General features: G+C 55.6%; 57 protein-coding genes and 1 riboswitch (1 of these 58 running past the window's edge). Of the genes, 7 read left to right on the forward strand and 50 right to left on the reverse strand.

Annotation, left to right across the window (positions count from 1 at the left end; all coding sequences use genetic code 11):
- From tnpA to MOMUL_RS13155, 11 genes are all read right to left on the reverse strand, one after another.
- On the reverse strand, positions 1 to 125 hold a 125-nt coding region (gene tnpA / locus MOMUL_RS17925; protein ID WP_407937695.1), incomplete at its 3' end, for an IS66 family insertion sequence element accessory protein TnpA.
- A gap of 262 nt (positions 126 to 387) precedes the next feature.
- Positions 388 to 3,060, reverse strand: coding sequence for a pyruvate, phosphate dikinase (ppdK, locus tag MOMUL_RS13115; RefSeq protein WP_062285510.1), 2,673 nt, complete (start codon positions 3,058 to 3,060; stop codon positions 388 to 390).
- On the reverse strand, positions 3,050 to 3,862 hold the full coding sequence (locus tag MOMUL_RS13120; RefSeq protein ID WP_062285512.1) for a pyruvate, water dikinase regulatory protein: 813 nt from the start codon (positions 3,860 to 3,862) through the stop codon (positions 3,050 to 3,052). Before MOMUL_RS13120 ends, ppdK begins: the two co-directional genes overlap by 11 nt.
- 15 nt (positions 3,863 to 3,877) lie before the next feature.
- Positions 3,878 to 4,513: a transcriptional regulator CcpN gene (gene ccpN, locus MOMUL_RS13125; protein ID WP_062285514.1), complete on the reverse strand. Its 636-nt coding sequence runs from the start codon at positions 4,511 to 4,513 to the stop codon at positions 3,878 to 3,880.
- A 93-nt stretch (positions 4,514 to 4,606) separates the two neighbouring features.
- Complete coding sequence (gene glyS, locus MOMUL_RS13130) at positions 4,607 to 6,691, reverse strand: glycine--tRNA ligase subunit beta (RefSeq protein WP_062285515.1); 2,085 nt, start codon at positions 6,689 to 6,691, stop codon at positions 4,607 to 4,609.
- A 3-nt stretch (positions 6,692 to 6,694) separates the two neighbouring features.
- A complete protein-coding gene (gene glyQ, locus MOMUL_RS13135) occupies positions 6,695 to 7,624 on the reverse strand; it encodes a glycine--tRNA ligase subunit alpha (protein ID WP_062285519.1) in 930 nt (309 codons plus the stop codon).
- Positions 7,625 to 7,754: 130 nt separating this feature from the next.
- Positions 7,755 to 8,189 carry a DUF4342 domain-containing protein gene (locus tag MOMUL_RS13140; RefSeq protein ID WP_054937278.1) on the reverse strand — a complete coding sequence of 145 codons (435 nt, stop codon included), beginning with the start codon at positions 8,187 to 8,189 and terminating at the stop codon, positions 7,755 to 7,757.
- Positions 8,125 to 8,943, reverse strand: coding sequence for a DNA repair protein RecO (recO, locus tag MOMUL_RS13145; RefSeq protein WP_062285521.1), 819 nt, complete (start codon positions 8,941 to 8,943; stop codon positions 8,125 to 8,127). Before recO ends, MOMUL_RS13140 begins: the two co-directional genes overlap by 65 nt.
- 84 nt (positions 8,944 to 9,027) lie before the next feature.
- A complete protein-coding gene (locus tag MOMUL_RS16320) occupies positions 9,028 to 9,174 on the reverse strand; it encodes a YqzL family protein (protein WP_153018408.1) in 147 nt (48 codons plus the stop codon).
- 70 nt (positions 9,175 to 9,244) lie between these two features.
- Positions 9,245 to 10,150 (reverse strand): GTPase Era, encoded by a 906-nt coding sequence (gene era, locus MOMUL_RS13150; RefSeq protein WP_062285523.1) that lies wholly within the window; start codon positions 10,148 to 10,150, stop codon positions 9,245 to 9,247.
- Positions 10,151 to 10,162: 12 nt separating this feature from the next.
- Positions 10,163 to 10,552, reverse strand: coding sequence for a cytidine deaminase (locus MOMUL_RS13155; protein ID WP_153018409.1), 390 nt, complete (start codon positions 10,550 to 10,552; stop codon positions 10,163 to 10,165).
- A gap of 155 nt (positions 10,553 to 10,707) precedes the next feature.
- On the opposite strand from MOMUL_RS13155, the gene MOMUL_RS13160 reads away from it, so the two are divergent.
- Positions 10,708 to 11,214, forward strand: a complete 507-nt coding sequence (locus MOMUL_RS13160; RefSeq protein ID WP_062285528.1) for an NUDIX hydrolase — start codon at positions 10,708 to 10,710, stop codon at positions 11,212 to 11,214.
- Here MOMUL_RS13160 and MOMUL_RS13165 read toward each other — a convergent pair.
- The 19 genes from MOMUL_RS13165 to larB form a co-directional block, all read right to left on the reverse strand.
- Positions 11,116 to 11,838, reverse strand: a complete 723-nt coding sequence (locus tag MOMUL_RS13165; RefSeq protein ID WP_062285530.1) for a DUF502 domain-containing protein — start codon at positions 11,836 to 11,838, stop codon at positions 11,116 to 11,118. The two genes, MOMUL_RS13160 and MOMUL_RS13165, sit on opposite strands and share 99 nt — an antisense overlap.
- 13 nt (positions 11,839 to 11,851) lie before the next feature.
- Positions 11,852 to 12,193 carry a diacylglycerol kinase family protein gene (locus tag MOMUL_RS13170; protein WP_062285532.1) on the reverse strand — a complete coding sequence of 114 codons (342 nt, stop codon included), beginning with the start codon at positions 12,191 to 12,193 and terminating at the stop codon, positions 11,852 to 11,854.
- Positions 12,193 to 12,663: an rRNA maturation RNase YbeY gene (ybeY, locus tag MOMUL_RS13175; protein ID WP_062285534.1), complete on the reverse strand. Its 471-nt coding sequence runs from the start codon at positions 12,661 to 12,663 to the stop codon at positions 12,193 to 12,195. Before ybeY ends, MOMUL_RS13170 begins: the two co-directional genes overlap by 1 nt.
- On the reverse strand, positions 12,632 to 14,797 hold the full coding sequence (locus tag MOMUL_RS13180; protein WP_062285536.1) for an HD family phosphohydrolase: 2,166 nt from the start codon (positions 14,795 to 14,797) through the stop codon (positions 12,632 to 12,634). Before MOMUL_RS13180 ends, ybeY begins: the two co-directional genes overlap by 32 nt.
- On the reverse strand, positions 14,779 to 15,801 hold the full coding sequence (locus MOMUL_RS13185) for a PhoH family protein (RefSeq protein ID WP_330219214.1): 1,023 nt from the start codon (positions 15,799 to 15,801) through the stop codon (positions 14,779 to 14,781). Before MOMUL_RS13185 ends, MOMUL_RS13180 begins: the two co-directional genes overlap by 19 nt.
- A gap of 40 nt (positions 15,802 to 15,841) precedes the next feature.
- Positions 15,842 to 17,098, reverse strand: coding sequence for a sporulation protein YqfD (yqfD, locus tag MOMUL_RS13190; protein ID WP_062285538.1), 1,257 nt, complete (start codon positions 17,096 to 17,098; stop codon positions 15,842 to 15,844).
- 15 nt (positions 17,099 to 17,113) lie between these two features.
- The gene (yqfC, locus tag MOMUL_RS13195; protein ID WP_062285540.1) at positions 17,114 to 17,416 is read right to left on the reverse strand and encodes a sporulation protein YqfC; all 303 of its coding nucleotides are present in this window, start codon (positions 17,414 to 17,416) and stop codon (positions 17,114 to 17,116) included.
- Positions 17,417 to 17,567: 151 nt separating this feature from the next.
- Positions 17,568 to 17,744, reverse strand: a complete 177-nt coding sequence (rpsU, locus tag MOMUL_RS13200) for a 30S ribosomal protein S21 (RefSeq protein ID WP_054937290.1) — start codon at positions 17,742 to 17,744, stop codon at positions 17,568 to 17,570.
- Between the two features lie 88 nt (positions 17,745 to 17,832).
- A complete protein-coding gene (locus MOMUL_RS13205) occupies positions 17,833 to 18,177 on the reverse strand; it encodes a histidine triad nucleotide-binding protein (RefSeq protein WP_054937325.1) in 345 nt (114 codons plus the stop codon).
- Between the two features lie 32 nt (positions 18,178 to 18,209).
- The gene (gene mtaB, locus MOMUL_RS13210; RefSeq protein ID WP_062285615.1) at positions 18,210 to 19,562 is read right to left on the reverse strand and encodes a tRNA (N(6)-L-threonylcarbamoyladenosine(37)-C(2))-methylthiotransferase MtaB; all 1,353 of its coding nucleotides are present in this window, start codon (positions 19,560 to 19,562) and stop codon (positions 18,210 to 18,212) included.
- A 125-nt stretch (positions 19,563 to 19,687) separates the two neighbouring features.
- On the reverse strand, positions 19,688 to 20,431 hold the full coding sequence (locus tag MOMUL_RS13215; protein WP_062285542.1) for a 16S rRNA (uracil(1498)-N(3))-methyltransferase: 744 nt from the start codon (positions 20,429 to 20,431) through the stop codon (positions 19,688 to 19,690).
- Between the two features lie 86 nt (positions 20,432 to 20,517).
- Positions 20,518 to 21,666, reverse strand: coding sequence for a molecular chaperone DnaJ (dnaJ, locus tag MOMUL_RS13220; RefSeq protein ID WP_062285543.1), 1,149 nt, complete (start codon positions 21,664 to 21,666; stop codon positions 20,518 to 20,520).
- A 16-nt stretch (positions 21,667 to 21,682) separates the two neighbouring features.
- Positions 21,683 to 23,527: a molecular chaperone DnaK gene (gene dnaK / locus MOMUL_RS13225; RefSeq protein WP_062285546.1), complete on the reverse strand. Its 1,845-nt coding sequence runs from the start codon at positions 23,525 to 23,527 to the stop codon at positions 21,683 to 21,685.
- Positions 23,528 to 23,796: 269 nt separating this feature from the next.
- Positions 23,797 to 24,510, reverse strand: coding sequence for a nucleotide exchange factor GrpE (grpE, locus tag MOMUL_RS13230; RefSeq protein ID WP_062285548.1), 714 nt, complete (start codon positions 24,508 to 24,510; stop codon positions 23,797 to 23,799).
- 76 nt (positions 24,511 to 24,586) lie between these two features.
- Positions 24,587 to 25,621: a heat-inducible transcriptional repressor HrcA gene (gene hrcA, locus MOMUL_RS13235; RefSeq protein ID WP_054937296.1), complete on the reverse strand. Its 1,035-nt coding sequence runs from the start codon at positions 25,619 to 25,621 to the stop codon at positions 24,587 to 24,589.
- A 96-nt stretch (positions 25,622 to 25,717) separates the two neighbouring features.
- Entirely contained in the window at positions 25,718 to 26,833 is a 1,116-nt protein-coding gene (hemW, locus tag MOMUL_RS13240) for a radical SAM family heme chaperone HemW (RefSeq protein WP_062285616.1), read from the reverse strand.
- A gap of 231 nt (positions 26,834 to 27,064) precedes the next feature.
- Positions 27,065 to 28,870, reverse strand: a complete 1,806-nt coding sequence (gene lepA, locus MOMUL_RS13245) for a translation elongation factor 4 (RefSeq protein ID WP_062285550.1) — start codon at positions 28,868 to 28,870, stop codon at positions 27,065 to 27,067.
- Positions 28,871 to 28,980: 110 nt separating this feature from the next.
- A complete protein-coding gene (locus MOMUL_RS13250; RefSeq protein ID WP_054937298.1) occupies positions 28,981 to 29,319 on the reverse strand; it encodes a phage holin family protein in 339 nt (112 codons plus the stop codon).
- Positions 29,320 to 29,371: 52 nt separating this feature from the next.
- The gene (gene larB, locus MOMUL_RS13255; RefSeq protein WP_062285552.1) at positions 29,372 to 30,127 is read right to left on the reverse strand and encodes a nickel pincer cofactor biosynthesis protein LarB; all 756 of its coding nucleotides are present in this window, start codon (positions 30,125 to 30,127) and stop codon (positions 29,372 to 29,374) included.
- Positions 30,128 to 30,195: 68 nt separating this feature from the next.
- Here larB and spoIIP point away from each other — a divergent pair, with 68 nt between their 5' ends.
- The 3 genes from spoIIP (at position 30,196) to MOMUL_RS13270 (ending at position 31,927) form a co-directional block, all read left to right on the forward strand.
- Positions 30,196 to 31,275, forward strand: a complete 1,080-nt coding sequence (gene spoIIP / locus MOMUL_RS13260; RefSeq protein ID WP_062285555.1) for a stage II sporulation protein P — start codon at positions 30,196 to 30,198, stop codon at positions 31,273 to 31,275.
- 52 nt (positions 31,276 to 31,327) lie between these two features.
- Entirely contained in the window at positions 31,328 to 31,591 is a 264-nt protein-coding gene (gene rpsT / locus MOMUL_RS13265) for a 30S ribosomal protein S20 (RefSeq protein WP_054937301.1), read from the forward strand.
- A gap of 126 nt (positions 31,592 to 31,717) precedes the next feature.
- Positions 31,718 to 31,927 (forward strand): hypothetical protein, encoded by a 210-nt coding sequence (locus tag MOMUL_RS13270; protein WP_054937302.1) that lies wholly within the window; start codon positions 31,718 to 31,720, stop codon positions 31,925 to 31,927.
- A gap of 13 nt (positions 31,928 to 31,940) precedes the next feature.
- Here MOMUL_RS13270 and holA read toward each other — a convergent pair whose 3' ends face one another.
- The 13 genes from holA to MOMUL_RS13335 all read right to left on the reverse strand — a co-directional run bounded on the left by holA (position 31,941) and on the right by MOMUL_RS13335 (position 47,545).
- Entirely contained in the window at positions 31,941 to 32,936 is a 996-nt protein-coding gene (gene holA, locus MOMUL_RS13275) for a DNA polymerase III subunit delta (protein WP_062285556.1), read from the reverse strand.
- A gap of 82 nt (positions 32,937 to 33,018) precedes the next feature.
- Positions 33,019 to 34,317, reverse strand: coding sequence for a phosphomethylpyrimidine synthase ThiC (thiC, locus tag MOMUL_RS13280; RefSeq protein WP_062285559.1), 1,299 nt, complete (start codon positions 34,315 to 34,317; stop codon positions 33,019 to 33,021).
- 56 nt (positions 34,318 to 34,373) lie between these two features.
- Positions 34,374 to 34,479: riboswitch (TPP riboswitch) on the reverse strand.
- Positions 34,480 to 34,602: 123 nt separating this feature from the next.
- The gene (locus MOMUL_RS13285; RefSeq protein WP_062285561.1) at positions 34,603 to 36,999 is read right to left on the reverse strand and encodes a DNA internalization-related competence protein ComEC/Rec2; all 2,397 of its coding nucleotides are present in this window, start codon (positions 36,997 to 36,999) and stop codon (positions 34,603 to 34,605) included.
- A gap of 66 nt (positions 37,000 to 37,065) precedes the next feature.
- Positions 37,066 to 38,121, reverse strand: coding sequence for an Ldh family oxidoreductase (locus tag MOMUL_RS13290; RefSeq protein ID WP_062285563.1), 1,056 nt, complete (start codon positions 38,119 to 38,121; stop codon positions 37,066 to 37,068).
- Positions 38,122 to 38,293: 172 nt separating this feature from the next.
- Positions 38,294 to 39,802, reverse strand: coding sequence for a tripartite tricarboxylate transporter permease (locus tag MOMUL_RS13295; protein ID WP_062285565.1), 1,509 nt, complete (start codon positions 39,800 to 39,802; stop codon positions 38,294 to 38,296).
- Positions 39,803 to 39,817: 15 nt separating this feature from the next.
- Positions 39,818 to 40,276 (reverse strand): tripartite tricarboxylate transporter TctB family protein, encoded by a 459-nt coding sequence (locus MOMUL_RS13300; protein WP_062285567.1) that lies wholly within the window; start codon positions 40,274 to 40,276, stop codon positions 39,818 to 39,820.
- Positions 40,277 to 40,384: 108 nt separating this feature from the next.
- Complete coding sequence (locus MOMUL_RS13305) at positions 40,385 to 41,311, reverse strand: hydroxyacid dehydrogenase (protein ID WP_062285569.1); 927 nt, start codon at positions 41,309 to 41,311, stop codon at positions 40,385 to 40,387.
- A gap of 137 nt (positions 41,312 to 41,448) precedes the next feature.
- Complete coding sequence (locus MOMUL_RS13310; RefSeq protein WP_062285571.1) at positions 41,449 to 42,471, reverse strand: zinc-dependent alcohol dehydrogenase; 1,023 nt, start codon at positions 42,469 to 42,471, stop codon at positions 41,449 to 41,451.
- Positions 42,472 to 42,818: 347 nt separating this feature from the next.
- Entirely contained in the window at positions 42,819 to 43,829 is a 1,011-nt protein-coding gene (locus MOMUL_RS13315) for a tripartite tricarboxylate transporter substrate binding protein (RefSeq protein ID WP_062285573.1), read from the reverse strand.
- Between the two features lie 183 nt (positions 43,830 to 44,012).
- Positions 44,013 to 44,840: an SDR family oxidoreductase gene (locus MOMUL_RS13320; RefSeq protein ID WP_153018411.1), complete on the reverse strand. Its 828-nt coding sequence runs from the start codon at positions 44,838 to 44,840 to the stop codon at positions 44,013 to 44,015.
- A 57-nt stretch (positions 44,841 to 44,897) separates the two neighbouring features.
- The gene (locus MOMUL_RS13325) at positions 44,898 to 45,791 is read right to left on the reverse strand and encodes a dihydrodipicolinate synthase family protein (protein WP_062285578.1); all 894 of its coding nucleotides are present in this window, start codon (positions 45,789 to 45,791) and stop codon (positions 44,898 to 44,900) included.
- Positions 45,792 to 45,819: 28 nt separating this feature from the next.
- Positions 45,820 to 46,773 carry a sugar kinase gene (locus tag MOMUL_RS13330; protein ID WP_084785661.1) on the reverse strand — a complete coding sequence of 318 codons (954 nt, stop codon included), beginning with the start codon at positions 46,771 to 46,773 and terminating at the stop codon, positions 45,820 to 45,822.
- Positions 46,774 to 46,786: 13 nt separating this feature from the next.
- Positions 46,787 to 47,545 carry a GntR family transcriptional regulator gene (locus tag MOMUL_RS13335; protein WP_062285582.1) on the reverse strand — a complete coding sequence of 253 codons (759 nt, stop codon included), beginning with the start codon at positions 47,543 to 47,545 and terminating at the stop codon, positions 46,787 to 46,789.
- A 247-nt stretch (positions 47,546 to 47,792) separates the two neighbouring features.
- Between MOMUL_RS13335 and thiM the strand changes: the two genes are divergently transcribed.
- The gene (gene thiM, locus MOMUL_RS13340; RefSeq protein WP_062285584.1) at positions 47,793 to 48,596 is read left to right on the forward strand and encodes a hydroxyethylthiazole kinase; all 804 of its coding nucleotides are present in this window, start codon (positions 47,793 to 47,795) and stop codon (positions 48,594 to 48,596) included.
- Positions 48,597 to 48,610: 14 nt separating this feature from the next.
- Here the strand turns inward: thiM and splB are convergent, their stop codons facing one another.
- Positions 48,611 to 49,642 (reverse strand): spore photoproduct lyase, encoded by a 1,032-nt coding sequence (gene splB, locus MOMUL_RS13345; protein ID WP_062285586.1) that lies wholly within the window; start codon positions 49,640 to 49,642, stop codon positions 48,611 to 48,613.
- Between the two features lie 139 nt (positions 49,643 to 49,781).
- Here splB and MOMUL_RS13350 point away from each other — a divergent pair, with 139 nt between their 5' ends.
- Entirely contained in the window at positions 49,782 to 51,200 is a 1,419-nt protein-coding gene (locus tag MOMUL_RS13350) for an FMN-binding glutamate synthase family protein (protein WP_062285588.1), read from the forward strand.
- A 61-nt stretch (positions 51,201 to 51,261) separates the two neighbouring features.
- Here the strand turns inward: MOMUL_RS13350 and MOMUL_RS13355 are convergent, their stop codons facing one another.
- The gene (locus MOMUL_RS13355; RefSeq protein WP_062285590.1) at positions 51,262 to 52,476 is read right to left on the reverse strand and encodes a D-alanyl-D-alanine carboxypeptidase family protein; all 1,215 of its coding nucleotides are present in this window, start codon (positions 52,474 to 52,476) and stop codon (positions 51,262 to 51,264) included.
- 117 nt (positions 52,477 to 52,593) lie between these two features.
- On the opposite strand from MOMUL_RS13355, the gene MOMUL_RS13360 reads away from it, so the two are divergent.
- The gene (locus MOMUL_RS13360) at positions 52,594 to 53,241 is read left to right on the forward strand and encodes an HD domain-containing protein (protein ID WP_062285591.1); all 648 of its coding nucleotides are present in this window, start codon (positions 52,594 to 52,596) and stop codon (positions 53,239 to 53,241) included.
- A 43-nt stretch (positions 53,242 to 53,284) separates the two neighbouring features.
- Here the strand turns inward: MOMUL_RS13360 and MOMUL_RS13365 are convergent, their stop codons facing one another.
- The 5 genes from MOMUL_RS13365 to MOMUL_RS13385 all read right to left on the reverse strand — a co-directional run.
- A complete protein-coding gene (locus MOMUL_RS13365) occupies positions 53,285 to 54,031 on the reverse strand; it encodes an ABC transporter permease (RefSeq protein ID WP_062285593.1) in 747 nt (248 codons plus the stop codon).
- Positions 54,032 to 54,158: 127 nt separating this feature from the next.
- Positions 54,159 to 54,899: an ABC transporter ATP-binding protein gene (locus MOMUL_RS13370; RefSeq protein ID WP_062285595.1), complete on the reverse strand. Its 741-nt coding sequence runs from the start codon at positions 54,897 to 54,899 to the stop codon at positions 54,159 to 54,161.
- Positions 54,896 to 55,852 carry an ABC transporter substrate-binding protein gene (locus MOMUL_RS13375; protein ID WP_236713120.1) on the reverse strand — a complete coding sequence of 319 codons (957 nt, stop codon included), beginning with the start codon at positions 55,850 to 55,852 and terminating at the stop codon, positions 54,896 to 54,898. The genes MOMUL_RS13370 and MOMUL_RS13375 overlap by 4 nt, the downstream gene beginning before the upstream one ends.
- Positions 55,853 to 55,906: 54 nt before the next feature.
- On the reverse strand, positions 55,907 to 56,764 hold the full coding sequence (locus MOMUL_RS13380) for a UbiA-like polyprenyltransferase (RefSeq protein ID WP_062285599.1): 858 nt from the start codon (positions 56,762 to 56,764) through the stop codon (positions 55,907 to 55,909).
- Positions 56,751 to 57,671, reverse strand: partial view of a menaquinone biosynthesis decarboxylase gene (locus tag MOMUL_RS13385; RefSeq protein WP_062285600.1) — the 3' portion only. Its footprint extends 516 nt past the window's final position; 921 of the gene's 1,437 nt are visible here — the last part of the coding sequence; its start codon lies off the right edge, out of view; its stop codon occupies positions 56,751 to 56,753. Before MOMUL_RS13385 ends, MOMUL_RS13380 begins: the two co-directional genes overlap by 14 nt.

Consider the following 57,671-nt stretch of genomic DNA (forward strand, 5'->3'; position numbering starts at 1 on the left):
CAGTACCATAATTGCTTGGGGTTAACGTCTTCATGAGAGGTGCACCATTCTCTGACGCTTTGCCCGCTGGCCTGGTATTCGGCTATCCGGGTTTTCCATAGTGCTTGCCGTTCGGCTTTGGTCATAAAAAATCTCCCTCCGTTGGTGTTCTTGAGGGAGATTATCCTATAAATGTTGCTTTGGTGCTAGGTGGGTTGGGTTTGACGCTTACATTGATGCCAGTTAATCCGTGCTGTTTGTTCCCGGATACCCTGGCAAAAACCCCTAAGGAGCGGCTACATCGAAAACCTCGGTCCGTGGGGGCAGTATATGGTAATAAGATCAAAAAAGGCTGCCGACCGGTGTAAAGTCAGCAGCCTGTAATTTTTTCTCTATTATCCTCCCTTATTATTCTCCCTTTTGCTCCAGCTGGCCCTTTTTCTCCTTCAAAGCGGCCTGGGCGGCGGCAAGTCTGGCTACCGGCACCCGGAAGGGTGAGCAGCTGACGTAGTTGAGGCCGATCTGGTGGCAGAACTCTACCGAGCTGGGTTCGCCGCCGTGCTCGCCGCAGATGCCGACTTCCAGTTTGGGATTGGTGCTGCGGCCCAGTTCGACGGCCATTTTCATGAATTTGCCTACGCCGTCGCGGTCGAGGACGATGAAGGGGTCCTCTTTCAGGATCTTTTCATCAACATACTGGTGCAGGAATTTGCCTTCGGCGTCGTCACGGCTGAAGCCGAAGGTGGTCTGGGTCAGATCGTTGGTGCCGAAGGAGAAGAACTCGGCTTCCCTGGCGATTTCATCGGCCGTGGCGCAGGCCCGCGGCATTTCGATCATGGTGCCGACTTTGTACTCGAAGTCGACGCCCGTCTCTTTCTTAACAGCCGCGGCCACTTCATCCACCAGCTCGTGGAGGCGCTTTAACTCATTGACATGGATGACCAGGGGGATCTCCACTTCCGGCAGGACCTTGATCCCTTCTTTGACCAGCTGGGCGACGGCCTGGAAAATGGCCCGGGCCTGCATGGCGTAGATCTCCGGATAGGTAATACCTAACCGGCAGCCGCGGTGGCCCAGCATGGGGTTGAATTCGTGCCGCGCCCGCACCTCGCGCAGGAGGGCCTGCTTTTCTTCCAGCTCTTTGGGATCGCCGTTGGTCGCCTGCAGCCGGGTGACATCCACCAGCAGCTCTTCAATATTGGGCAGGAACTCATGCAGGGGCGGGTCCAGGAGGCGGATGGTCACCGGCAGGCCCTCCATGGCCTTTAAGATGCCGTAGAAGTCGCCCTGCTGCATGGGCAGGAGTTTGGCCAGGGCCGCTTCGCGTTCTTCTTTGGTCTTGGCCAGGATCATCTCCTGGACAACGGGCAAGCGGTCAACCTGCATAAACATGTGCTCCGTACGGCAGAGACCGACGCCCTCGGCGCCGAACTCCCGGGCCCTCCTGGCGTCTTCCGGCGTGTCGGCGTTGGCGCGGACTTTAAGCCGGCGGAAGGAATCGGCCCACTCCAGGATGGTTTCAAATTCACCGGTCAGCTGCGGGTCAATCAGGGGGACCTCACCCAGCATGACGTTGCCGGTGGAGCCGTCGATGGAGATGATGTCGCCTTCTTTTACCACCAGGTCGCCGATAAAGAAGCGCTTGTTTTCCACGTCAATCTTAATGGCGTCGCAGCCGGTAACGGCCGGTTTGCCCATGCCCCGGGCCACCACGGCCGCGTGGCTGGTCATGCCGCCCCGGGCCGTGAGCACGCCCTGGGCCTGGACGATGCCGTGAATATCGTCCGGGGTGGTTTCGGTACGCACCAGGATGACCTTTTGCCCGTCGAGGCCCATTTTCTCGGCTTCATCGGCGTCGAAGACCACCTGGCCGGAGGCGGCGCCGGGGGAAGCCGGCAGGCCTTTGGCTACCACCTGCAGTTTGGCTTTGGGGTCGATGCGGCGGTGCATGAGCTGGCCTAATTGTTCGGCATCAACGCGCAGGACGGCTTCTTCCTTGGTAATCAGGCCTTCGTTGACCATGTCGACGGCAATTTTAACGGCTGCGGCCGCCGTGCGTTTACCATTGCGGGTCTGGAGGATGAAGAGCTTGCCTTTCTCAATGGTAAACTCGATATCCTGCATGTCGCGGTAGTGCTTCTCCAGGAGCTGGCAGATATCTTCAAACTGGCGGTAGACTTCCGGCATTTCTTCCTTCAGGCTGCTGATGGGCTTGGGCGTACGGATGCCGGCCACTACGTCTTCACCCTGGGCGTTGATGAGGTACTCGCCGTAGACGCCCTTCTCACCGGTGGCCGGGTTGCGGGTAAAGGCCACGCCGGTACCGCTGGTGGGGCCCATGTTGCCGAAGACCATGGTCTGGATGTTGACGGCTGTACCAAGGTCATCGGGAATCTTATTAATCTTGCGGTAGACGATGGCCCGCGGGTTGTTCCAGGAGCCAAAGACGGCGCGGATGGCCATGTAAAGCTGTTCCTGGGGGTCCTGGGGGAAGTCGCGGCCGCTCTGGTTCTTGACGACATCCTTGTACTCGGCAATAACCTCTCGTAAAGCTTCCGGGGTCAACTCGTTGTCAAATTTGACACCCAGCCGTTCTTTATGTTTTTCCAGGACAGCTTCAAAATTGTTATGTTCGATTCCCAGGACGACATTGCCAAACATCTGGATGAAGCGGCGGTAGCAGTCCAGGGCAAAGCGCTCGTCGCCCGTCTGGGCGGCCAGGCCCTTAACCGACTCGTCGTTTAACCCCAGGTTCAGGATGGTGTCCATCATACCGGGCATGGATACGGGCGCCCCGGAACGGACGGAGACGAGCAGGGGATTCTGGGGGTCGCCAAGTTTTTTCCCGTTAATGGCCTCGAGATCCTTCAGGCGGGCGGCAACTTCCTCCTCCATGCCAGGCGGGAACTGCTGGCCCAGGCGGTTGTATTCATTGCAGGCCTCGCAGGTAATGGTAATCCCCTGGGGCACGGGCAGGCCGATGTTGGTCATTTCGGCGAGATTTGCGCCTTTACCCCCGAGGAGGCGCCGCATGTCGGCCCTACCCTCGCTAAATAGGTAGACATACTTTTTACTTGCCATAACCTTCCCTCCGATAATAGATTTGGAGTATTTTACCGGCCGTCTCTTCGACGGCCTTATTGGTAACATCAATCACCGGGCAGCCCAGCTGGTCCATGACTTTACTGGCATAGGCCAGTTCCTGTTCAATCCGGCTCCTGGTAGCGTAGTCGGCCTGCCCTGGCAAACCTAGGGTTTTCAATCGTTCCTGGCGAATCTGGTACAACTTCTCAGCATCAATGGTCAGCCCTATTATCTTTTCCGGTGGCAGGGAAAGCAATTCTTCGGGCAGGGGTACCTCCGGTACCAGGGCGAGATTCGCGGCCCGCAGGCGCTTGTGGGCCAGGTACATACACACCGGCGTCTTGGAAGTCCTGGAAACGCCGATTAAGACCAGGTCGGCGTGGCAGAGGCCCCGGGTATCCTTGCCGTTGTCGTATTTAACGGCAAAATCGATGGCCTCCATCTTGCGAAAATAATCTTCGTCCAGGCGGCGGATGAGGCCCGGCTCCAGCCGCGGCTGCACTCCCGTCGCCCGGGCTATGGCATCCATCAAGGGGCCTAACAGGTCTACGGCCGCCAGCCCCCGGTCTGCCGCCAGTTCCAGCAGCTGCTTTTTTAATTCCGGCAGGACCAGGGTAAAGGCAATAATGCCCTGTTCCTGGGCCGCTTCGTTGATGACCTCTTCCAGGTGCTCGGCATCGGTCACGTAGGGTACCCGGCGGATATCCAGCTCGCCGCCGTCAAACTGGCTGGCCGCCGCCCGGGCCACATATTCGGCCGTTTCCCCTAAGGAGTCGGAAATAACGTAGATAACGCCGATGGTAAACCCTCCTTCCTAGCGGCCGCCTTCTCCCAGTTCCACAAACAACCTGGTAATGGTCGTCTTGGTTAGGCGGCCTACTACCTCCAGTTTTTTACCCTGCCCATCCACCGGGCGGACCACCGGCAGGGCATCCACCTCATGTTCGATTATTTTACGGGCTGCTGTTAGGACGGATTCTTCCGGCGTGGTACAGATAATGTTGGGCATGCGCGTCATAACCACCGAGGCCGGCATCTTTTGCAGGTCACCGCCGCCAATGGCGGCTTTAAGCAAGTCTTTACGGGAAAGAACACCCTCCAGGTGGCCTTCTTCGTCGACCACCATCAGGGTACCGACGTCTTCGATAAACATGTTCACGATGGCATCATAGACCGAGGCACCGGCCCTGATGACCCGCGGCAGTCCTTTGACGTCTCCCACCTTGATTTTTTTAATCTCTTCCGCCACCAGGGCCTGGGAGGGTTTGCTGCTTAAAAAATAGCCTACCCGGGGACGGGCTTCCAGGATACCGGACATGGTGAGGACGGCCAGGTCCGGGCGCAGGGCGGCGCGGGTAAGATTTAACTCCTCGGCAATCTGCTGGCTGGTAATGGGCCCGGAACGTTTAACGATGGCCACTATCTGCTGTTGCCGCGGGGAAAGCTGCACCTTTTACCCCTCCTCCCGGCCCCCTGCCTGTATACTTTGTAATGTATACCACATACCCAGCCATTTTCCTTCTTGCTTATCAAAAAATTTCTGCTAGGGAACCAGGCGGGAAAAATCGGCTACCTGAAAAACCAGGTCCACGACCCCCTGGAGCAGGGCCAGGCGGTTGTTGCGAACTTCTTTTTCCGGCGCCATGACCAAGACGCCGTCAAAGAAGGCGTCAATGGGTTCTCGTAAAGGGGCCATGGCCTTTAAAGCTTCCAGGTAATTGCCTGCCTTAAGCTTTGGTTCCGCCTGCTGCCGTACCTGTTCCAGGGCCCGGTAAAGATCGATTTCCACTTTTTCTTTTAATGCATCCGGCTGCAGAACATACCTTTCCCCGGCCTGGCGGGCCAGGTTGAAGGCGCGGGTGAAGGCCGTCTGCAGGGCGGCAAAACCTTCCTCTTCCCGGAAGGAGCTGAGATCCCGGGCGCGGTGGTAGACGCCGGCCAGGTCGTCGCTGCCGGCGGCCAGGCAGGCCTGGATCACATCAAAACGTATGCCTTTTTCGGCCAGGATATGCTCCAGCCGCTGGCGGCAGAACCCGGCCAGCTGTTCCTGGACGGCGGTTAAATCCTGGGCCAGCCGGATGCCGCCCTCCGTATAACCTTCATAGGCGGCAGCAATGACCCCGGCCAGGGAAAATTTCAAATCGAGTTCCACGGCCATGGTTACCAAACCTGTGGCCTGGCGGCGCAGGGCGTAGGGATCCTGGGAGCCGGTTGGTATTAACCCGGCACCAAAGCAGCCCACCAGGGTGTCCAGGCGGTCGGCCAGGCCCACGACCATACCCGTCAGGGAATCGGGCAGGCGGTCGCCGGCAAAGCGCGGCCAGTAGTGCTGGCGGATACCCTGGCAGACTTCGGGGACCTCCCCGTCGTGGGCGGCGTAATAGGAGCCCATAATCCCCTGGAGCTCGGGGAATTCATAAACCATGGAGGTTACCAGGTCGGCCTTGGCCAGCTCCGCCGTGCGCTCGACAACCGGGACCAGCTCCCCCGGCAGGTCCAGGGCCTGGACCAGCATCCGGCTCAACCGCATCAACCGCCGGGTCTTGGCTAGCATGGTCCCCAGGCTTTCCTGGAAGACGATTTCCTCCAGTTTATCCACCCTGGCAGCCAGGGGTGTCTTCTGGTCTTCCCGGTAAAAGAAAGCGGCGTCGGCGAGCCTGGCTGCCAGCACCCTTTCATTGCCGCGGCTGATGGTATCCAGGTGCCCGGCCGTACCGTTATGGACGGTAATAAACAGGGGGAGGAGTTCGCCCCGGTCATCCCATACGGGGAAATAGCGCTGGTGGTCACGCATGGGGGTAATGACTACTTCCCGGGGGAGCTTTAAGTATTCCGGGTTAAAGCGGCCGGTTAGGGCCGTGGGGTATTCCAGCAGGTAATTGATCTCTTCCAGTAAACCGGTGTCTTCTTCCACCCGCCCCCCTTCCCGGGCGGCAAGTTGAGTAACCTGCTCCCAGATCAGCCGCCGGCGGCGGTGCTGGTCGGCCAGGACGTAATTCTTCTCCAGGACCTGGAGGTAGGCGGGAGCAGCCGGCACTTCATGGGGACCGGGGGCCAGGAAGCGGTGGCCGTAAGTTACGCGGCCGGAGGTGAGACCGGCCAGCTCCAGGGGGACGACCTCCTCCCCGAAGAGGGCCAGGATCCAGCGAATGGGGCGGGCGAAACGCATCTCCAGGGAGCCCCAGCGCATGGGTTTGGGGAAAGTTAAGCCGTTAACTACGGCCGCCAGCAGGTCCGGCAGGACTTCCCGGGCGGGCCGCCCGGCTTCTTTCTTGACGGCAAAGACATACTCCCCGCCGTTAATTTTACGGGTGACCAGTTCCTCTACCGGCACACCGTTGTTACGGGCAAATCCCAGGGCGGCTTTCGTGGGCTGGCCGTCGGCAGTAAAGGCCACTTTGACCGGTGGCCCCTTGATTTCCTGCACCAGTTCCTCCTGCTCTTCAGCCAGGCCGGTTATGTAAAGGGCCAGCCGGCGGGGGGTACCGTAGGTTGTTACCTGCTGGTATTTTAAGCGGTACTCCTGTAAAAGCTGCCCGGCCAGAGCCGCCATTTGCTCCAGGGCCGGAGGCATGAAGCGGGCAGGAATCTCTTCGGTACCTATTTCAAATACAAGGTCGCGGGCCACGGGCTATCCCTCCTTGACATCGTAAGCGTCCTTGCGGTCCTGGCCGGAGACGACAGCTGGCGGGGAAGGGGTTAGCAGGGGATAGCCCAGTTTTTGCCGCTGCTCTAGATAAGCGGCGGCGCACAGGCGGGCCAGATGGCGTATCCTGCCGATGTAGGCCGTCCGCTCGGTTACGCTGATGGCCCCCCGGGCATCCAGGAGGTTAAAGGTATGGGAACACTTGAGGACATAGTCGTAGGCCGGCTGGACCAGGCCCTGTTCTACTACCCGCCTGGCCTCAGCCTCGTAGGCATTGAAAAGGGCAAAAAGCATGCTGATGTCGGCAACGGTAAAGTTGTAGTGGGAATAGTCAACCTCTGCCTGGTGGTGGATGTCACCGTAGGTGATGCCGTCTACCCATTCAATGTCATAGACGCTGTTCACCTGCTGGATATACATGGCCAGCCGTTCCAGGCCGTAGGTAATCTCGGCGCTCACCGGCCGGCAGTCAAACCCGCCGCACTGCTGGAAGTAGGTGAACTGGGTGATCTCCATGCCGTCCAGCCACACTTCCCACCCCAGGCCCCAGGCCCCGAGGGTAGGAGATTCCCAGTTATCCTCGACAAAGCGGATGTCATGCTCGTGGGGGTTGATGCCGATGGCTTCCAGGCTCTTTAAGTATAAATCCTGGACATTGTCGGGGGAAGGCTTTAAGATGACCTGGTACTGGTAGTAGTGCTGGAGGCGGTTGGGGTTTTCACCGTAGCGGCCGTCGGTGGGCCGGCGGGAGGGTTCGACATAGGCTACCCGCCAGGGCTCCGGTCCCAGCACCCGTAAAAAAGTCGCCGGGTGCATGGTTCCGGCTCCTTTTTCCAGGTCGTAGGGCTGCTGGATGACGCAGCCCTGGGCCGCCCAGTACTGCTGCAGGGTCATGATGAGTTCCTGGAAATTCAAATGGAATTACTCCTTTATATATGAGAATAAAAAAGCTCCCGCCTGGCCAGGGACGGGAGCTAACTTTTCGTGGTAACATAGCGGCCGGCCCCTGCCAGCCTCACATGACAATAATTTAGCAAAACCTCCTCTACTTGTCAACCTGGTTCTCTACATCCAGGGGATGTTCTTCCACCTGGCCGTCACGCCGCTCTACTTCCAGGGTGTAGCGGTTAAAGAGGGCCGCTACCGTGCTCAAGCCTGCTAATATGGCCAGCTCGCTGCTGGCCAGGACCCCCAGGACCCCCAGGGCGCCAACGGTTGCCGGTATTTCGGCCACGGTTTTGCCGTCCTTTTTGACTTTAATCCGCGTGACATTTCCCTGGCGCAGGATGCTGCGAATGCGCTCCACCAGTTTACCGCTCCAGCTGGCCAGTTCCTTCTGGAGCCCTTCCCTGGTACTCTCTTCGTACTGGACCAGGGCCTCCAGGACATCACCCCCGGCCCGCTCCAGGGCCTCCTTAGCTTCCCGGTAACTTAATCCTAAGCGCTCGCGCAGCTGGTCGATTTTTTCCAGTTCCGTCATCATCATTGCCCCCTATTTCATTAATCAAAGCACGGGATTTGAGTTTCCTGTCTAAATAGTATTCCAAAAAGGCGGGCATAATTTCCTCCAGCTCCCGGGCGAGGTAAGGGCTAATCTGCAATCGCCGGAGATGCCGCCAGTTCATATGATTTAACTGTTGCCAGATCTTTATACTTCCCGGCATTACCTGGTACTCCGGACCCTCCCGGCCCCGGCAGTCCGGGCAAATGGTACCGCCAGCGGCCGGGGCTACGATTACCCCCCCGGCACTCCTTAAAGGTCCCCCACAGGAGGCGCAGCGGTCCAGGCGGGGCTCCAGGCCCAGGATTTTTAACGTCCGGGCTTCAAAGGCCCGGGCTACCAGTCCCGGTGGCGCCACGGCCAGCAACTCCAGCCCCTGTTTTAAAAGATTATACATGGAGGGGATCACCTGGCCGGGCATGACGACGCTGTCGGCTATCTCCACCAGGTAACAGGCATAGGCCAGGCGCCTCAGGTCCTGGCGTAAAGGGGCGAAGATAGACTGCACCTCACACTGGGTGACGGTGGCCAAGCTTTTGCCGGCGTAAAATAAAAAGCGGGACCAGCAGAGCTGCTGGGTACCGCTGCGCAGGCTGCTTTTGGGTTTACGCACCCCTTTTACGATGGCGTCCAGCTTACCATAATGGGGGGTGAGGATGGTTAATAGCTGGTCAGTTTCCCGGTAGTCCCGGGTTTTCAGGACAATGCCTTCGGTCCGGAAATAACCCGCCATTTTTATGACCTCCGGAAGAACTTTTACAACCCGGCTTTATTTTAATCGCCAGCTCCCGCGCCGGCCTCCTTGACCGGCAGAAAGCTAACTACGACCTTCCTGCGGGCTGCTGGTAGTTGAAGGAGAGGATTCAACGGGTTCCAGGATACCACGGTAAAGGAGGTAGGCCTCAATGCTGCCAGTAAGGGTAAACAATTGCCACCAGGCTTCGTTTATTGTCATGGTCGTCATCCTTTCCGGGTTTCTCCACTGCTCAGGTACTAAATAGACTGGCCTGAATGCAAAGCCTTATACCAGGTTTCTACTGGATGAGCCGGCGGTCATAACCCAGCTGCCGCAAAGCGAGTTCCTGCTGGCGCCAGTTTTTCTTTACCCGTACCCGCAGGTTTAAAAAAATTTTGCTGCCTAAAAGGGCTTCCATTTCCTGGCGGGCCTGGGTACCAATTTCTTTTAGCCGCTGCCCTCCCTGGCCAATGATAATACCCTTCTGGGAATCCCTTTCCACGTAAATCACGGCGTCGACATAGAGGTAATCATTGGGTCGTTGGGCTATTTCTTCCACTACTACGGCCACCGCATGGGGAACTTCTTCCCTGGTCACCCGGAGAACCTGTTCCCGGATGAGCTCGGCCATGACAAATTTTTCCGGCTGGTCGGTTACCATATCCGGAGGATAATACTGGGGTCCCGGCGGCAGGAAAGAACTAATTATCTCCGGCAGGGCAGCTACGTTGGTACCTGCCAGGGCCGACACCGCCTGGACGGCTTTAAAATCCAGGCGGGCCTGGAAAAATTCCTCCCGTTGGTCCAGGGTGGCAGTATCCACCAGGTCGATTTTATTGAGGATCAGGATTTTTGGGGTAGCCACCTCTTTTAATTGCGCGATAATATATTCCTCACCGGCCCCGGGTGAAACGGCAGCGTCCACCACGTAAAGGACGACATCGACTTCGGCCAGGGTGTTCCGGGCCACGGCTACCATATACTCCCCCAGCTGGTGCTGGGGTTTGTGGATGCCGGGAGTATCTAAAAAAACGATCTGGTAACTGTCTGTCGTAAGTACCCCTAAAATCTTATTGCGGGTCGTCTGGGGCTTATCGGACATGATGGCGATTTTGCGGCCCACCAGCCGGTTTAAGAGGGTGGATTTACCGGCATTGGGACGGCCGATAAGCCCGGCAAAGCCGGAAACGTATTCTTCGGCCAAGGAACAGGCACCTCATTTCAAGGTAAAGGTATCCGGTAACAGCTCCTTGAGTGAACGGCGGTGAACGGGACCACCTGGCTGGCCGGTGATAATTTCCAGCTCCGGAGCAAATTCGGCCAGTACCTGGCGGCAGGCGCCGCAGGGAAAACAGGCTGCGAGATCCCCGCCAACGACAGCCAGGGCGACAAACTCCCTTTCGCCGGCAGCCACAGCCTGAAACAGGGCCACCCGCTCGGCGCAAGTGGTCAAACTGTAGGAGGCATTTTCAATATTGCAGCCGGTATAGACCTTGCCCCCGGCCGTAAGCAGGGCCGCACCCACCTGAAAGCGGGAATAAGGCGCGTAGGCCTTCTCTTTAGCCCCGGCTGCCATGGCTATTAAATCTTCTGGATTACAGGCCACTGAGGTTTCCTCCCTATCTAATTTTACCATTCAGTTAAGTTAGAGGTCAATTTTAACGAAATACTGGCCCCGCCCTCTTACCCTGGGATATAATATTAAAGCAGGCGAGAGTTAATCCGGCGGCTACGCTCTTTAGGTTTTGATATTGGGAAAAAATGGTCGAAAAGGGTGAGGTAATGAAACGAACTTATCCTCCCCACCCTGTTGTGGGGGTAGGGGCGGTGGTCATTAAGGAAGGTCATATCTTGCTGGTGCGCCGGGGTTCACCGCCGGCGGCAGGTTTATGGAGCCTGCCCGGTGGCGGCCAGGAAACGGGGGAAACGGCCCAGGAGGCTGTGGAACGTGAAGTTTTTGAAGAGTGTGGCATCATAGTAGCTGCCGGGCCGCCCATTGCCGTCCTGGACAGCATCTATACCGATGGCAACGGCCGGATTAAATACCATTACGTCCTGATTGATTTCTGGACTGAATACCAGGGTGGGAACTTGCGCCCGGCCACCGATGCCGCAGCCGCCTGCTGGGTTCCCCTCAATGAAGTAAGTACCTATCCCCTGACCAGGGGTTTAAAGGAACTCCTGGCCGCCTGGGGTCTGCTGGACGGTAACCCGCCCGCCCCGCCGGCCAGAATCCTTTACCGTACCCTCCGCGGCCAGACCATTTAAAAGCTGGCTCCAGCCTGTCCCGCCGCCGGCAGCGGCAGTACGCCCCGCGGGCCCTACTACCCCGGCGGAGATAATCAGCTTGATCCCGTCTTCCACCGGCATATCCAGGGGGACGACATCCTCGGCAGGTACCATAAGCAGGAAACCGGAAGTGGGATTCGGGGTGGTGGGAATAAATACGTTTACCAGGTCGGCAGCAGCCCGCATGCTGGCCTCGGCCGGGGCCGGGCCGGTTAAAAAGCCTAAAGAAAAAATACCGCGGCGGGGATACTCGATCATTACCACCTTTTGAAAGGCCTTTTTGTCTTCCCGCCAGATGGCTTCTACCATCTGCTTGACGGTACGGTAAATAGAGTTGACCAGGGGGATGCGGTACATGAGTTCATCCCACAGGTTTAAGAGGAAACGCCCGATATAATTGGTGGCCAGGAAACCAGCAACTATTACCACAGTTACTGTGACCACCAGCCCCAGCCCCGGAATGCGCTGGCCCAGGAGTAAAATTACTACCTTCCCTGCCAGCTGGTCGAGGAAATTAAAGACCAGCCATAGCACGTAAATGGTTGCTACCGCGGGTAGCGTCACAATAACTCCGGTGAGAAAGAAACGGCGCAAACGACGCAAGGGCCAGATCCTCCTAAAGTCCCAGGCGCGGGCCAAAAATGAAATAAGCCACGGCTACCGCCCCCAGGGCGGTAATTAAAACGGCCCCGGCGGCGACGTCCTTGGCGATGCGCGCCAGGGGATGGTATTTACCAGTATAGAGATTTACGGTCACTTCTACCGCTGTATTGAAGGCCTCGGCAGCCAGGACGAGGGTGATGGTTATGGTCAGTGCTACCCATTCCCAGGGCTGGACCTGGAAATACCATCCGGCCCCTATGACGGCCACCATGGCTGTCAGGTGAATGACCATATTGATCTGCGTCCGCAGGCAGTAGAGGACCCCGGCCAGGGCGGCCCGGAACTTGACCAGCATTACCGCTCCAGCCCCATCCTGGCGAGTATTGCTTCCTGGCGCGCCTCCATCCTGGCGGCTTCTTCTTCTGTACCGTGGTCATAGCCAAGGAGGTGCAGGAAACCGTGGACGGTGAGAAAAGCCAGTTCCCTGGCCAGGGAATGGCCGTAGTTTTGCGCCTGGCGGGCGGCCGTGGGTACCGCAACAACGATATCTCCCAGGAGCCTGTCCACCCCCGGATCAACAAAAGCAGGTTCCCCGGGGCCTGTTTCTTCTAAAGCAAAGGAAAGGACGTCGGTAGGGGCATCAATACCCCGGTAGGTCCGGTTGAGGTCCTGGATGGCGGCGTCATCAACCAGGGTCAGGCCTACCTCGGTTCCCGGACCCACTCCCTCCATAGCGGCGGCCTCCTGGAGAACCTTCTCCAGCAAGGATATTAGCTCCTCTCCCAGGGGGTAATCATCCTGCTGATTGTTTATGGAGCACTCCATTACGGCTTTTTCTCCTTTCCATTTCCTTCAGGACCACTTCCGGGTATTCCACCCGGGTGTGGAAGATGCCGTTTAAAACGCGCATAAAGGCCTCGGCGATTACAGCCAGTTCCCGGAACGTTAAATCGCTCGCCTCCAGCTGGCCGTCATCCAGCTTTTCCCGGATAATTTTGCGCACAAAACCCTCCATGCGGCCAGGCGTGGGCTTGGGCAGGGAACGGATGCCGGCTTCGACGCTGTCGGCCAGCATGACTATGGCGGCTTCTTTGCTCTGGGGTAGCGGCCCTTCATAGCGAAAGTCGTTTTCACTGACACTGTCGCCCCGGCCGCTTTCCCGGGCCTTGTGGTAGAAATAGGTCATCAAACTGGCGCCGTGGTGCTGGGCAATAATATCCTGGATAACCCGGGGCAGGCGATGCTCCCGCGCCATTTCCAGGCCGTCTTTGACATGGCAGGAGATGATCAGGGTACTTAAACTCGGTGACAGCCGGTCATGGGGGTTTTCCGCCGTCACCTGGTTTTCAATGAAGAAGTAGGGCCGCTTTAGCTTCCCGATATCATGGTAATAGGCTCCTACCCGGGCCAGGAGGGAATCGGCCCCCACGGCATCGGCCGCCGCCTCGGCGAGGTTCCCCACCAGGATGCTGTGGTGGTAGGTGCCCGGGGCTTCCAGGAGCAGGCGCTTTAATAAAGGATGATTGGGATTGGAAAGCTCTAAGAGCTTCACCGCCGTAGTTATGCCAAAGCTGTTCTCCAGAAAGGGCAGGAAGCCGATGGTTAGGACTGTTGACAGCAGGCCATTGGCCAGGGCCAGGACCGCGCCGATGCTCAACTGGGACAGGGTGGACTTGAGCATCAGTCCCAGGGCGACAACACTTAACAGATTGACCAGCATTAAAAAGAGGCTGGAACGGGCGAGATCCGAACGCTGGCTTAAATGGGTGACACAGTAAATACCCGCCAGGCCATTGGCAACGCCCATGGCCGCAATCTGGTAATAATTGCCGCCAATTATCCCTGCCTCCAGAGCCAAGAAGATGGTAAAAATTACGGCCACCTGGGCATCCAGCAGGATGGCCACCAGCATGGAGCCGGCGGCTACCGGCATGAGATATCCCACCAGGTGGGTAAATTCTGCCCGGCTGCTCAGGCTGATGGCCGCTACGCCCCGGGAAAAAACAAGGAAAATCAGCCATAAAAGACCCAGCAACAATAACAGTTGGTTGCTGTTATAAATACCCGGTTTAAAAAAGCGTAAATACAGGAGCAACAGGGCTACCAGGAGGGCCTGGAAAAAGACCAGGCCAAAAAGCGCGCCCCAGGAAGCCCCGGAGCGCAGGAGGCCCAGTTTTTGCAGGGCTTCAATATCTTCCGCCGTTACCAGTTCGCCATCGCTGACGATCTTTTCATTCTGGCGGATGGTTACCTGGACCGGGCTCACCTCGGCGGCAGCTTTCTCCCGCTTCTGCATGGTAGCGGCGACGTCATAGATGAGATTGGGTTTTAATTCCAGCTGCTGGATAATAGCTGCAACTACAGGTTTATAGCGGGTCTCAATTCCCGCCGTCTCTACTGCAGCCAGCATCTTGTCCCGGGCGATACTCACGGCATCCTGGGGTACAGCTTCGCCCATTACCTGGTTGACAATATTCCTGGTAATGCCGGCCAGGTTATTGAGGGTAGTGGCATCGGCTGCCGCCAGGGCCTGGAGGGTGGGTGCCGTTAATTTTAACTGGCTTAACCGGGCCTTTAAACGGGCCACCCGTTCGTTGCTGTCACTCGTACTATTATTAATTTCCCTTATCGACTGGAAAATATTATCTACTTGGCCGGTCAGAGCAGCTTCCACCGAGCTGTCCACCCGGTAAACGGGAGTTACCTGCCGGGCCGCCTCTTCCCTGGCCTTTTGCGTCAAAACCTCACTTTCGTAAACAATACCCTGGGGAGCCTTGAAATCCTGGGGGCTGGGCTGCCCCACTTTTAGATCCAGCTTTTGTGGCAGGTAATCCAGGGCCGTAATGGTTACGGCAACGGCAAACAGGGCCATCCCCCAGATGACCCTGGATCTTAAAAATTTAGGACCAAGCCGGACCAGCAGCGGGTGCATTAACCGTTCTAGCCGCTGCCATGGCACATCCGGTCACTCCTCTCGTATGCTTTAATAATTTCCTGTACCAGGGGATGGCGGACGACATCGGCTTCGGTTAGATACTCAATGGCGATGCCGTCAATACCCCTTAAGATCTGCTGGGCTTCCACCAGGCCGGAGGTTGTATCCCGGGGCAGGTCTACCTGGGTAACGTCACCGGTAATGACGGCCCGGGAGCCAAAGCCAATGCGGGTCAGGAACATCTTCATCTGTTCCGACGTAGTATTCTGGGCTTCATCCAGGATAATGAAGGCGTCATCCAGGGTGCGCCCCCGCATATAGGCCAGGGGCGCTACTTCTATAATATTTTTTTCCATATACTTTTGTGCTGTTTCCATGCCTAAAATATCATAAAGGCCGTCATAAAGGGGCCGCAGATAGGGGTTAACCTTCTCCTGCAGGTCGCCGGGCAGGAAGCCCAGCTTTTCCCCAGCCTCAACTGCCGGCCGGGCGAGTATTATCCGCTCCACACTGCGGGACCGCAGGGCGTTGACGGCCATAACTACTGCTAGGTAGGTTTTCCCGGTACCGGCCGGGCCGATGCCGAAGACAATATCATAACGGCGCATGGCCTGGACATAGCGAAGCTGCCCCAGGGTTTTGGGGCGAATCTGTTTGCCCCGGGGAGTAACGTAAAGTACTTCCCCCAGGGCCTGGGCCAGGTCGGTCTTGCCCGCCATGTCATCCTGGCGCCGGACCAGGTTCCAGGTGTAGTTAATGGTTGCTGTATTAATGGTCGTGCCGGAACGGGCCAGTTTAATTAACTGCCGGAATAGTCTTTCCAGTTCTTCAACTTCCTGGCGCGTCCCGCTTAACGTCAGTTCATTCCCCCGGGCTACGATCCGGGCTGAGGTATGGCTCTCAATAAATTTCAGGTTTTCATCCTGGTGGCCAAAAAGATTGACGGCCTCGCCATTGCTACCAACAGTCAACCTGGTTTCGTAATTGGTGGTGGTCAAGGTTTTATCCATCAACTCCTTTATGATCATAATCAATCTATTTTAACATATACAGGCGCCAGCGTAAAAGCTACTGTTTGCCGCTAAGGGGAACAACCTGGCCGATATCCTCTTCCGTTTCCACCCAGGCCCGGACACGAACTATCTCATCTTCAGGTTTGGTTAAAGGAACTACCTTCTGCCCCGTAATGCTGGCTCCCGGTGGTAACTTTTCCTTGAGCTCCGCCAGGATCTGCCGGCCGGCTGTGCTGACTGCTTCTTCATAGGAAAGCTGCCGGTACCGGACCTGGACTTCATAATAGCTCGTTATGATGAGTTCGACGGGCAGGGTAAAATTCCTCCAGGATGGCAGGGCCACAACTTTATTTTCCTGGCGATAACTGGTATAGGATGGCTGTTGCGGGCCTTTCAGGATATAGCGGCGGCCGGGTGTCTGGACTATTAGCGCCGTCTGCTGCCGGCCGGTTGGCACTTCCTGGACCTGCCGGCGGTTGATCTCTTTTTCCCCTTCATACCAGACCCGGGCCCGGACAATACCCCGGGCCCGGACCAGGCGGGGTGGGGGCAGTGGCTGCTCAGGAGCGGCTGCTTCTCCCGGCTTTTTTTCCGGCCGGGGGGGTAAAATGAGGCCCGAAATCAGTATTTCTCCCTGCCGGACCGTATCGCCGGCCTTTACCCTGCCCTCGCCATTAATGACCAGGATATCTTTGATTACCCCGTCTTTGGCGGCAATGATGCTGGCCGGCCGGTCGACGGCTTCCTCCCCGGGAGGGGCTGCCTTTTCCACCACGGTGATCTCGGCCCTGGTACCATGGAAGCGGATACCTACCCAGGCCACCTGGGGCAAACGGCGCTCCATGGCGTACTCCAGGGTACGGGTATCCAGGGCGCTTTTTCTGGCACCGGGCTTTAGCCCCTCCGCGCGGGCCGCGGCCAGGACCTGGTCCGGCGTTACCCGGCGTAACGGGCCGTTTTCCGGCCTGACGTCCACCACCCAGATAAAGGTGGACAGGAGGTAGATGGCCAGCAAAAAGAAAAGGCTGCCCAGGAGCAGTACCTGCCGTCCCCGCAGGCGGCGGCTGAAAAAGGGCCAGCCCCGCTTGTCCACAATACGGACCCGGCAGCGGCTCTGCCGGGCCAGGGAGCGCAGGGCGCGGTATTCGCGGGCCGGCATTTTTGCCTGGAGGCTGCCGCTCCTGCTACGGGTGATATCCCAGAGGCTGATGCCCTGAGCCAGGGCTAGATTGAGAAAGCCTTCCGGGTCGTCGCCGCTGATGGTAAGTATCAGATAGCCCTCCAGGTAAGCCAGCCAGTTTCGCCAGGCCACCGGTCTCTTCCTCCCTTAGCAAAACGTCAGGGAATGGATGGTGCCTTCCAGGGCGATGGCGTCCGGTTTGATCTCCCGCAGGAGCATGCCTGTCCCCTTGATCTCCAGCTCGCCGGTACTGAGTTTCAGGCGTACCAGGTCCGGCTGGTACTCGCTGATGCCCCGGTGGTTTTCCACTACCAGCCGGCTATTACCTACCAGGGTCAGGCGCGGCAGGTCCAGGACGGCGTCTGCCGGTAACTCTAAATAATCGGTAATGGCTTTCTCCAGCCGCCGGGCCCTGTCCATCCAGCTGCGCCGGGAACGATTTTTCCCCATCCTGTCCCCTCCTGCCAATACTTTATGCAAAGGCAGGGCAAAAAAGACCGCAAAAAAACCCGGTCCTGCAGGACCGGGCTCTGTATGCCCATGAAAGCTGTGCCACCGGGAAAATTATCAACCAGAGGGAGGTAACATCCACTGTTCTGTTTTAGTGCCAGCGGCGTTTGCGAGCCGCTTCGGATTTTTTCTTGCGCCTGACGCTGGGTTTTTCGTAATGTTCCCGGCGCCGGGCTTCCGAAAGAATGCCTGCCTTCTGGCAAATGCGCTTGAACCGCTTTAAAGCGGCATCAATGGATTCATTTTTGCCAATTTTAACCTCGCTCAACCCTTGCTTCCCTCCCCCCGCCAGCCCGGTGGACGCTGCCTTCAACAGCTCAACATGAGTTTAATTATACTCTATCCCTTTTTTAGCGTCAACCCAGGATCCGCAGTTGCCGCCCTCCCAGAAGGTGGAAATGGAGGTGGTAAACAACCTGCCCGCCCTCTTCTTTACAATTATTTACCAGGCGGAAACCACGCTCAGCCAGGCCCAGTTCCCGGGCAATTTGCACCGCCACCAGGTGGATATGGCCGAGCAGTTCTTTATCTGCCGGCGTTATGGCCGTCAGATCAGGTATATGCTTCCTGGGGATAATTAAAATATGTACCGGGGCCACCGGCCGGATATCTTTAAAGGCTACCACCTGCTCATCCTGGTAAACCACCTCGGCCGGGAGCTGACCCCTGGCTATTCTACAAAAGATGCATTCCTCGGCCACGTGTGTTGCTCCCTTCTTTACTATGCTTAATATTAATTTCTCCCTCCAGGGCTATTTTCCTGCTCTTCCTTAACATCTTTTTCTAATTTGCCCCAGATTAAACCTCCCCGTAATTCCTGCAGCCTGACCGGGACAAGGCGTCCTGTCAAATCTAAGTCTGCCGGAAAGGCAACCGTCAGGTAATTGCCGGTATGGCCTTCGAAAACACCCGGTTGACCGGGCAGGGGCCTTTCTACCAGTACCGTGAGGGTTTCGTTTAAAAACTCCCGGGCATACTGGCGGGCCAGGCGGCGTCCCAGCTGGAGGAGGCACCGTTCCCGGTCCTTTTTTACCTCGGGGGCTACTTGATCAGGCATGGCCGCCGCCGGGGTACCCCGGCGGGGGGAATAAGGAAAAACATGGATGGCGGCCAGGGCCGCTTCCTTGACTACCGCCATGGTATTTTGAAACTGGTCTTCCGTTTCCCCGGGAAAGCCGACCATGACATCGCTGGTAAATGCCGCCCGGGGCCGTTTGGAGCGTAAGGAAGCGATTAACTCCAGGTAGTAACGGCCGGTATAACGGCGTCCCATTTTTTGCAAGATGTCATCATCGCCGCTCTGGAGGGGAATGTGGTAATGGGGGCAGATAACCTCTTCCTCCGCCAGCACGGCCTTTAATGCGGGGGTAAAATCCAGGGGATCAATGGAGCTGATGCGGAGACGTTCCAGCCCCGGTACCCGGACGAGCTTTTTCAGGAGACCGGCCAGGTCTATCCCCCCGGCAAGGTCGCGGCCATAGGCCCCGGTGTGGACGCCGGTGAGGACGATTTCCAGGTACCCGGCAGCTACCAGGCGTTGCACTTCGGCCAGGATCGCTTCTGGTGCCCGGCTGCGTAACGGCCCGCGGGCATAGGGGACGATGCAGTAAGTACAGAATTCCTCACAACCTTCCTGGATCTTGAGAAAGGCCCGGGCCCGGCTTACTTCCACCAGGGGCAGCTCTTCAAAGGCTTCCCCGGGTTCGTGGGCGCGGACGGCGTTAACAGGGGTCCCTTCCTCCCTGGCCTTTTCCACCAGTTCTACCAGCCGCCGCCGCTCCCGGGTGCCGACTACCACATCGACGCCGGGGATAGCCAGCACCTCCCCCGGGGCTACCTGGGCATAGCAGCCGGTAACGGCCACCACTGCCTCCGGGTTGGCCCGGACAGCGCGGCGGATCAGCTGCCGCGACTTGCGGTCACTGATGTGGGTGACGGTGCAGGTGTGGACGACGTAGACGTCGGCCTTTTCCGGGAAGGGCACGATCTCGTAGCCGGCTGCCAGGAAGAGGTGCTTGATGGCTTCCAGTTCGTTCTGGTTGACTTTGCAGCCCAGGCTCACCAGGGCCACCCGGGGTGAGGGCACGAGTTTCACCTCTGATCCTCCGAAAATAGGGTTCTCCGCCAGAAATGGTTCCTTCTGGTCGGGATATGTCCCTGCGCCGCTCAGGAGTTACGCAAATAAATTTTCATGTCTCGCTAAAGGGGGCGTCAGCCCCCCAGCTCCCCCAGGGCGTACATGACGGCGGCCAGGCAGACCAGTCCGGCCGTTTCTGTCCTCAAGATGCGGGGACCCAGGGTGATGGGTAAACCGCCAAATTTACGGGCCAGGTCAATTTCCGCCCGGCTCAAGCCCCCTTCGGGGCCAATAAGCAGGGCCAGTTCCTGTTCCTCCGGGACTGCAGGGAGTATTGACCTGAGGTCACGGGAGCGTTCTTCTTCCCAGGGGACCAGCAACAGGGTGCCGGGTTTAAGCCCTGCCAGGGCTGCCTCCAGCTCCAGGGGGCCGTCCACCGCCGGGATCAGGTGCCGGCGGCTCTGGCGGGCTGCTGCATGCGCCTTTTGCTGCCAGCGTTCCCGGCGCCGGGTGCAGGCCTGTGGGTCCGGCCGGGGGATGGAACGTTCCGTAACCAGGACGACAATCCGGGCTACCCCTAATTCTGTACATTTTTCAATGATAAAATCCATTTTATCCCCTTTGGGCCAGCCCTGGTAGAGGGTCACTTTTACCCGCGGCTCCGGGCTCTCCAGGGGGGCCTTGATGGCCGCGACCACCCGGTCTTTCTGGATGGCTATGATTTCCGCCAGGTACCCCCGGCCGCTGTTGTCGGCCAGGGAGATGGCCTCCCCCACCCGCAAGCGCAGGACGCGGAGGGCATGATGGGCGTTTTCTCCCTCCAGGATGGCCGGTTCGCCGGGAACGATCAGGGCAGGCAGAAAAAAATGGTGGGCCATAACGGCTCACCCCCTGCAACAGAAGTCGGATACAGGAAGTCGGAGGTCGGCTGCCTGCAGGCAGCCATGCAGGGATATTAGTAAAGTTATCCCATGAAGGCGTCCCTTACTTTTTTAAAGAAGCCTTTATCCTGCTCCCTGGCGCCTTTGGGTTCCCAGCCATACAGGCGGCCGAACTCCCGCAGCAGCTCCTTTTGTTTTTCATTAAGGTTGGTAGGTGTCTCAACATGAATCCGTACATGCTGGTCACCCCGGCCGGCGCCGTTCAAGCGGGGGATGCCTTTACCCTTCAGCCTGAAGGTGGCCCCGCTCTGGGTCCCGGCAGGGATATTGAGTTCGGCTTTACCGTCCAGGGTAGGCACCAGGATCCTGTCACCCAGGGCCGCCTGGACCATGGTTACCGGCACCTCGCAGAGGACGTCATACCCTTCCCGCCGGAAAAAGGGATGGGGCCGGACGTTAATATAGACATAGAGGTCGCCCGGCGGCCCGCCGCGGATGCCGCTCTCGCCTTCGCCGGCCATGCGCAGGCGGGCACCGGTATCCACCCCCGGGGGAATTTTGATCTTTATCTTACGGGTGCGCTGGACTACACCCCGGCCGCGGCAGGTGGGACAGGGCGTTTCAATAATGGTCCCCTGGCCGTGGCAGTGGTGACAGGTGCGTATCGTCTGGAAATGGCCCAGGGGCGTACTCTGGGAGATGCGGACCTGCCCGGTGCCGTGGCAGGTGGGGCAGGTCCTGGGCCTGGTACCGGGCGCCGCGCCGCTGCCGTCACAGGCAGGGCACTTTTCCTGGCGCGGTACGCCGATTTCCTTTTCCCCGCCAAAGGCAGCTTCTTCAAAGGAAATTTCTATATCCAGGCGCAGGTCATCGCCCCGCTGGGGACCCTGGCGCCTGGCTGTCCGGCCAAAACCGCCGCCAAAGAACATGTCAAAGATGTCGCCAAAGGTGCCGAAATCGGCACCGGCGCCGCCGAAGTCAAAGCCGCCGAAGCCGGGCCCGCCCGTCTCCATGCCGGCATGGCCGAACTGGTCATAACGGGCCCTCTTCTCCGGGTCGCTTAAGACTTCGTAGGCTTCCTGGACCTCTTTGAACTTTTCTTCGGCCTCTTTATTCCCCGGATTCATATCCGGGTGGTACTTGCGCGCCAGCTGGCGGTAAGCCTTCTTAATTTCCGCCTCGGAGGCATCCCGGGAGACCCCCAGGACCTCGTAATAATCGCGCTTTGCCATGGCTGGTCACCGGTTATTATTTCTTGTCGTCATCGACGATTTTGTAGTCGGCATCGTAGACATTGCCGTCCTGTTTCGCCACGCCGGTAGGACCGGTTCCACCCTGGGCCCCGCCGCCGGCCTGGGCACCGGCCTGCTGGTACACTTTGGTGGTCAGGGTATAGAGGGCCTGGGAAAGGGCTTCCATCTTTTCTTTGATCTTAGCGGAATTCTTGCTGTCCAGGACGTCCTGGAGTTCTTTCTTCGCCTGTTCGATGCGGTCCACGTCGGCCTTGTCGGCTTTATCTTTAAACTCCTTCAGGGTGCGGTCGGCCTGGTAGATGAGGGAGTCCGCCTGGTTCCTGGTCTCAATTTCCTCCTTGCGCTTGCGGTCGCTCTCAGCATAGGCCTCGGCATCCTTAACCATGCGCTGGATTTCTTCTTCCGTGAGGCCGCTGGATGAAGTAATAGTTATGGCCTGCTGTTTACCGGTGGCCAGGTCTTTGGCCGAGACGTGGACGATGCCGTTGGCGTCGATATCAAACTTGACTTCAATCTGGGGTACACCCCGGGGCGCCGGCGGGATACCCGTCAGCTGGAAGCGGCCCAGGGTTTTATTGTCGGCGGCCATGGCCCGCTCGCCCTGGAGGACGTGGATTTCCACCGTGGTCTGGTTGTCGGCGGCGGTGGAAAAGATCTGGCTCTTGGACGTCGGAATGGTGGTGTTGCGTTCAATTATCTTCGTGAACACGCCGCCCAGGGTTTCAATGCCGAGGGATAGCGGGGTAACATCCAGGAGCAGGACGTCCTTGACCTCGCCGGCCAGGACCCCGGCCTGAATGGCTGCCCCCAGGGCGACACACTCATCCGGGTTAATACCCTTATGGGGCTCTTTGCCCAGGATCTTGCGCACCGTCTCCTGGACCAGGGGCACCCTGGTGGAGCCGCCTACCAGTAACACCTTGTCAATATCCTTGGGCTCCAGCCCGGCGTCAGCCAGGGCCTGCCTGGTGGGACCAACGGTCTTTTCTACCAGGTCGGCTATCAGTTCTTCAAACTTGGCCCGGGTGAGATTCACATCCAGGTGGATGGGGCCGCTGGGCGTCGCCGAGATGAAGGGCAGGTTAATGTTGGTGCTGGTCATGCTGGAAAGCTCAATTTTAGCTTTTTCCGCCGCTTCCTTCAGGCGCTGCATGGCCATTTTATCCTGCCTCAGGTCTACCCCGTGCTCCCGGCGGCAGATGTCTACCAGGTAGTCCATAATCCGCTGGTCAAAGTCATCGCCGCCCAGGCGGTTATTGCCGCTGGTGGCCTTAACTTCAAAAACGCCATCCCCCAGCTCCAGGATGGAAACGTCAAAGGTACCGCCACCCAGGTCATAAACCAGGATGGTCTGGTCTTCTTCTTTATCCAGGCCGTAGGCCAGGGAGGCTGCCGTCGGCTCGTTGATAATACGCAGTACCTCCAGGCCGGCAATGCGGCCGGCGTCTTTAGTGGCCTGGCGCTGGCTGTCAGTAAAGTAGGCCGGTACCGTGATAACCGCCTGGGTCACCTTTTCCCCCAGGTAGGCTTCCGCGTCAGCCTTCAGCTTTTGCAGGATCATGGCCGATATTTCCTGGGGGGTATATTCCTTGTCATCGATTTTTACTTTATAGCTGGTGCCCATATGGCGTTTAATGGACATGACGGTCCGGTCAGGATTGGTGATGGCCTGGCGTTTGGCCACCTGGCCGACAACCCGCTCGCCGTCCTTGGTAAAGGCCACTACTGAAGGCGTGGTGCGGCCGCCTTCCGCATTGGGGATGACTACTGCTTCCCCGCCTTCCATGACGGCTACGCAGGAGTTAGTTGTACCCAGGTCGATACCGATTACTTTACCCATTGTGATCTACCTCCTGTTCTCCAGCTTCTACCCTGAAAATAACTTCGCTCCAGGCTGGCATTGTTTTTGCTCGCTCCCTGGTCCTCGCGGATCAGCCTACGGCTCAGCCTCGGGCTCGGGCGGGGTTCCCGGCCTATTCGGCATCCTTGCCTCAGAGGCCGGCCTCGGACATCCTGTCCTCGGCCCCGCCCTCGCTCCTCGGCTTCGCCAAGGCTGCTCAACCGCTCGGACCAAGTCGCTCGCTCCAAACAAATGCCAGCCACTTATCTTCATCCTTCTGATGGTGCCGCGTTAGCGGCATGAGGGTCTTGTTTGGTTTCCTGTTCTGTGGCACCGGCCGCTACCGCCACTTTGACCATGGCCGGCCGTAAAAGTTTGCCATGCAAAGTATAACCCCGGCGGAACTCTTCGACCACCAGGTTTATTTTATCCGGTTCCGGTGTTTCTTCCCGCGCTACTGCTTCGTGAACTTCAGGATCAAAGGGCTGGCCCAGGGCGGCTACGGGCATTAGCCCTTCCTGGCTTAAAATTTCTTTTAAAAGACGCAGGGTCATCTCCACGCCGGTTTCCAGGGCCTGCTTTTCCGCTCCTGCAGCTGCTGCCAGGGCCCGCTCCAGGTTATCAAGGACGGGCAAGAGGCTCTCAATGAGCCTGGCATTGGCCAGCCGGGTTAGTTCTTCCTGCTCGCGGCGGGTACGCTTGCGGTAGTTGTCAAAATCGGCCTGCAGGCGCAAATAGCGCTGCTGCAGCCCGGCTAAAGCTTCCTCTTTAGCGGCCAGCTCCGCCTGGAGGCGGGTTAATATTTCATTTTCCTCGCCCGGTTCTTCACCGGCCCCTGCCGGGCCGTCTTTGGCTTCCGGCGTTGCTGCTTCCCCTGCTTCTCCGGCAGGCGGTTCTCCCGGGCTGGTCAGCCTTTCTTCCCTTTCCCCACTTGCCGGTCCATTATTCATTTTATTATCCTTATTATCCTGTTTGGCATCCATAACTTCTTACGGTCACTCCCTTCGTAAAAAAAGCCAGCACCCAAAGGCACCGGCCTGGTCCAGGTGGCCCTGAAACTCAGCGGTAAAATTGCGTCAAGGACCGGGATAAGCTATCGGCCACACACTGGAGGACCGATATAACCCGGGAATAATGCATCCGCGTTGGTCCGAGTAAGCCCACTTTGCCCATTATTTTCCCTTCGACGGCATAGCTAATCGTTACTACACTGCATTTATCAATGCCTTCTTCTTTATTCTCCTGGCCGATCCTGATGGTCAGGCCGCTTCCCGGAGTGGCTTTAAAAATACGCCGCAGGGCCTCTTCCCGCTCGAGAAAAGCCAGGATTTCCTTGACCTTCTCTAAATTTTTAAACTCCGGCTGGCTTAAAATGTTGAGGATGCCTTCCAGGTAAACCTTCTCGCTGCCTTCCAGGGCCAGGATTTGTTGCAAAAGGTCAATCACCTGTTTGATTAAACCCCGGTGCTGGGCTACTTCCCGGTAGATATCCCTCAATACCGCCTGGCGCAGCTCTTCCAGGGCTATACCCTGCAGGCTGGCATTGAGAACACGGGAGATACGGGTAAGATCCTCCGTGGTTACATTGCCGGGAATGGTAAAGATCCGGTGCTCAACCATACCGGTGCTCGTGACTGCCACCAGCAAGGCCTTGTTGGTTGAATGGACAGGTAAAATCTGCACCTGCTCCAGGATGGCATTGTTCTGGTTTGGTCCCAGGGCAATTGCCGTATAGGCGGTCATCTCGGAAAGTAAACGGGCTGTTTCCTCCAGGACCTGCTCGATTTCCAGCATTTTTTGGTTATAGCGCTGGCGCACGTATTCTTCTTCCGCCGGGGTTAATTTTTCCGGCTCCATAAGGCAGTCAACGTAGTAACGATAACCGTAGTCCGAAGGTATACGGCCGGCCGAGGTATGGGGTTGCTCCAGTAAGCCCATTTCCTCCAGGTCGGCCATCTCATTCCGGATGGTGGCCGGACTTACCCCCAGGTTGTACCGCCGGGCAATGGTACGTGAGCCTACCGGTTCGCCGGTAAGGATATAATCCTGGACAATGGCGGCCAGGACCTGCTTTTTCCGCTCATCCATCCGCATGTTCTCACCTTCTTATTAGCACTCTTAAGGCCAGAGTGCTAAGAGCTTACTTAAAACATACCACCCGCCTTTAGTTTTGTCAAGGGAAAGTAAGGGCTAGACAAACTGCACAAAAACTTCATTGGCCAGGGGCAAACCCTTTTCGGTGAGCCTTAAATGGCCGTTTTTTTCCTCTACCAGTCCTGCCTGGTAGAGCCGGTCCAGTTCCCGGGCATAAATCTCCCGGGCGTCAACCCAGAAACGCTGCCGGAAGGCCTGCAAGTCGACGCCGGCCAGCAGGCGCAGGCCCATAAACATGGTTTCGGCCATCTGCTGGCGGGGCGTTAAGGTTTCTATTTCCGCCCGGGGCAGCCGGCCGCGGGATAAGGTGTGCCGGTACTGGTGCAGGTCGCTATAATTCTGCCAGCGCCGGCCCTGCCAGGAGGAGGCTGCGGCCGCCCCCAGGCCCAGGTAGGGCTGGTTTAACCAGTAAGTGAGGTTGTGGCGGCACTGGTACCCCGGCCGGGCGAAGTTGGATATTTCGTACTGCCGGTAACCGGCAGCCGTAAGGATAACCCGGGCTTCCTGGTACATGGCCAGTTCCAGTTCTTCCCCGGGCAAGGGTAACTCGCCGGCAGCCGCTAGCTTTCCCCAGGGTGTACCTTCCTCCACCTGGAGGCTGTAAGCGGCAATATGCTCGGGCTGCAGGGCAACGGCTTCTCTTAAAGTAGCCCGCCAGCCGTCCAGGGTCTGGCCCGGCAGGCCGAAGATCAGGTCCAGGTTGATGTTGCTAAAGCCGGCCCGGCGCGCCAGCTCGCAGGCCTGGTAGGTGTCCCGGCGCCGGTGGATGCGGCCCATAGCACCAAGGAGGTCGTCGTCAAAGGCCTGGGCTCCCAGGGAGAGGCGGTTCACCCCGGCGGCCCGCAGGTCCCGGAGTTTAGCTTCATCTACCGTGCCGGGGTTAGCCTCTATAGAAACTTCCGCCCCCGGCTGCCGGCCGAAGTAGCGGGCCACGGCGTCTAGGACCTGCTCCAGATCCCGGGCGGAGAGCAGGGTCGGGGTACCGCCGCCGATATAAACAGTGGCCGCAGGTCCCGGTTGCCACTTCTGGGACACCAGAGCCATTTCCCGCTCCAGGTCCCGGCAGTAGGCGGCCATTTCCTCCGGTGACCGGCCGGGATAGGAAACGAAGTCGCAGTAATGGCACTTGCGGATGCAGAAGGGGATATGGATGTAGAGGGCGTGGCTGGCTTTTGTTTGGAGTGAGCGACTTGGCCCGAGCGGTGAAGTGGCCTTGGTGAAGCCGAAGAGTGAGGGCGGGGCCGAGGACAGGAGGTCCGAGGCCGGCCTCTGAGGCAAGGATGCCGAATAGGCCGGGAACCCCGCCTTAAGCCTTACGGCTGAAACCTTAGGCCACTCCGCAAGGGCCAGGGAGCGAGCGAAAACAAAGCCAGCTACCATATCCTACGACTTCCCTACCTTCAGCACGGCCATAAAGGCCTCCTGGGGGATGTCCACCGTGCCCACCTGTTTCATGCGCTTCTTGCCTTCCTTTTGTTTCTCCAGGAGCTTGCGCTTCCGCGTCACATCGCCGCCGTAACACTTGGCCAGGACGTTTTTGCGCAGCGCCGGGATGGTTTCCCGGGCGATGACCCGGCTGCCGATGGCGGCCTGGATGGGAACGTCAAAGAGCTGGCGCGGGATCAGCTGGCGCAGGCGTTCCACCAGGGCCCGGCCGCGGTGGTAGGCCTGGTCCCGGTGGGTGATCACCGACAGGGCATCCACCACTTCATTATTAATAAGGATATCCATCTTTACCAGCTCTGCCGGCCGGTAGCCCTTGACTTCATAATCCAGGGATGCATAGCCCCGCGTCCGGCTCTTAAGCTGGTCAAAGAAGTCGTAGATAATTTCCGCCAGGGGCAGGTCGTATTTTAAAGCAACCCTTTTCTCGGAAAGGTAATCCATATTAAGGAAAGTACCGCGTTTTTCCTGGCAGAGTTCCATTACCGGACCTACATATTCTTTGGGTGTCATAATGGTGGCCTCGACGTAGGGCTCTTCAATATGGTCTATCAGGTTAGGTGCCGGCAGGGCGGTGGGATTGTCAACCATCTCCACCCGCCCGTCGGTCCGCACCACCCGGTAGACTACGCTGGGCGCGGTAGTTATGAGTTCCAGACCGTACTCCCTTTCCAGCCGCTCCTGGATAATCTCCATGTGCAGGAGCCCCAGGAAGCCACAGCGAAAGCCGAAACCCAGGGCCACCGAGGTTTCCGGCTCAAAGCTCAAAGAGGCGTCATTTAACTGCAGCTTTTCCAGGGCGTCCCGCAGGCTGTCAAATTGTTCCGAGTCCACCGGGAACAGGCCGCAGTAAACCATGGGCATTACCCTGCGGTAGCCCGGCAAGGGCTCCCTGGCCGGCCGGCTGGCGCTGGTGATGGTGTCGCCGACCCGGGTATCCTTGACATTTTTAATGCTGGCGGAGAGAAAGCCCACCTCGCCGGCGGCCAGTGTTGTGACCTGCCGTGGCGCCGGGGTGAAAACGCCCACCTCATTGACTTCAAATTCGGCCCCCGTAGCCATGAAACGGATGCGGTCGCCCTTTTGCACCCGGCCCTCGACAACCCTGATATAGGGGATAGCCCCCCGGTAGCTATCAAAGATGGAATCAAAAATCAGCGCCTTTAAGGGCGCTTCCCGGTCGCCCCGGGGCGGGGGAATGCGCCGGACGATGGCCTCCAGGATCTCTTCCGTCCCCACCCCGGTTTTAGCCGAGGCCAGGATGGCTTCACTGGCGTCCAGGCCGATGACGTCTTCTATCTCGCGGCGTACCCGTTCCGGCTCGGCATTGGGCAGATCGATTTTATTGATAACCGGGATAATTTCCAGGTTGTGTTCCAGGGCGAGGTAAACATTGGCCAGGGTCTGGGCTTCAATGCCCTGGGCCGCGTCAACCACCAGCAGGGCGCCTTCACAGGCCGCCAGGCTCCGTGATACTTCATAGGTAAAGTCCACGTGTCCCGGGGTGTCAATCAAGTTTAAAACATATTCCCGGCCGTCCCGGGCTCTATATTTCAAGCGGACCGCCTGAAGCTTGATGGTGATGCCGCGCTCCCGTTCCAGTTCCATGGTATCCAGGACCTGGTCCACCATCTCCCGCTTGCTCAAAGCACCGGTATACTCCAGGAGGCGGTCGGCCAGGGTAGACTTGCCGTGGTCAATATGGGCAATGATGCAGAAATTACGGATATTTTTTTGCTCCGTCACTAAATAACTTCCTCCCCCGCAAATCGGAAGCCAGATGCATCTGGTGGACGGCTTTATTATAACAGAAAGCGGGCCGGGCTAAAAGCCCGGCCCGCCCGGCAGCTCATTTCCTAGCGCAGCTCGGTAGGGACAAAGGCATCAATTACACCGATAACTAGAGCCGCCAGTAAAGCACCCAGGATATTCACGCTTAAGTAGGCGGGGACAATAAATTGAGCCAGATAGATTACTATTGCCGCGACGATAAAGCCGACAATGCCGCGACCATGGGGGGAAATCCGTTTGCCAAGGACGGCTTCTGCCAGCCAGCCCAGGATGGCTATAACGACGGCCGCAATCAGGGCACCGGTGAAACCTGCTACTCTAATGCCGGGAAGGATAAAACCTACCAGCATCAGCACCAGGGCCGAGACAACAAAGCGGACAACGGCGCCTACCCAATTAGTCATATTTATCACCTCCTTCGGGTTCGCCTATAGCATTGCCCAAAAAGGAGGTAAATTATACTTTTTTCAGGCGGGTGATAGCCGTGGCCAGGGCGGCAGCGCCAAAACCGTTGTCAATATTAACGACGCCGATGCCGGCAGCACAGCTATTGAGCATGGTCAGCAGGGCGGCCAGCCCGCCGAAACTCGCCCCATAACCGATGCTTGTCGGGACGGCAATCACCGGCCGGTCTACCAGGCCGGCCACGACGCTGGCCAGGGCGCCTTCCATGCCCGCGACGACAATAATCACATCGGCCCGGCGTACCAGTTCCACCCGCCCCAGCAGGCGGTGGATGCCAGCCACGCCGACATCGTAAATTCTCTCGACCTCATTGCCCATTACCGCCGCCGTCACCGCTGCTTCTTCGGCCACGGGCAGGTCGGCCGTCCCGGCGCTTAAAACCGCCACGCGACCGCCGGTAGGCCTGATCTCCCCGGCAGCCACGACGATGGTCCGGGCCAGTTCGTTAAATTCGGCAGCCGGCAAGCGGGCGGCAACCTCCTGGTATACTTCCCTGGTAGTCCTGGTTACGAGGACCGTTGAGCCGGCGGCTGCCAGGCGGGAGGCAATGGCCGCCACATGTTCCTTTGTTTTTCCCTGGCCGAAAATAACCTCCGGAAAGCCGTTCCTTAAGGCACGGTGATGATCGATCTTGGCAAAGCCCAGATCTTCTTCCTTTAAAGTCTTTAAATGCCCCATAACCGTGTCCAGGTCAACCTGTCCGGCTTTATAAGCCTGCAAAAGATCCTTGAGTTGGGCCTCAGTCACTGCTCAGCCTCCTAACATTGCCCCTCGTGGTCCCTCCCCAGGTCTAAATTATCCCGCGGAGGAATAAAATGGCTACCAGCAAGGGGGCGGAAAGGTTGCGGATTCACGTTATTACCCGCTGGCAGGCCAGGATCTTTCTATCCCGCCTGGTAAAAGTTCTCGTGGCAGTGGTGGTTATTTTTTCCCTGGTTACCGGTACCTGGCGTTTGATTAAAGCCGGCCGCCAGCTATCCCTGGGTGTACCCGGTTATTCTGCCTGGTTACCGCTGCCCCTGCTGGAAGGCATTTTAAGCGAGGGCCTGCCGGCCCTTGCTTTACGCGCGGCCAACAGCCCGCAAGATAATTCCAGCGAAGCCCTGGCAGCTGCCGTCCAGGTCTTGGCCTCACCCCTGGTAGTTTTCCCCGGTGGTACCGGGGTAACGCGCTTGTTGACTACCGAGGAAGAGTATGAGTTGCCCCAGCCGCTGCCGGAGGAAAGTGTACCGCCAGCGCCGGCAGAATGGGAGATCGCCAGCGCCCAACCTCCTCTGGTTGCTATATACAACACCCACAATGCGGAATCCTACCAGCCGAGTGAGGGTCAGGCTAAATTTCCCGGGAAAAACGGCGGGGTCAGCCAGGTGGCGGCGGTCCTGGCCGAAACTTTAAGCAAAGATTACGGCATCCCGGTAGTACGCTCAACTACCATCCATGATTATCCCGACTTTACCAGGTCCTATGCCAACTCCGAAAAAACCCTCAAAAGAATGCTGGCGGAAAACCCTTCCGTCCTGGTGGCCCTGGATATCCACCGTAACGCCGGTCTGCCGGCACCGCCGGTAGTGGAAATTGACAACCAGAAAGTCGCCCAGGTGCTTATTATCGCCGGCAGCAATGCCCGCCTGGAACACCCCAACTGGCGCCAGAACGAGGCCTTTGCCCACCGGCTGGCTAAAAAAATGGACGAACTTTATCCCGGTTTATGCCTGGGTGTCCGGGTCCAGGAAGGCCGCTACAACCAGCACCTCCTTCCCCGGGCCCTGCTCTTAGAAATTGGCAGCGATAATAATACCCTGGAAGAGGCGGAACGCTCCGCCCGCCTGGTAGCCAGGGTCCTGGCGGGAGTTATCGAAGACCTGCGGCAGGAGAACCCGGCTAAATCCGGTTAAATGTTGCTTTTACCAGGTTGCCATGATAAAATAAGGCGGGAGGTGAGCTGGGATGCCCAACATTAAGTCGGCCATTAAACGTGTAGAGCTGACCCGCATTCGTACCGAGCGCAACAAGGCCGTCAAATCCCGCGTGAAAACGGCCATCAAAAAATTCCGGACGGCCCTGGAACAGGGCGATAGTGCCGCTGCTGAAAACTTGCGCCAGGCCATTCGCACCATCGATAAAGCCGTTACTAAAGGGGTTCTCCACCCGAATACTGCCGCCCGGAAAAAATCAAGGCTGCAGCGCCTGTTTAACAAAACGTCTGCTTAATCCCATGGCTTAATTTTAGCAACATAACCCCCGGCATTGACAGGGGGTTTTTAATTTACCCGGAATTTTCCCCCCTTCATTATGCCATAATAAAAACAGGCTTGCAGAAAGGGGGGACTTTAATTTATGCCGGAAAAACCTGGCACCGCTAAAGAGCGGCCGGAAAAAGAAGCCAACCGGAAGGGCATTGCTGCGGAAGGTACCCCGGGTACCGCCTATGAATTTGCTACCGAAATTGCGACCCCTGGTACTAGAGCAGCCGGTACCGTTAGGGGTACTGCCGGAGCCGGAGCAGTCCGGGGAAGGGACCAGAAGCGACCCGCTGGTGAAGAGTAAAGCTGGGGGAGCATTAATGCTCCCCTTTAATAATAGTCCAGATGGCTTTTTCCAACAGGGGGCCGGCTCCACCCTGCCCGGTCTTGATCCCGGTATCTACCTTTAATAATTCCTCCAGGGCCCGCGCGGCAGCAGGCAGGGAAAAATTGCGGGCCTGGCCAGCCACCTTCTGGACGACAAAGGGTTTTACTCCCAGCCTGGCGGCCAGCTCGCGTTTATCCGCCGCCAGGTGGTACTGGTAAATCAGGCGCACCTGGCGGGCCAGCATGGCCAGGATGCTTAAGGGGGCTTCGCCCCTTTCCAGCAGCCGGCGCAAGGAGTTAATGGCCAGGGTGGCATTGCGGTTCCCCAGGGCGTCTACTAACTGGAAGATGGTAGCTTCCGCAGCCGCGGCCGGTACCAGGGCCTCAACATCTGCCGGTGTAATGGTACCCGGCTGCCCGGTATAGGTCATTACTTTATATAACTCATTCCTGGCCAGGCGCAGGTCTCCCCCGCCGGCCTGGGCCAGGGCCCGGGCAGCCGCCGGGTGTAAATTATAACCCTGCTCCCGGGCCTCCCGCTGTAACCATTTTTCCAGTTCCGCTGCCTTAAGGGGTAAAAATTCTACCAACCGGCCGGTCTGCTGGATTAGCTTCACTAGCTTCAAGCGTTTATCGATACTGCCATTAACTGCCAGTACCAGGCAGGTCGTTGGGGCCGGGTTTTCCAGGTAGGCCAGGAGGTCACCCTCCCCGGCCTTCAATATTTCTGCCGCCGGGTCCTTTACTACCACCAGGCGCCTGGGCGCCAGGGCCGGCGGGGTAGCGGCCAGGAGGACTATCTTTCCGGCTGTCATCTCCCGGCCGTCCAATTCCTGGTAATCAAAGGCCGCCGCTTCCGCCGGGACCAGCTTTTCCTGCAGGGTTTTTAAAGCCCGTTCCAGGAGGTAACTTTCGTTACCATAAAAGAGATATACCGGGGCTATCTTACCTTGTTCCAGTTCCCTGTCCAGTTCCTGCCAGTCCAAATGATAAATCCTCCCTGGCACGAATCCCTATGAGGGACATGGTTGCTAGGGGCGCTGGCCCCCAAAAGGTTCTCCCTTCATTTTAGCACTTTTCTACCGGCTTGCCCAGGTACTCTCCCACCAGGCGCATGGCACAAAAGTCGCCGCACATAGAACAGGCAACGGCGGTAGCTTCATTGCGGTTCTGGCGGTACTGCCGCGCCTTTTTGGGATCAATGGCCAGCTCCAGCTGGCGCTCCCAGTCCAGGGCTTTGCGGGCGCGGGCCATCTCCCGGTCCCATTCCCAGGCCCCGGAGATACCTTTGGCCAGGTCGGCGGCATGGCCGGCAATACGGGCGGCAATTACCCCTTCCCGGACGTCAGCCAGGGTGGGCAGGCCCAGGTGCTCGGCCGGGGTGACATAGCAGATGAAGTCCGCTCCCGCCGCTGCTGCCAGGGCGCCGCCAATGGCCGCCGTAATATGATCGTAGCCCGGGGCGACATCGGTTACCAGGGGGCCGAGGACATAGAAGGGCGCCTCATGGCAGAGCCTTTTCTCCAGCAGGATGTTGGCCTGGACCTGGTTCAGGGGTACGTGTCCCGGCCCTTCGACCATGGCCTGGACGCCCGCTTCCCGGGCCCGGTCTACCAGTTCACCCAGGATAATTAACTCCTGGATCTGGGCCCGGTCGGTAGCATCGGCCAGGCAGCCGGGACGGAGGCCGTCGCCCAGGCTCAAGGTGACATCATAACGGCGGGCAATCTCCAGCAGGCGGTCGTACTGGGCATAGAGGGGATTCTCTTCCCCATGGTGCAGCATCCATCCTGTCAGGAAAGAGCCACCCCGGCTGACAATGTCGGTTAGGCGCCCTTCCCGCCGCAGGCGGTCTACCACTTCCAGGGTAACGCCGCAGTGGACGGTGATAAAGTCCACCCCGTCTTCGGCCTGCATTTCGATTACTTTAAATAAATCCTCGGCCGTCATCTCCACCAGGGCGCCGTATTTTTCCTGGGCCTCCACCGTGGCCTGGTAGATGGGCACCGTGCCGACGGCAACCGGGGAATGGGCAATAATTTGCCGCCGGCACTCATTAATATCGCCACCGGTGCTTAGATCCATGACGGCATCGGCCCCGGCGTCCAGGGCTTCTCTAAGCTTTTCCAGTTCCGGCTCGATATCCGGGTAGGCCGTGGAAGTCCCCAGGTTGGCATTGACCTTGGTCCTTAAGCCTTTACCAATGCCGCAGGGTTCCAGGTTGCGGTGATTTTTATTGGCCGGGATCACCACCCGGCCGGCAGCCACCGCCGCCATCAGGTCTTCTACCCGGATACCTTCCTTCGCCGCCACCTTTTCCATGGCCCGCGTTACCTGGCCCACCCGGGCCGCCTCTATTTGCGTCATTTGCGTTTACCCCCTTCTTTAATAAAAAACACCTGCGGCAAGCAGGTGATCTTGACAAACCTTTGACCCCACTTCCCTACGCTGGTATGACCCAGATCAGGTTCCAAGGGTTAGTGCACGTTTAGCACCTCTCAGCCCTCACGGGCACCCCCGGGGTGAGTATGCAATTTTCCCCGGCCCTTGCCGGTGCACCCGGTAGTACAGGTCTTATTATAAAATATTCGCCCTTAGTTAACTATTTCCTTCTGACAGGGATGGTTCTTTTTATCAACCAGGTAAATACCCTTAGTGGATGGTGGTGTTAACCTGCCAGTGTGCCCCATCGCTTTTGATTATAATCGCCCCTTGCCTGTCGGTACGGTAGACGGGCACGCCCTGCTCCTGCCAGTAGCTTAAAATTTCCGGCGCCGGGTGGCCGAAATTATTCTTCTCCCCGACGGGGATCACCACCACCTGCGGGTTCACCTGTTTTAAAAACTCCCGTTCCAGGCCGTAGCGGCTGCCGTGGTGGGGCACTTTGAAAACGGTGCTGCGGACGTCTGCCCCGCTAGCCTTAAGATCGGCCATGGCTGCTGCCTCGATATCGGCACTCAGGAGCAAGCTGAACTGCCGGTAAATTACCTTCAGCACCAGGGAGTTGTTATTGCTGTCAGAGTTGCTGCCGCTGATTTCCCGGCCGGGGTGCAGGACCTGGATATTGAGATCCGGGTCCAGGGCCAGGGCATCGCCACGGCCGGCTTCCTGCCAGGGGATCCCCCTGGCCTGGAGTTCTGCCAGGAAGGGACGGTAGGCGTCCAGCATGGCCCCGCGGAGGTGCGGGACGACCACCAGGGACACCGGCATTTCCCGGACTACAGCCGTGAGGCCGCCCATATGATCGGCATCAGGGTGGGTGCTGACCACCACATCCAGGTGCCGTACCCCCTGGCGGTGGAGAAAAGGTACCACCACCCTTTCCCCGACATCAAAATCGCCCTGGTCGTAGGGCCGGCCGCCGCCGTCAACCAGGAGGTGCCGGCCGGAAGGGGTGGCCAGGTAAATGGCGTCCCCCTGGCCGACGTCAATAAAGGTTACCTTGAGTTCCTCCTGCCGGCCCGGAGGATAAAGAAAAATTAGGAGGGTGGCCAGGGTAAGGAGAGCCAGCAGGCACAGCTCGCGGCGGTGCCACTGCCACAAAGCCTGCCAGCGGGGTTCATGGCGGCGCAGCCATATTTCCCGCCAGAGGATAAGGGCCAGGTAATAGCCGGCCACGGCCAGGGGTGAAGGTGTCGCTAAAGGTAAAGTTATGCCCGGGAGGCTGGCCAGGCGGTTCAGGAAGGCCAGGAGCAGGCTGATGAGGGGGCTGAGGGCTGCAGCTACCGTTACAGCCAGGGGTTGACTGATGAGGGCCAGGGTAGAGGCAGCCAGCCCCAGGGTGACAATGACCCCCACCAGGCCGGCAGTAACAAGGTTGGCCGGGAGGCTCAAGAGGGAGACAAAGCTAAAATAATAGGCCACCAGGGGCAGGGTGGCGAGTTGCGCTGCCAGGGGGACCACCAGGTAAGGCCGCCAGGCAGGGACCCAGGCCAGGAGGTCATCCAGCAAAGGATAAAAATAAACAATGCCCCAGGCAGCAGCAAACGACAGCTGGAAGCCGCTGTCATACAGGGAACGAGGGCGGAAGAGCAAGATTACCAGGGCCGCCAGGGCCAGGGCGGTGTAAAAGTCCCGCCGCTCCCGGCGAAGATAGGCTATCAACCCCAGGCCGGCCATGATGCTGGCCCGGTTGACAGAGGGGGTAAAACCGGTAACGGCGGCATAAAAGACCAGCCCCGCCAGCCCAAGGACCACTGCCGCTCCTGGCTTAAGACCCAGCAGGCCGGCTATGGCCATCAGTATAAGTAAAACAAGGGCCGTATTGGAGCCGCTGACGGCAAAGAAATGAAAGACCCCCAGGGTTTTGAAGGTATCACTGTCAGTATCTGTTAACTCATTAACATCCCCAAAAAGGAGGGCAGACAGGATCCCTGCCTGGCGCGGCGGCAGGGCGGCGGTGATTGCTGTTTTTACCCTGGCTTTAGCCGCCAGGGCCAGGCGCACCAGGGGATTACCCGGCTCAGTTCCCAGCTTGACTATGGCCCGCGGGTCACTTATTACCATCCGGTTATAAATATACTGCCGCGCCAGGTAAGCGCGGTAGTCCAGTTCACCAGGATTGCGGGCCGCCGGCGGGGCCGCCAGCTGGCCGTGGACGCGGAGGACATCGCCGTAACGGTAAAGTACAGGTTCCCCGCCCTTTCCCGACCGGTAAAGAACAACCTGTACCTTTTCCCTTACCCTTTTATGGTAGTCTCCCTGTCTTATCTCCCGGGCCGCCAGGGTATAGACGACCCGGTTGGAGTAAACCCGGGGTTCCTCTATTACCACACCGGTCAGGTCGAGGAAGGTCTCGCGGTCGCCTGTAAGCTGGCTCTGGTGATGGCTGCTATCCCAGGTGCTGATCAAGAGGCCCAGGGCCATAAAACCGGCCAGGAGAAATACCTGCCACTCTACCCGCCGCGGCGGCTGCCGGAACAGGTAAGCCAGAGTCAAGAGGATTACAGCCAGGGCAAGGGGCCAGACTGGCCCCACTGTTATTCGTGAGGCCAGGAGCAACCCGAATATATATGCCAGGGTAGCCCGGACTAAAGGTGCATCAATCATAAGGCAAATTTCGCCAGGATAGGTTAAAATTCCTGCTGCCTAAGTGTCATATCCCACGGTACGCAGCTAATATGTTATTAGTGGAACACCTGTAGTTTCTGACACATTCTTGAGTTCCTGAATAACTTCTTCATCTAGTGGAATCCCTGAGCGCAAACGTTCCTCTCGCGTTTCCATCTCAATTTCACCAGGAACGTATATCTTTTCAAAGCCCGGTGCAAGCGGTGAATCCTTCAAGTCTGCTATTAAGGTGTCAAAGCGTATGGCAAATTCTTCAACATCCACAAAGTTATCTATTCTAAAAGCGAGCAGCCAAACACCACAATTAAGCGGTCGTGTCCAATCGCTGGTCATGGAAGGAATACGGCTACCAAATAGAGCCCCCGTCAAGACACCGGCAAGAACGTCAATTACCAGAGATAACCCATAACCTTTAGGTCCCCCAAGCGGTAATATAAACCCTTCTAGAGCCTTGTTGGCATCCTGTGTTGGCCTGCCTTCCTTATCAATCGCCCAGCCAGGGGGTATCGGTTCACCGCGCCGTGCGGCCATGATAATCTTACCGCGCGCAGCGGCACTTGTGGCCATATCAACTACTACGGAAGGCTGCTTTCCCCCAGGAATGGCGATGGCTATGGGATTTGTTCCCAAACATGCCTTCAGTCCACCCCAGGCCGGCATATGTGCAGAAGCGTTGGCGAATACCATGCCTATCATTTGTTCTTTCATGGCCATCATGGCATAATAGCCGGCCATACCTATGTGATTGGTATTGCGTACCCCCGCGATTCCAACACCAGTTTCTTTTGCTTTTTTTATACACAACTCCATTCCTTTAAACGCCCCTACCTGGCCAAACCCATTATTTCCATCAAGCAACGCCGTACACAGGGTTTCCTTTACAATATTAGGCATGGCATCGGCATCCATCAAACCAAGTTTAATACGCTTGATGTAGACAGGCAAGCGCGATATGCCATGAGAGCTTATGCCTCTTAGATCGGCTTCCAGCAGTACGTCCGCGACAATTCGCGCTATCTCCTCTTTAGCTCCTACGGCTCTAATAGCCTTAACACAAAATTGGTGAAGTGTTTCAAACTTGATAGTTATCTGCTTACCCATAACGACATATCCCCACTTTCTACAAAACCGGAAAAATAGCTTTTTCCTTTCTAGTAACACCTGCTTTATTTCTTCTGCGGGTACTTATCTTCTGGACCTTAATCCGCGATAACTCTAAGATAAAATTACTCCAAAAAGCTTTTTACTTGAACCCGATGCCTAAACTACGGCCCTACGCGTCTTCCGATAGTTCACCTGAAGTAGACGTCTGCCTTCTTAAGCTGGTAACAACAATAACCACTAACGCGAGAAGGAATAAGGCTAATGCTATGGGACGATTAAAAATAAAGCCCAAATTACCCTGTGCCATCATACATGTTTGGCGGTAGCTATTTTCAGCCATCCCCCCAAGTACAAGTCCAATTACTAACGGAGCAACCGGAAATCCCCACTTACGGAGGAAAAAGCCCAATACACCAGCAACCAACATAATCCAAATGTCAAAAATCGAGTTCCTTACGCTGTATACACCTACGAGGCACAAAACACTTACAATTGGCATAAGAACTTGAGGTCTTACGGTCGCAAGTCTGGCAAGTATACCAACAAAAGGCAGATTAAGTAACAGTAGTATGCAGTTCGCCAAATACATGCTAGCAATAAAACCCCAGAAAAGGTCAGGAGCTTCTCTGAATAGGAAAGGACCAGGTTCAATATTGTGAATTCTCAAGCCTGCTAATAGTACTGCCGAGGGTGCTGTAAAAGCAAGACCTAAACATAACAGAGGAATCAACGAGGCTGTAGCAGCCGCGTTGTTTGCGCTCTCAGGAGCCACCACCCCCTCAACCGCACCCTTACCGAATTCTTGGGGATTTTTGGACAACCTTTTCTCAAACGCATAGGCTAAAAAGGTTGAGATAGTCGGAGATGGCCCTGGGAGTAATCCAACAAAAAATCCCAGCAAAGAACCCCTAAACATGGGAGCAATGGAACGCTTAACCTCATCAGACCTAGGGTATAAGTCACGCAATCGGATCTTTTCCATCACTCCAGGGATATATCGTTCGCTTGCTACAGTTAAAATCTCCGCAATACCGAACAGGCCCATGGCCATTGGTAGGAAATCCACACCCGACAAAAGACCAGGCAATCCAAAAGTGAAGCGTGCCCCATATCCCATTGGGTCTATTCCTATAGTAGCTATCCACAAACCCAGGGCGGCCATAAGCAAACCTTTCAGCAGAGAAGTGCCAGTTAAACCAGCTATAACAACAAAAGCAAAGACCATCAGTGCAAAGTACTCGGGAGGTCCAAAGGCCAAAGCGGCCTTCCCCAGAGGAGCAGCCACCAACTGAAGTCCAATTATACCAAGAGTGCCGGCTATCCAGGACCCTAAAGCTACTAAGGCTAGGGCCGCCCCTGCTCTTCCTTTTTTTGCCATCTGATAACCATCAATAGCAGTAACCACGCTAGCCGCTTCTCCCGGAATGTTTACTAGAATCGAGGTCGTTGAACCACCGTACTGAGCACCGAGGTAAACGCCAGCCAGCATGATTAGACCAGTCAGGGGATCAGCCATCAAAGTAAAAGGCAACATCAGAGACATCGTCGCCGTAGGACCGAGCCCTGGTAGAACCCCCACAATAGTACCTAAGAATGCGCCTACAAAACCCGCTAAAATGTTTACCGGAGAAATCGCAACTGCAAACCCATGTAATAGTTGGTGTAGGTCAGACACCATCAATTCCCTCCCACTTCAACCAAGAATACCTCGGGGTAAATCAATGTAGAAGCACACTTCAAACAACACGTAAAAGAATAGGACAACACTCAAGGATAGTAATATCGGACGCAGCCAACCCTCCAAACCCATAACCTTAAATAAAGCTAGAGCGACCAAAAACGTGACGATAATGTAGCCAAGCCAAGGCATGAAAACAAGCCAAGCGACTAGGCTCACTAGCGTTCCAATAAAGCGTTGAACCCCACCCTCCTCAAACATCATTTCTGAGGAAGTTCGTACAAAACCAGTTTTCAAGTAATCCACTAGCAAAAGAGCACCGAACGCGAAAATAAGCGAACCTGCCAGTAACGGGAAAAGCCCTCCCCCAGGCTGTTGTAGACTCCCAATACCCAGCTGGTACGACATAAAGGCGATGAGCAGTCCCCAACCGGTGACTCCGAGTGTGAAAATAAATTCAGATTTTCTACCCATAGCCGCTCCCCCCAAAAGGTTATAGAACATGACCCTTCTACATCCCTTCCACATAATCTAAACCCTACACTTCCAAATTTGCGACCAGGCACTATTTCTCACGGTAGTTTACCACACCGGATAAAGAGGTTCCCTTCCTTCCAGAAGCACACGCCTTATCTCCTGAGCAGCCATCACCGCCATTTTTTCCTGAGACTGTTCTGTCATAGCAGCAATATGCGGGGTGAGAACAACATTATCTAGATTCAACAATGAATTTCCTCTCTCGATAGGTTCTAACGCAAAAACATCGAGCGCAGCCCCGCGTATCCTTCTCTCTTGCAATGCCTCCACAAGTGCGTCCTCTTCAATAACGCCACCTCGTGCGGTATTGATTATAAATGCAGAAGGCTTCATACGCGATAAAAGTTCGCAATTGATTAAACCTCGGGTCTCATCAGTGAGAGGGCAATGAATGGAAAGAAAATCAGCCTGAGAAACTACATCTTTCAGAGGTAAAAGTTCACAATCAGCACGATCAACATTAGGGTCATAAGCTATTACTCGCAAACCACAGCCTTTTGCTAGATCGGCCACTTTTTTGCCAATCCTTCCATACCCAATTATTCCTAGTATCTTTCCGCTTAACTCTTCCCCCATGAAATCTTCACGCATCCACCTATTTTTGATGGTAAGCTCAATGTGCGCTCTGACAATATTTTTTACAACAGCAAAAATTAGCCCGATAGTGAATTCGGCAACTGCATTTGTGTTAGCGTCATCTGTGGTTGTTAACCAAATACCCTTCCGTTTCACATAAGATAGATCGATGTCGTCAAGCCCAACACCATGTCTAGCGATTATTTTCAGATGTTCATTGTTGCGGAGAACCTTTTCTGATAATTTCCCAACCTTATGTAATATTCCATCCGCACCTTTGAGCCTTTCTTCAAGTATTTCAGGACGAGGATCCTCGATTATTTCAACATCTGCGAACCCCCTTAACATATCAACTCCCACCTTCATAACCTTACCAGTAACAAATACTTTTGTCATAAACTCCCCTCCGGTGATAATAAGTAGGTTCTCGAAAACTCCCAATAGTTGCTAGGCAAGCCCTTATGAAAGAACTTTTTATTTTTTACCCTCATCCCCGAGGGGTATAGAGACACTTACCAGTGAAAATGGCTGACCTAAAACTTGACAATCACCTTAAGCACGTCTTGATCCCTTTTTCGGATTAAATCTATCCCCTTCTCAATCTCCTCAAGAGGAATCTGGTGCGTCACAAGCAATTCAAACTGATCCCTGTTTATTTCAAGAATTTTAATAGCATCCAGGAAGTCTTCCTTGCAATACGTCGAACTTCCCACTAACGTCTGCTCTTTTAGGCGGCTTTTTTCAATATCAATCACGTCTGGAATATCAAACTGTCCTACGAGAATAATCCTCCCTTTTTTCCGTACAATGGAAAAAGCCTCATTTAATAGAACAGGAGCACCAGCTGCAATAATAGCAACATCAACCTGGGTTAAACCGCAAGCCTCTTCCATTTTAGAAAGAAAGCAATCTTTTGCGCTATTTACCACAACATTTGCTCCTAAACGTTTTGCTGCGCTTAGCCTAAAGTCTACTAGGTCCGCCACAACTATATGGTCTGCCCCTGCCCTGTGCGCACATGCTACGCACATCAACCCGATGGGCCCGGCGCCCAAAATAGCAACCTTTTCGCCCCGTCTAACTTCTCCTCTTTCTATCACATGAACACCTACTGCCAAAGGTTCCACCAGGGAACCAACGATATCGTCTAATACATCAGGAATCGTGTAAATCGTTTCCTCAGGCGCAACGATATATTCTGCGAACCCACCCGCCCACTCATTCGTACCTAAAAGGATTTTGTGGTCGCAAAGGTTTGACCAATCCATAACACATGGCGGACATGCCCCACAGTTTTTTCGGGGCAATACTGTAACCCTGTCGCCAACTTTAAACTTCCTGACCCTCTTACCAACCTCAACAATGACACCGATAACCTCATGGCCAAGAATGGCAGGCGGTCTACGACGTGGATGGATCCCCTCATAAGCGTGAAGGTCGGACCCGCAAATGCCGGCGGCTTTAACCTTTATTAGGACTTCTCCATCTGCAGGCTTCGGCTCAGGTACGTTCTCAATTACTATTTTGTAAGGTGCTTGTAAAACCGCTGCCCTCATCCTTTTCCCTCCACTAGTCATTTCAATGTTCTTGAAATACAATTCTCTCTCCAGCGGTTCATATAAAAAGGTACTCTCGGATATTTCTCCTGCTACTCTCAAAACGAAATCAAAGTTAAAGCCTTGAAAGCAGTCCTTTGATATAGGTTATTTAGTCTTGTTCGCCGGTATTGACGTTAGCCTCCGCCTGCTAGTTGTCAAGCTCCTTAGGTACTACCGCCACATCACTGGTTACGGAGTATTACTCGCCCCCTTGACAACTTACACCCCACTCTAAACCGCGCCATCACGTCCCTGTCCCAGCCAGGCTTTTTAGCCTCGCTGGGACAGGGAATAGAATGAGAAAATTATTTCTTCAAACCTATTTCCGTAATTATGCTTTCGTAAAACCTGCTCTGCTCCTCCAAGAACTTAGCGTATTCCTCAGAACCCATGTACTTCAATGTGTACGCTTTTTTCTTCATCTCCGTCTTCCATTTGTCCGTCTCTACAGCCTTTTGGAACGCCTCTTCCAGCTTTTTTATAACGTTAGAAGGAGTACCTTTAGGAGCGATAACACCCTTAATACTTGCTATCGAAATATCTATACCCATTTCCTTAAAAGTAGGTACATCTGGAAAGGCTTCGACCCGTTCTTCGCTCATCACGCCCAAGAGGATGACCTCGCCATTCTTTAGCTGGGTATATGCTTCCGCAGGACTTGCCGTCGCAGCATCCACATGTCCTCCCATAAGGTTCGCTATCGTTGTAGCAGTACTGGGGAATGACACCAGATTAAATTTCAGCCCCGTTTTCCTCATTAGATCAACATCCGCTAAGTGCCAGATGCCGCCAGGGGTCAAAGTTCCCATTTTAACTTTACCTGGATTGGCCCTAACATAATCCTCAAATTCCTTCCAGGTTTTCCACGGAGCATCTTTCTTTACTACTATCGCTCCGGTTTCATAACACAGATTAGCCACAGGTTGGAGGTCTTTATAGGTCAAATGGAGGGTACCTAACGCTGGCAATGTTAGAAGAGTTGGGCTGTTAACTGCAATGGTATAACCATCAGGCTTGCTTTTCGAAAGCTCTTCATAGGAGATTCCCCCCGTCGCACCTTCCTTATTGACAACAATTATTTTTTGTCCCAAAAAGGGCTCCGCAGCTTCAGCTATTGCTCTAGCCACAATGTCCATGCTGCCTCCTGGCGCCCAACCGCAAAGAAGTGTTATAGGCTTTCCCGGATAATTGTCTTTGGTCTGCTTTTCCGCTTGTGTGTTTTCTTTCGAGCCGTTATTAGTTCCACAACCTGCCAATAAACTTAGCGCAACTACCAATAAAACAATTATTAGGGTTTTAGCTTTTAGGACTTTCATGGTTTTAACCTCCCGATTTTATTGATTTGGCCTATAGAACACGAGTTACATTCAAAAAAATTAACTAAATCATAGCGCCACCCCCCAGGTTTAAGAATCGATCCTTTCGAAGCAGAATTTCTGAACCTGTTTCAGCACAATACTTTTTTGTGTATAAAGGTTTTTGCTTCGTAAATAATCTGATTACACTCCCGAAAAAGCATTAAATCCTCCATCAATTGGTACAATAATTCCAGTTACAAATTTTGCTGCATCAGAAGCAAGCCAGATACATGCTCCGATTAGATCTTCAGGGTCGCCAAATTTGCCCATAGGGGTATGAGATATAATTGCCTTCCCTCGCAGAGTAAGATTTCCTTCTTCGTCTATGAGTTCGGAGCGATTCCGATCATTTATGAAAAAGCCAGGAGCAATGGCATTAACTCTTAACTTTTTATTATATTCCTGAGCAAAATGGACTGCCAGCCACTGGGTAAAATTGCTTACTGCAGCTTTAGCTGCAGCATATCCAGGTCTTCCGGTAAGGGGACGGAAAGCATTCATAGAGGATATATTTATAATGGAACCCCCTTCTTTATTTTTCACCATAACTTCCCCAAAGACCTGAGCAGGAAGTATGGCTCCTCCAAAAAGATTAAGCCATACCACTTTCTTTAAAGCAGAAAGAGGAAGGTCAAAAAACTTAATTTTATCCGAGGTAATTGCTTCTTTAATGTTTCCACCTGCTGCATTAACCAAAATATCAACTTTGCCAAAATCTCTGATTATCTCATCCCGACAGGCTTTTATTTTCTCGATATCCATAATATCTATATAATAGCCTTCTGCTTTTATCCCTTCCTTTTTAAGCTCATTTACCACTTTATCTGCGTTGACGGTATGATAGCATACAGCAACTTCAGCTCCAGCTCTTCCCAATCCTTTGGCAATGGCAGAACCCAAAACACCAGCGCCTCCAGTAATTACTGCTGTTTTACCCTCAAGACTAAACATCTCTAAATTTCCCTTCAATATTTTCCCCTCCCTGTAATAATTACTACCTATTTCCATCCCCTCTTTCGGAGGCACCTAAGAATCTAGCATGCCATGTTCGACAAGCGCCTGTTGGATACGCTGGTATTCTACTTGCGAGACGGGTTCGAACGGTGCTTTTGGCACACCGATATCTACTCCTAACATACGCATAACGGCGTGATAGAAAGGAACAGGAATCCCCTCTCCAGTAACCTTCCTGAGCACGTTGGCCTTTTTCTGTAATTTAGCCGCTTCTTCGTATTCGCCCCTTCGGCAAAGCTCATAAATATGAATGATAAATTCCGGAAACGCATTGGACAGACCTGAAACACAGCCTGAAGCGCCGCCTATCATAGCTGGTACCAAATGAGTCTGTGAGCCAATTAAGAATATAAAACCTGGCTTTTTAACCTCACCCATAAAGTTATAGAAAAGGGCAATATCGCCGCTGCTGTCTTTAACTCCAGCAAGGCCATATTCGGCCAACTCTGAGAGAACTTCAGGAGTAACCACATAATGGGCGTACTTGGGGTTGTTATAAACAAGTACAGGTAGGTTTGAAGCATCAATTAGCCGTTTATAATGGTTAACAATAGCTCCCTTTAAGTGTCTATAATAGAAGGGTGTAACAGCGGCAACAGCATCAACCTTCAGGCTTTCTGCATGTTTCAATAACCGTAATGTCGTTTGGGTATCTGCAGCCCCTATATGAAGTACAATACTAATTCGCCCATTTACTGTTTCGGCCACAGTTTCTGCCACTTGCATCCGCTGCTCGGGAGTCATAAGAGGCCCTGAACCATATGACCCGCAGACAAAAAGACCATGTACTCCTTTGCCGACTAAGTGTTCAACATAGCGCCTTAGACCTTCGAGGTACACCTCCCCATCAGCGTCAAAGGGCGTTACTAATGCTGGAAGAATTCCTTCGATACGTTTTTTTTGCATTAATAAAATCCTCCTTTATTAAGTGAATCTATCGATTTATGATTGTTGAGTTACCCTTCATAAAAGCGATCAGCTCGTTGCGATAAGGGAGGGCCTCTATATTTCCAGTAACACCTAAAGCCAGAGCACCCATAGCATTAGCTATCCTTCCAGCTTCCTCCAAGCTTAATCCTTCAAGCAATCCTGTTATTAAGCCTGCAGCAAAAGCGTCCCCCGCACCAAATGGGTCCACAACGCGCTCCACCGAAAAGGCCGGTACATAAACTTCCTGGTGCGCATTAGCAACCAACGCACCTTTTGAACCAAGCTTTAAAGCCACAATACCCGGACCCAGCTCAAGAAAACGCTCAACGATCTTTTCGGGCTCGTTTTCACCAAGGAGTATTTGGGCTTCCTCGATACCAGGAAAAAGGATATCGGCTTTCCTAATTAGGTTGAGAAGGACAGGAATAGCTCTTTCCTTTTTCCATAGTTTTAATCGAAGGTTTGGGTCAAAAGAAATTAAGACACCGCATTCTTTCGCAATATCCATGGCTCTCTCTACTGTTGCCAAGCAGGAAGGGCTAAGGGCAGGAGTAATGCCTGTCAAGTGTAAATATTTCGCACCGTATATGTATTGCGGGTCGATATCTTCGGGCTTCATTTTACTGGCTGCTGAGTTTTGCCGGTAGTAATAATTTCGGCTTTCCCCTCCTTCACGGCGTTCTTTGAAAAATACTCCTGTGGGAGCTTCAGAGTCTAGCTTTACTTGTGAAACATCGACACCTTCTCCCCGCATCATTGCAAGGATCAATTTGCCAAACTCGTCGTCCCCTAACCGGCTAATCCAACCTGCACTATGGCCCAAACGCACAATACCAACAGCAAACGTAGATTCAGCCCCACCGGTACGCAATTCAAAATGTGTACTATAACGCAATGGGCCAGGGGAAGTTGCTACTAAGACTGCTAAAGTTTCTCCCAGTGTTACAACTTCAGGCACAAGGATACCCCTCCTACGTCGCCTCTGAGCTCGATCTTTGACCAAGAACTTCATAGTTTTCAACAGTTAGTTTGAACATGTCCCCACGATATAGTCCCTTACCGTATCGAATAGGTTCGTTGCCCTCGGTGTAAAGTACGCCTTCTACGACCAGTAACGGCTCTCCTTCCTTAACCCCTAAAATCTTTGCTTCAATGCCTTTTGCTACTACTGGTTGTACTGTGTCTCTTGAGCGCACAAGCCTTATACCGCATTTTTGATGCAGCGTTTTAATCAACGATTCCACTCTTAGGTCAACTTCCAATAAGGCGGCACATCGCGGGAAAGGTAAATAGGACCACTGTAAAACCGCCGGCTGTTCATCAACCAGACGTAAGCGCTTAATCTCAATAACTTTTTCTCCCGGGGCTACCTTTAAACTACTTGCCACCGTGGTTGTTGCAGGGACCACCCCGGCAGAAATCAACTGCGTACTCACGCGAAAACCTTGTTGGGCCATTTTTTGCGAAAAGCCTATCATGGTGCTTAACTGGCTGCTTATTTTAGGAGTGGCCACAAAGGTTCCTTTTCCTGAACGCCGAAAAACCCATCCCTCAGCAACCAGCTCAGCAATAGCTTGCCTGGCTGTCTGCCGGCTAATCTTAAATTCCTTTACCATTTCCCAGTCAGAAGGTATTCGGTCGCCCGGCTTTAAGATATTGTTTTGAATCTGCTGCCTGAGATAATCAGCAACCTGATGGTAAAGAGGCACCGGGGAATCCCGCTCAAACAAGTCGTCACCCTCTTTGTTAATACTATGTCGTCCCTGTCCGTACAGGTTATTGCAATAATAATATTCGACATCTCTCCGAAGATTCCTCTTTTGTCCTTAAAAAATTTCTTAAAAAATTTTCCCCTCAAAAACCGCCCCGCCATATTTCTTTTTGCCTTGAGGCTTGACCTGGATACATTTATAGTTCCATTACTTGAACTTTATGGTATACTAAAGTTCAACAAAGCTCCTTGAAAGGAAGGGTATTATGAACTGGGGAGAACAGGTGGCTGCGAGACGGCAAAGGGTATATGAACAACGGCCGTTAGTCCATCATATTACCAATTTAGTGGTAACCAATCTTACGGCTAATGTGACGCTAGCGGTCGGCGCCTCGCCAGTCATGGCCTATGCCAGGGAAGAAGTAGCTGATATGGCCCGCCTGGCCCAGGCGGTAGTACTGAATATGGGAACCTTGACGGGAGAGGTAGTAGAAGCGATGCTCCTGGCAGGTAAAGCAGCCAATAAGGCCGGCATCCCTGTAGTTTTCGATCCTGTAGGAGCCGGGGCTACGCCTTTCCGCACCCGGACGGCGCAAAAAATTATCAAGGAACTGTATATCGATATCCTGCGCGGCAATGCGTCGGAAATAGCCAGTATAGGTGGTTTTGGCGGGCAAACAAAAGGAGTAGATGCCGCAGGGGCTCCTGCCCAGGTGGCAGAAATGGTCAAGCAAGTAGCTAGGGATTTAAATACAGTGGTAGCGGTTACGGGAGCTACCGATTACATTAGTGACGGCGAACGCTTAATAGCAGTGGACAACGGGCACCCTCTGCTGACTCTTGTTACCGGTACCGGCTGTTCTGCCACCTCCATAATTGCCGCTTTCCGGGCCGTGGAAGATGATGGTGTAACGGCCAGTACCGCTGCCCTCGCCTATTATGGGCTGGCGGCTGAAAAGGCGGCGGCAGCCAGCCAGGGACCGGCCAGCTTCCAGGTAGCCCTCCTGGATACGCTTTATAATTTAGCCGGCGAAGAACTCGCCCGGGGAGTAAAAATACGCGCCTTGTAAACTGATAATCTTAGCTATATAAAATATTCTATAGCTGCCCGGGGTAGATAGGCAGCTACCATCTCTTTAAAAAACGACTCAATCTCTGTTTTTACTTTGGCGGGGTAAACATATTTACCGTAACCGAACTGGCCGTATTTGAAAGTACGGTTCTCTTCATCGAGAGGTAATTCTGTTTTAGGAAATAAAGTTTCTATAGTGGTCTTCGCCTTTTTAGTGAAGCGATGGGTTATCAATTCCAGGGTCAGGTCATTATGTTCTGCCAATAAAGGTTGCCGGGCAATTTCTTGAAAAAGAGCACGGTACTGCTCTTGCCAGCCGTCCAGGTAAAATATGGGGGCTATGATAAAACCCGGAAGGTAACCGGCCTTTACTATTTTAAGGGCTGCTGCCAGCCGTTCTGCCAGCGGCGGCGTACCATGCTCAAAACGCTTAATTATATTTGCGGCGTTAATACTAAAACGAAAGCGGGTATGACCGCGGTGGTCTAATCCCAAAAGGTTTGCAACATCGGTAAATTTGGTGACAACGCGCAAGCGCCCCAGGGGTTGATTACCCATAAATTCAATGGTACGGGCCAGATTACCGGTATATTTTTCTACCGGAAGGGGGTCTGAAGTAGCTGCCGCTTCAAAAACCGTAACCTCTGGTTTTCTGCGCTCAATATATTCCGCGGCCAGCTCCAGAATCTCACTCAAATTTACATAAATTCTCTGGTAAGGCCTGCGTCCAAAATGAGTAAACAGGTAACAGTACTCACACATTGCCGGGCAACTGGTAGCCAGGGGCAATTGGTAGTGGGCCGAAGGTTTACAGGTTTCTAAATGCCTGCTTCGTCTTACCCCCACCACCAGGGTTCGTTTGGCTTCCACGAAGCTTTCTTGAACTGATTTACCCGGGACACAAATTACCCGGTTGTGGGATGGAGTAAAGTGTATCTCGAGCCCTTTTTGACGGAAAGCATGATATAGTTTTTTACCCAGGGGATAATTGAGGGCTGCCGGCTCAAAAACAACCCGTTTAATTTCAGCGCTCGTTTTTATCACCTGCCTGGCCCTAGTCTGTCCAGTTCCAGGTGGCAATATTATTCCGCCGCAGCGAGCTCGCGGTAATGACCGGAGAATATAATTTTCGCCTTGAGGGAGATACTGATAATACATTGTCCACAAGGGAACGGATAGCCAGATGGGAAATAAAAAAGCCGGGACTACCAATCTCTGGAAAGCGACTCTGGGTTCGGCCGGCCTGACCCTTTTGGGGCTATGGCTTTTCAGCCGCCCCCTGCTGAACCGCTTTCACGATTCTTTTCTTAAAACCGTGATGACCGATCCCTATGAAGAGAATTTCTGGGAGTTTGTCTCGGCCTCAACACGTACCGGCCTCCAGAAAATTGTTGAAACTAATTTACGTGCCCATCAGGGGCAGCTTCTCCAGCGGCCTTTCGGCAGCCCCTGGCGTCCCCCCGGTACGGGCGGCCTCGTCTTTAACCTGGCGCAGCTGGCCAGGCTGCCTGTTGAGGAAAACGTTCCCGTTGATACAAAGGTAACCCTGGGGCCGCAGGCCGCCAGGCCCCTTAAAATAAGCATGCCGATTATCGTATCCGGCATGGCCTACGGGCTGGCCTTAAGCGAAAAGGCCAAGATAGCCCTGGCCAGGGGAGCCAGCCTGGCCGGTACCGCCACCAATACCGGGGAAGGGCCTTTCTTGCCTTCCGAGAGGCAGGCTGCCAGGCACCTCATCGTCCAGTACAACCGCGGCGGCTGGAATCATAACCCCCGCATACTCAAACAGGCCGACATGGTGGAAATCCAGTTTGGCCAGGCAGCCAGAGGCGGGCTGGGCCACAGCACCAATTATGACGAGATTCCTCCCAAAGGCCGTCACCTTCTCGGGCTCAAGCCCGGCCAGGCGGCTGTAACTCATGCCCGTATGCCCGGTATCAAAGATCCGCAAAAAGACCTGCCGCCCCTCGTCGCCAGGTTACGCCACCTGACCGGGGGCGTTCCCATTGGCGCTAAAATCAGTGCCGGTAATGACCTGGAGAAGGACCTGGCCATCCTCCTGGAAGCAGGTGTCGACTTTATTGCCATAGATGGAGCCGGGGCGGCTAGCAAGGGCTCACCGCCCATCATCCAGGATGACTTTGGCGTGCCCACGGTCTATGCCGTCAACCGCGCGGCCACTTTTCTAAAAAAACAAGGGGTAAAAGACAGGGTAAGCCTCATCGCCGGCGGCGGGCTGGTTACCCCGGGCGACTTTTTAAAAATCCTGGCCCTGGGGGCCGACGCCGTATATATCGGTACTATCGCCCTTTTCGCCCTCACCCACACCCAGGTCTTGAAAGCCATGCCCTGGGAACCTCCGGTCCAGGTAGTCTTTGCCCAGGGGCGTTATCAGGACCGGCTGGATGTAGACAAGGCGGCCCATAACCTGGCCAATTTCTTAAGGGCCTGTAACGCCGAGATCACGGAAGGAGTGCGGGCCCTGGGCAAGAAATCCGTCCGGCAGGTCAACAAGACCGATTTGGTTGCCCTGGACCCGGTCACGGCCAGGGCCTTAGGTATTCCCCTGGCTACCCGTGGTAGAAGCGGCTTCCTCTCCTGATATAGCCGGGTAGCTGCACGACCGGCGGGGGCTGGCTGCGGCCTGGGTGGCCTTAGTGGACTCAAGGGTAATCGCTGAAAACCCGGCTCCGGAAAACCCGCTGGCGCTGCCGCTTAACCTGCGCCTGGCGGTATAAAAGGAAGAAGGCCCCCAGCGCCAGGCTCAACCGTAGCCACCAGTCACTGAGACTGAGGGGCCGGGCTGGGATGGGCTGGCGGTTAATTACGTCCACGCGGCCTACTATTTCCCCATCCTGCCGGAAAACCATCTCCCCTACGCGGGTACCAGCGGATAGAGGCCCTTTGAGGGGAGATAATTGCAGCTGCCCGGCGGGGGGACTACTATTATCATTTTTGCGGACTACAGCCAGGTCACCGGCCGCGGCCAGTTCTATCTTTTTCCCGTTGCCCGGGTCAATTACGGCTACTATCTCACCCTGCCGGACCAGTTGAAAAGAACGGAACTCCTTAAAGCCGTAGTCCAGGAGAGCGGCCACGTCCTGCTCGGCCGCCCGGGCACCGGGCTCGTCCAGAACAACGGCAATAAAACTCTGCCCCTGCCGGGTGGCCGAGCCTACCAGGGTAAAGCGGGCCTCGGAAGTATACCCGTTTTTGACGCCGTCGGCACCTTCATAGTTCCAGAGGAGTTTGTTCTGGTTGACCAGGGTTGTTTCCCATTCCTGGCCGTGCCAGGGCCGGGTTCTGGTAGCTACTATGCGGCGAAAGGTTTCATCCTGCATGGCGGCCCGGGCAATGATGGCCAGGTCCCGGGCCGTGGTATAATGGTTAGGGTCTGACAGGCCATTGGGCGTGACAAAGTGGGAATTTAAGGCGCCCAAGGACGCGGCCTTTTCATTCATCAGCCGGGCAAAGCCTTCCATAGAACCACCATAATGTTCGGCTATAGCCAGGGCGGCATCGTTACCGGAGTTAAGGAGCATGCCGTAAAGCAGGTTCTCCAGGGTGACTTTCTCCCCTTCCACCAGGTAGACCCGGGTACCGTCCACCCGGGGCGGGTTGGGTCCAACAGTAATCACATCATCTAAATGGCCCTTTTCCAGGGCAATCATGGCGGTGAGGATTTTGGTGGTACTGGCCGGGGCCTTGCGTTCGTCGGGATTTTTAGCGAAGAGCACCTTTCCCGTAGCTGTATCCATCAGCACTGCTGCCGCTGCCGTAAGCTCGGGAGGGCCGGCGGTCTCTGCGGCCGGTGCGGGTACTGCTCCGGCAAAAAGAAAGAGCAAGCTGGTAATAATCAGGAGAGAAATTTTTTTCACTATCTCTGCAGGTGGCATTTATCCTGGTAAATCCCCTTTCTATGTGATCTCCATCATAGCAGCCTGGAAGCCTGTGTATTAGTATGCAGGTAACATTTTTGAAGGGGGGACCTAAAAATGAGCCTGGGACGCTGCCCCGGCCAGGACCGGCGCTACTGGAAGCCTGACGATATTTTCGAGGAACCCTGCCCCCACTGCGGCGGCCTGATTGAGTTCTGGAAAGACGATGTCAACTTACGCTGCCCCCACTGCCGCAAGCTGGTAACCAACCCCCGCTTTGACCCCGGCTGTGCCGCCTGGTGTTCCTACGCCAGCAAGTGCCTGGGAGAAATGGCCGCCGTTTACCAGCACCAGCCCCGGGTAATCCGCGATAAGCTGGAAGTGGAAGCCCGGAAAAATCTCTTCCACCAGCGGGAATTGCTCAACCTGGCCTTAAAGGCCGCCGGCTTTGCCGAAAAAATAGCCCGGGAAGAAGGCGTGCAACCCCTGGTGGCCATCGCGGCCTGCCTCTTCTATGACCTGGGTGCGGGCGGAGAAAAGGCAGGCAGCGCTGCCCTGGCCCGGGAGATCATGACCAGGGTTGGCCTCGAACCAGACATTATTGAACAGGCGGTAAAGATTATCGCCGCCGGGGAGACGGTCCTGGACGACCCCGCCTGGCAAGTAGTCCAGGATGCCCGGCGCCTGGCCCGCCCGGCAGGTGCCGGGCAGGAAGAAGGCTCCTTTTATACTGCTGCCGCCCTTCGCCTGGCTCTACAACCATAATTACGCCGAAGCTTTGCCTCCCCTGCCGGCCCCGCAATGCTGATTACAGCCGCTGCCAGGGACACAGGAGATATTCCAGGAAATTAAGCAAAATATACAGCACCAGCCCCATGCCGGCCATAGCCAGGATCCCGGCAAACATGGCGCCGTAATCGGCCCGGAACAAGCCGTCAAGGATAAAATAGCCCAGGCCGCTGTTGCCAGCAATGGTTTCACTTAAAAAAAGAACGGAAATGGCGCTGCCCAGGGAAATGCGGCTGGCAGTAATGATCTCTGGCAAACAGGCAGGTAAAATTACCTGGCGGTAGAGGCTGATTTTCCCAGCCCCCAGGGAAGCAACGGACAGCAGCAGCTGGTGAGGGATCTGCCGCGCTGCGTCCCGGGTCGTAATCAGGATCTGGTTGACAATGACCAGGAAAATGACCAGCATCCTGGTGGCGTCACCAATGCCCAAGAGGACCATGGCTACAGGTAACAGGGCCACCTTGGGAACCGGGTAAAGCAAATAGACCAGGGGCGCCAGGAAGGAATCAAAAGCCGGGTGGCGGCCGGCCCAGAGGCCTAAAGGTACAGCTATTATAAGGGCCAGGGCCAGGCTCCCCAGCACCCGGTAGGTGCTGATATAAAGGTGCCGGGCCAGTTCCGGCCACCCCACCTTAACCAGGCTCCGGAGGGCCGGTAAAGGACCCGGCAGGCCCGGGTTGTTGATCCATACGGCCACAAGCCACCAGAGGCTAAATAAAAAAAGGATAGACAAAATATAGGACAGGGCTTGGCGGGAGTCGCGCATGACAGCTGGGCGCACCTCCGTAAAAGATTGCTGCGCTAAAAGGATGGCTTTTGTTTGGAGCGAGCTTCTACCGAGCGGCGAAGCGGCCTTGGCAAAGCCGGAGCGAGGGCGGGGCACTGCGAGATGCTTACTCTTGCAGGAGCTGGCGCACCCGGGAGCAGAGGTGATGGAACTTGCTGGTAAAGCGGTAGTCCCCGCTTCCTGCCCCCGGGTTGGCCAGGACCGCCTTTACCTGTCCCGGCGCCCCTGTCAGGACAATAATTTGCTGCCCCAGGAAAACGGCTTCCTCGATGTTATGGGTAACCAGCACGGTAGTCAGCCGGCGCTGGTTTTGTATTTCTACCAGGATTTGCTGTAAACTCTCCCGGGTCAGGGCATCCAGGGCCGAAAAGGGCTCGTCCATTAACAGGACGTCCGGTTCCAGGGAAAGGGCCCTGGCAATGGCCACCCGTTGTTTCTGTCCCCCGCTCAGCTGGGCCGGGTAACGCTTCTCCAGTCCGGCCAGCCCCAGGCCGGCCAGCAAAGGCTGCAGGCGCTCCTGCTGCTGGCGGGCGGTGAACTTCCGCAGGGCCAGGCCCAGGGCCGCGTTTTCCCACACCGTTTTCCAGGGTAAGAGGCCGTAATCCTGGAGAATAATCGCCGTCCGCTGGCGCGGCTTTGTTATTCTTTCCTCCCCGATCCATATTTCCCCCCTGGCCGGCTGCAGAAGACCGGCCAGCAGGTAGAGCAGGGTTGTTTTTCCGCAACCTGAAGGGCCTATGAGGACACAGGTCTGCCCCGCCGGCACGGTGAGGTTAATGTTAACCAGCGCCGGTACGGCCCCCCCGCCGGTGTAATAGGTGTAATCAAGATTAAAAACCCGGATCACTTATTCTCCCTGCCGCCAGGGACAAAGGTGGGGTCCACCAGTTCTTCGTAGCTGTACGCCGCCGGTAGTAATTTTTTAGCCACCATCCATTCCTGGACATCGGCCACTTCGGTTTTTCCGGGTACCTGGGGCGGTGAAAATTTAGGCGACAAGTACGTATCCTTGAGCTCTGCGGGAATCCTGGCCCTGGTAATAAACAGCTCCCGGTACTTATCCGGCTGGCTGCTTACCAGGCCGGCCGCCTCGGCATAAACCTGCAGCAGCTTCTTGATGGCTGTCGCTTTTTCTTTGATGGTTTCTTCCCGGAAGATAAGGACCACCTGGGACAAATTGCGGTTAATTTTCGTATCGTCTAGGATGACCCGGCCGCCCTTTTTCTCGGCCAGGGTGGCAAAGGGATCGGGCAAGAGGGCTGTTTCCAGCCGGCCCCCCAGGAGCAGCTGCAGGCGTTCCGGGATCTGGGGCACGGCCACCTTCTGCACGCTGCCGGGTTCTACCCCCGCGCCCTGCAGGAGCCTGTCGGCGACATATTCAATGATGGTATTTTCCGAAATACCCATGGTTGCTCCCTTGAGCTGTTCTGGGCGGCTGACAGCGGAACCAGGCCGGGCGACCAGGGCAAAGCGTCCTTCGGACGGTGTTGCCCCCATGGTCAGGGAGACGATTTTGACCGGCGTCCCGCCTTTCCGCAGGAGGGCCGTGGCCACAATGTCCGCCGCTTCACCGTCGATGTTTTTAGCCTGCAGGGCCAGGTCGCGGTCCCGGGCACTGTTGAAGGGTACTAACTCGACCTTCAGCCCGGCTTTGGCAAAAAGGCCTTCCTGCTCAGCTACAAAAAAGGGGAAATTATCTTCCACCGGGATTAGGCCCAGCTTCAGGCTTTCCTCTCCCTTACCCTTACCTGCCGGTGCCTTGCAGCCGGCTGCCATCAAAGCCAGGAACAGGATAAGCAAAAAGAAGACCAAGCGTTTCCCGCCCATTTTTTCACTCCTTTTTCCAGCTTCCTTTCAGCGCCAGGTTAACGCCAGGAAGGTAAAGACAAACATGAGTACGCTTAAATAGCCATTCAAGTTTAAGAAGGCCAAATTTAAGCGTGAGAGGTCTTCCGGGGAAACTAAACGGTGCTCATAGATTAAGATTACGGCCGCCAGTAATACCCCCAGGAAATAGATTAAGCCCAGGTGCAGGAGCAAGCCCACCAGGGCCAGCATCAAGATGGCCAGGGCGTGCAGGTAGCGGGCTATGATCAGGGCCCTGGCCTTGCCAAAACGGGCCGGTATAGAGTGAATGCCGTAACGCCGGTCAAAATCGTAATCCTGGCAGGCGTAGATAATATCAAACCCCGCTACCCAGCTCCCCATGCCCAGGCCTAAGACTACGGCCGGCAGGTCAATGGCCGCCCGCACGGCCACCCAGGCCCCCACGGGGGCCAGGGCATCGGCCAGACCCAGGACCAGATGGCAGGCCCAGGTCCAGCGTTTGGTATAGGAGTAGATCACCAGGACAAAAACGGCAATGGGCAACAGCTGCACGCAAAGCCGGTTGAGCTGCATAGCCGCGTAAAACAAAAGGCCAAAGGAAAGGACAGTATACAGCCATACTTCGGCGGCAGATAAAAGCCCCCGGGGCAGGGCCCGCCCGGCCGTGCGCGGGTTCAAGGCATCAATATGGCGGTCAATGAGGCGGTTTAACGACATGGCTGCCGTCCGCGCCCCGATCATGGCCAGGGTGATCCAGCTGAGCTGGGCCAGGGCCGGCCGGCCGCCGGCCGCCAGGAAAGCCCCCAGGTAAGCAAAGGGGAGGGCAAAAATGGTATGCTCAAACTTGATCATTTCCAGGAAGATCTTTAACTTACGGCAGGCCATATTCACGCCACTTCCTGTCAATTAGTTCCAGAATCTCCCGGCTCATGCGCGCTTCCCGGGGCCAGGGCCGCGGGTACCCTTCCTCCGGCAGTTTCCGGGTGGCGTCCAGGCCCATCTTGCTACCGTAACCCGTATAGGCCGAGGCATGATCGAGGGCGTCCACCGGCCCGTCCACGATTACCACATCCCGCCGGGGCTCGATGTTACCCAGGACCCGCCAGCGCACTTCACCAGGATCATGCACATTTACATCGTCGTCAACGACGATGACCAGCCTGGTAAACATCATCTGCCCCATGCCCCAGAGGGCGTGCATGACCTTGCGCGCCTGGCCGGGATAGCTCTTGCGGATGGAGACGATAACGCAGTTGTGGAATACCCCCTCGGCCGGGAAGTTAATGTCCACAACCTCCGGCAGCTGGAGCTGGATCAGGGGCAAAAAGAGCCGTTCCGTTACCTTGCCTAAATAGACATCTTCCATGGGCGGCGGCCCCACCACCGTGGCCGGGTAAACGGCCTGGCGCCGCCTGGTCAGACAAGTCAGGTGAAAAACCGGGTAATAGTCGGCCGGCGAGTAGTAACCCGTATGGTCGCCGAAGGGGCCTTCCAGGCGCCTTTCGCGGACGTCCACATAACCTTCCAAGATGATTTCCGCCCGGGCCGGCACTTCGACATTCACCGTTAAGGCCGGGACCATCTCCACCGGTTCCCGGCGTAAGAACCCGGCGAAAAGCATTTCATCAAATCCCGGGGGCAGGGGGGCAGTAGCGGCATAAATCACGGCCGGGTCGGCCCCCAGGGCTACGGCTACTTCCAGGCGGTCACCACTCTTGCGCAGGTGTTCCGCCCCGTCCTTGTGGACCTGCCAGTGCATGCCGGTGGTGCGGTCATCAAATACCTGCATGCG

The sequence above is a fragment of the Moorella mulderi DSM 14980 genome (assembly GCF_001594015.1).
Classification (GTDB): Bacteria; Bacillota; DSM-521; order Neomoorellales; family Neomoorellaceae; genus Neomoorella; species Neomoorella mulderi.

Coding starts and splice junctions, on each gene's coding strand:
- ppdK (WP_062285510.1), bottom strand. CDS start 3,060: ATGGCAAGTAAAAAGTATGTCTACCTATTTAGCGAGGGTAGGGCCGAC.
- MOMUL_RS13140 (WP_054937278.1), bottom strand. CDS start 8,189: ATGACGGAACTGGAAAAAATCGACCAGCTGCGCGAGCGCTTAGGATTA.
- recO (WP_062285521.1), bottom strand. CDS start 8,943: ATGGCGGGTTATTTCCGGACCGAAGGCATTGTCCTGAAAACCCGGGAC.
- MOMUL_RS16320 (WP_153018408.1), bottom strand. CDS start 9,174: ATGACGACCATGACAATAAACGAAGCCTGGTGGCAATTGTTTACCCTT.
- MOMUL_RS13160 (WP_062285528.1), top strand. CDS start 10,708: ATGGTCGAAAAGGGTGAGGTAATGAAACGAACTTATCCTCCCCACCCT.
- MOMUL_RS13170 (WP_062285532.1), bottom strand. CDS start 12,193: ATGCTGGTCAAGTTCCGGGCCGCCCTGGCCGGGGTCCTCTACTGCCTG.
- ybeY (WP_062285534.1), bottom strand. CDS start 12,663: ATGGAGTGCTCCATAAACAATCAGCAGGATGATTACCCCCTGGGAGAG.
- MOMUL_RS13185 (WP_330219214.1), bottom strand. CDS start 15,801: ATGATCATAAAGGAGTTGATGGATAAAACCTTGACCACCACCAATTAC.
- yqfC (WP_062285540.1), bottom strand. CDS start 17,416: ATGGGGAAAAATCGTTCCCGGCGCAGCTGGATGGACAGGGCCCGGCGG.
- MOMUL_RS13215 (WP_062285542.1), bottom strand. CDS start 20,431: ATGGCCCACCATTTTTTTCTGCCTGCCCTGATCGTTCCCGGCGAACCG.
- dnaJ (WP_062285543.1), bottom strand. CDS start 21,666: ATGGCAAAGCGCGATTATTACGAGGTCCTGGGGGTCTCCCGGGATGCC.
- dnaK (WP_062285546.1), bottom strand. CDS start 23,527: ATGGGTAAAGTAATCGGTATCGACCTGGGTACAACTAACTCCTGCGTA.
- grpE (WP_062285548.1), bottom strand. CDS start 24,510: ATGGATGCCAAACAGGATAATAAGGATAATAAAATGAATAATGGACCG.
- hrcA (WP_054937296.1), bottom strand. CDS start 25,621: ATGCGGATGGATGAGCGGAAAAAGCAGGTCCTGGCCGCCATTGTCCAG.
- MOMUL_RS13250 (WP_054937298.1), bottom strand. CDS start 29,319: ATGACTAATTGGGTAGGCGCCGTTGTCCGCTTTGTTGTCTCGGCCCTG.
- spoIIP (WP_062285555.1), top strand. CDS start 30,196: ATGGCTACCAGCAAGGGGGCGGAAAGGTTGCGGATTCACGTTATTACC.
- rpsT (WP_054937301.1), top strand. CDS start 31,328: ATGCCCAACATTAAGTCGGCCATTAAACGTGTAGAGCTGACCCGCATT.
- MOMUL_RS13270 (WP_054937302.1), top strand. CDS start 31,718: ATGCCGGAAAAACCTGGCACCGCTAAAGAGCGGCCGGAAAAAGAAGCC.
- thiC (WP_062285559.1), bottom strand. CDS start 34,317: ATGACGCAAATAGAGGCGGCCCGGGTGGGCCAGGTAACGCGGGCCATG.
- MOMUL_RS13285 (WP_062285561.1), bottom strand. CDS start 36,999: ATGATTGATGCACCTTTAGTCCGGGCTACCCTGGCATATATATTCGGG.
- MOMUL_RS13290 (WP_062285563.1), bottom strand. CDS start 38,121: ATGGGTAAGCAGATAACTATCAAGTTTGAAACACTTCACCAATTTTGT.
- MOMUL_RS13295 (WP_062285565.1), bottom strand. CDS start 39,802: ATGGTGTCTGACCTACACCAACTATTACATGGGTTTGCAGTTGCGATT.
- MOMUL_RS13300 (WP_062285567.1), bottom strand. CDS start 40,276: ATGGGTAGAAAATCTGAATTTATTTTCACACTCGGAGTCACCGGTTGG.
- MOMUL_RS13305 (WP_062285569.1), bottom strand. CDS start 41,311: ATGACAAAAGTATTTGTTACTGGTAAGGTTATGAAGGTGGGAGTTGAT.
- MOMUL_RS13310 (WP_062285571.1), bottom strand. CDS start 42,471: ATGAGGGCAGCGGTTTTACAAGCACCTTACAAAATAGTAATTGAGAAC.
- MOMUL_RS13315 (WP_062285573.1), bottom strand. CDS start 43,829: ATGAAAGTCCTAAAAGCTAAAACCCTAATAATTGTTTTATTGGTAGTT.
- MOMUL_RS13325 (WP_062285578.1), bottom strand. CDS start 45,791: ATGCAAAAAAAACGTATCGAAGGAATTCTTCCAGCATTAGTAACGCCC.
- thiM (WP_062285584.1), top strand. CDS start 47,793: ATGAACTGGGGAGAACAGGTGGCTGCGAGACGGCAAAGGGTATATGAA.
- MOMUL_RS13350 (WP_062285588.1), top strand. CDS start 49,782: ATGGGAAATAAAAAAGCCGGGACTACCAATCTCTGGAAAGCGACTCTG.
- MOMUL_RS13360 (WP_062285591.1), top strand. CDS start 52,594: ATGAGCCTGGGACGCTGCCCCGGCCAGGACCGGCGCTACTGGAAGCCT.
- MOMUL_RS13365 (WP_062285593.1), bottom strand. CDS start 54,031: ATGCGCGACTCCCGCCAAGCCCTGTCCTATATTTTGTCTATCCTTTTT.
- MOMUL_RS13380 (WP_062285599.1), bottom strand. CDS start 56,764: ATGGCCTGCCGTAAGTTAAAGATCTTCCTGGAAATGATCAAGTTTGAG.